Here is a 56,373-nt window from a genome sequence, read left to right as displayed (position 1 = left end):
TTCTTGGCGGTTGCAGTTCCATTATGCGCCCGCCTCCGGCTGCCGCCTATATGGCAAGCTATAAGCAAGATAAGGCCGTTCGAAATATTTCTTATTCGCAGTATTTCGGTAACCTGGATAATGGCTACCACGAAAGTACGGAACTCGGCCATTGGAGCCATGCAGAATGGTGGGGTGATTTGACCTTGTTGAGCTATATCAATGGGGGGTACTTTACCTTTGGTTGGGGCGTTCAGTCTTTGACTCCTTTTTTGCAGGGCGGCTTTGTCTCTCCGTATTTTGGTCTGACGGGCTGGAGCAACATTTTTGGTTTGGCGGTGGTTTCTACCGATGAGCCCGAAGACGATGAGTCGTCTTTTGCTTCTTACTCCGGCGGCGGAATGCTGATTGAACAGATTCCGTTAAATGACCGTTGGAAAATCGGCTTTACGGAACACTTGTCCAGAAACGGACGTGAATATTTTTACGTAGATGACGAACCTTGTGAAGGCGTTTGTTTTGGGAAGGGGGTGCCTTCGCCCCGCTCCAAGTTCTATACCGAAGTCGGTGGCGGATTTTATGTTTCGCATAGCTTTAAACGCATGGGCAATTTGGCTCTAGAATTCCGTTATGGCCGCGATTGGACCGAAAACCGGAACCGTTTTGCAGTTACCTTGGATTTCTGGGGATTGTCTTCGGTCATGAGTATCGGCGGAAACGATATAATGAGAGGGGCTGCCGATAACAATATCGAAAAGATGAAAAAAGTGAAGACCGTCTCTGTCGATAGCATGAAAACGAAGCCTGCCGATACCGTGGAAACGAAAAATGAAAACATCGATTCGCTCCATACGATTAAACGGAACTGGTTCCGCCTTGCCGACAGCTCTCAGACGATGTCCATTATTTACCATCCGACCGAATCGGTTGTCGCCGTCACTAGCAAGGGAATTTGCTACGACGAAAGCGCGAATGCGGTCTGGCTGCGGCAGGATTATGGAAAATTGATTTACCAAGTGCCCGTGGATTCCTTGGATTATTGCCAGCAAATGGAACCCAAAAGCATTTTCTGGACCTCTGTCCTTGAAGGTTCCCTTGGATTCCTGGGCGGTATGCTTACCACGGGTAGCGTGCCTGTAAGCCTTGCCATTGGCGCGGGCTTTGGAACCACGGTGTGGGTCGTGTTCAAATACGGATTCGATCCCGAAGAACTCGCCCCGAAAGTTTACCCTGAAATCTGTTCAGAGCAACATTCCAGGGAAGATATTATCAAGTGGCTTAAGCAGTATCCTTGCGGACTAGAATAGCATTTTCACGCCGATGCCGATCAAGATGATGCCTGCGATGATTTCAGGAATTTTTGTTTTGAACCGCTGAGCGGCGTGACGGCCGATTTCATACCCGAGAACGCCCATGATAAAGCTTGCAAGCGCAATGGCGCTGGTGGCAAGAATCATGTTCGCGTTCAAGAATGCAAACGAAATTCCGACAGCGAATGCGTCAATACTTGTCGCAACCGAAAGCAGCAAGATGTTTGCAATGGTCAAGTTCTTCGCAGCAATCTGTTCGCCTTCCTGTTCGCCGGAGTCACCGCGGACGGCGCCCCAGATCATGCGTCCGCCCAGAATGCAAAGGATGGTGCAGGCGATGGGCGTGCCTACGGAATTGAACCAGCGTTCAGCAAAGCTCCCGAGGAAATACCCGAGCAACGTCATGCCACCCTGAAACACACCGAAACTTACAGCCTGGAGCATGGCGCGGCTGTACTTGATTCCTTTTTTTGAAAGGCCTGTGGCAATCGAGACGGCGAAGCAGTCCATCGCCTCTACAATCGCGATAATGATAATTTCAATAATGCCCATAATTACTTCGTAAACTTGTAGCGGCCCAACAGGTCAAAATACCTAGCTTTCGGTGAAATCTTTGCCGCCGGGCGCTGCTTGCGGATGGCAGTAGTGCTGTTTGGATCAACGAAAAAGAGTTCTTGAACGACTATATCGTTTTTAAAGACCTTTACAGAAAATCCCTTTTCATTCTTATTATAGACCATTACATGGTCTAAAGAGTCGTTACTATATTCATAGCATTTTAGGTCATCAGCTGGATCTTCTATAATGTAGGCATATTCTATTTCTCGATCTGCTTCGGAACTGTAGTTATCTATGTAGATATAAATAAGGGAATCATTTCTAGAAAGATATTCGTAATAGTAATCGAAGGTTGAATCCATGCAGGAGGAGAAGAATTCTGTTTCTTTATAAAACATAGCTTGGTCAAGTTTGCCATTGATATAGTGCTTTCGAACCCAAAAAGTGGTGTCTCCAACAGTTGAATCAGAAATTAGCCCTTCCAAGCCTTTTTTAGAAAGGACACTTTCATCTTTGGATACATGGATGTAATCAACATCAGTATAGATATTTTCGATGTCCCCAACATAGCCGTTGATTATTTTTTCAAGGTAGCCATTGTTGTAAGAAAGTTTGACATATCGTTCTTCTCTTATAGAGTCCAAAGATCTATTCAAGTATGCAGAATATACAGAATCAAGGTATGGAGTATTTTGTGGGGTTGACAAAAAATGTGTTTGGGCATTGAACCACGCCTGCGTACACGTATTCGCTGCGGCAAAACCCGCCAAAAGCATTAGGCAGAATAAGATTTTTTTCATTTGTGTCTCCTGAACCCAAAAATAGGAATATATTTGAAAAAAAATGTTTATATTTAAGACGAATCTTGTATTCAAAAGGATGGTGTTTTGAAACTCCGGGTGGTAGTCTTCGTTTTTGTGGCAGTATGTGCTTTATTTGCGGTAGAGGCATTTGTGCTTCCGCCGGTTACGCCCGAACTCAAAACACAAGCTCACGAATATTTTGAAAACGAATGTCGCGGATGCCACCGCTGGGCACGCAAGTTTGCAGCACCGCCGATGCGCGACAATGTGGCAAATTATGCCGAAAATCCGGAAGGCTTGGTGCGCTATCTGATGCATCCAACTCCGCAGCACCCCGAAGAATGGCCTGCCATGGAAATCACTCCGCTTACCGAAGAGCAGGCGAAAATGATGACGGCGTGGCTTTTGTACATTCTCAAGAATCCCGATGACCCAGGAAGGCCAAAATGAAGTGGGTTGCACTTTGTTTTGTTGTCGTATTCTCTTTTTTCTTGGCGGATTTCTTGATGGGGGAGCCGCGCGTTCCTGAACGTGCCATGGGCTCGATTCCTTTTGACCATGCGCTGCACGGCGATTCAATCGGTTTGGACTGTGCCGCCTGCCATACGGGCTCGCGCGCCTCGGCGAACGCCTTTATGCCCTCGAAGGCGGACTGCATGGACTGTCACAGGCTCCCGCTGACCGAAAATCCGGGAATCGAGACGCTGGATTCCGTGCTTGCAAAAGCTGATGACCGCCCGTGGTCCCACAAGCGCCATTTGCCGGACCATGTGGTGTTTCACCATGGCGTGCATGCCGCCGCAGGCGTCGCTTGCGCCGATTGTCACGGTAGGGGCTACATGCAGAACCGCTACGGCGCAGAATTGTTCAATATGCAAAGTTGCCTCAAGTGCCACAGGGGCGAAACTTTCAACGAAAAAGGCTTTAAGCCGGCGGCCACGTACTGCGCCGCTTGCCACCGCTGATTCGTGAAGGTATCTTATGAGTATGGATCGTCGCGAATTCATCAAGAGTTGTTCTCTGGTAGCGGTAATGGGGCTGCTGTTTGGCTGTCGCAAGATTCCGCTCGAAGAACTCGCCGGCGATTTGCCTAGCCTCAAGCGTTTTGAAGACGAAGTCAAACTGGCTCTGTCGCAGGCAAAAAAATCTCTTGACCTCGTGAAAATCCCGACTCCGGGTGCACTCAAGATTCCGGGAGCCTCGACCCTCAACCGTTTCGGCATGGCCATTGACTTGGATGCTTGCGATGGTTGCGGCAAGTGCATTTTAGCTTGCAACCTCGAAAACAACGTGCCGCTGGTTCCCGACGAAGATGCTGCCCGCGGGCGTTTTATGCACTGGGTCGACATGCGCGGCAGCGCCCCCTTCATGTGCGCGCACTGTGGGAATGCCCCGTGCGAACGTGTATGCCCGACGGGGGCTGCGAATCACACGCCCGATGGCCTGAGCGCCATGATGTACAAGCGTTGTACGGGTAGCCGTTTCTGTGGCGCAAATTGCCCCGTTCAGGCCCGAAAGTTCAATTTTAACGATGCCCAGAAACTCGGGCTTGCCCGACAGTTCAATCGCGAAGTCCCGCTCCGCGACAAGGGCGTCATGGAAAAATGTAGCCTTTGCCTGCACCGCCTGCAGAACGACCGCCTCAAATTCAAGACGTCGCTTACCGTTGGCGTAACGGCAGAAGAATGGCGCGGTCGCGGCGTCAAAACCGCTTGCGCCGAAGCCTGCCCCAAGAACGCGATTATCTTTGGCAACTGGCTCGACGATAAGTCGCCGCTGGTAAAGCTCTCCAAGAATCGAGAGCTGTATGCGCCGAGAGAACTGGTCGACCTTGATCCTTCCGTGGTATTTATGCGGGGGAGGCGCTAATGTTCAAGTACTTGATGCTTGCTGGCCTTGCGCTGTTCTTGCCGGGGCTTTATGCGCTGGGTTATTCGATTTTCGAAGGCCCTTCTGCCTGGATGGTGGATTCTCGCACCTTCTGGGGCACGCCTATCTGCCTGTTCGTTTTTTGGATTGGGCTTGCCCATGCCGGCACGCTCCTGTCGGCGATTTTCCTAGCGCTCGATATCAAGCTGGACCGTCGTACGGCCTTGATTGCGGAACTTTCGACGCTCGTGAGCCTCGTGTTTGCGGCTATTTTCCCGCTGATGCACTTGGGTGTCATTGATAACTTTTACATGGTGGCCCCCTTCCTCGATGCCCGCGGCAACTTTGCCAATGTGCGTTCGCCCCTGGTTTGGGATTTCTGCTGCATTGCCGTGTATGCGCTCCTGTCGCTCTTGTTCTTTGGCGTGCATTTAAAATCCCGCGAGAACCCGCTGCTGGAACGTTACCGCAAGCCTATGGCGTGGCTCCTGTTCCCGCTGGTGCTCTGGGTGCATACGGTGGTGAGCCTGGATTTTGCAACCACGTTCGTGCCGGAGTGGCGCGGTGCGTTCTTCCCGGTTTACTTTATCGCGGGGGCGATCCTTTCGGGGCTTGCCCTCATGAACCTCCTGATTTGCGCCGAAGGCTACCGCGTGCGCCTCTTGGAACGCCTGCAGCTTATATGCACCTGGATCCTTTGCGCCATCTGGATTTGGGACCTCATCATCAAGGGGTATTTCTGCACATCGGCATTTATCTTTGCCGGAGTCCTTCCGCAACTTCGAATGGTGTCGGTGATTCGTGAACACCGTGTGGGCCGAATCTTCTTCTCGGTCTCGATTCTCGTCGGCTTGTTCCTGGAACGTTATTACCTTGTTTCGCCCTCGGCAGGGCAGGCTCCGGCAACCTTTGGCCGGATAGACTTGGGGCTTGTCGCCTTCTCGGTAGGCGGTTTCATGCTGTTGTTCTTCGGCATCCGCCGTTACCTGAACCGCAATATGGAAGGCGCGGGTTCCTATTTTGGCGAAGTGGACGGCTCCGATTTGGCCGAAGCCGAACAAGAGGAATTTGAAAAAGAAAACTTCACGGGCGTGCGCGGTATCGAAAAACTCAAAAAAGGCTTTTACATGCAGCCTTGGTCTTCTGAAGAATACCACATTCTGCGTTTCCCCTTGCTGGTGGGCTTTGCTGCGGCCATTCTCTTCTCTGTGTGGGTGTGGGGCCAAAGCGTGTTTGCAAATGTTGACCTTTCAATTGCCAATGTGATTCCGCTCTTGTACCCGATTATAGCCGTCGTGACGGCTGTTACCCTGTGCGTTCGTGCTTATCTCGTTGAACAGACTTTCGTTTTGACTCGCCGCGAAAAAACGCTGTGCGTGATTTTGTTCGTTCTGGCGGCAGCTTGCCTTGGGACCTTCTTTGCCGGCGGTGCTTCTCAAATGTCGACGAATACGCTTGATTCGCAGCCGATAGGTGTCGACACTCCGGATTCTCAAAATCAAGCTCGCTTGCTTTGGAATGCACGCTGTGCCACATGCCACGGGACCGATGGTCGCTTCAATGAAAAATTCGTCCGCGAATTCTACCCGGTGCCGCAAAAGCTGGATATCCTGCGTCTCGATAGCCTTGGCGCAGATTCCTTGGTCAAAGTTATTTTGAACGGCCGCGGCAACATGAACCCCTACGTGGGTCGCTTGACTCCGAGTGAAGCTTTGGGCCTCGTGAATTACATGCGGACGCTAGCCGAAAAATCCGCTCCCGAATCGGCAAAGGAGGCTGAATAATGACTCCTCTTGCCAATTCGCTTTCTTGCTTGATTGCCCTCGGTTGCGCCTCGTTCCTGTGGCGCAAGGGTTCGTCGCCGTACCGCAATGGCGGCCTGCTTGCCGGCTTCCTGGTTCTGTTCAGCGTGTTCACTTATTTTGCCGGCGAAACCATTGACCCGACTTTGGAACATTACCCGTTCCGCATGCTCGCTCTGTGCCTCTGCCTTTCGACTACCTCGCTGACGCTTTACCGCAGGCGTTACCTGGTGCTGGCGCAATCGCTCTGGTGCTGGATTGAACTCTTTGGCGGCATTGCCCTTTATTATCGTGGCATTGACATTGCCTGGACTCGCATCGCAGCCCTGCTTTGCATGACGCTATGCAGCACGTTCCTTTCTAAAATTTCAAAGGAAATGGAATTTTGCCTGATGGTCTTCTGGCTCGCCGTCTGGGTGTTTTTTTAGGATGTGAAGTGTGCGATGTGGAATGAAAAATGATTAATTATTCATTGTTCATTAATCATCACACATTACACATTTCAAATAATCTGCCGTAAGTTTTGATAAAGCTGTTGCCTTGTCGCGCTTGAACAGGCGACGTTTCTTGCCTTTGTCGAACCCCAAGAATTTGGGGGCCATGGTCAGATGGCGGAACGTGAAGGCAGATAGCAGACCAACGGGGAGTGTCTTGTAATAGATTTCCCACAGCGGAGCGACTTGATTTAGGCGGCCAGCGTCGGTAAGTTGCGAAGTTCTTGCCACAAGATATGGCACGCTGAACATCTTTCCGCCGGCGTGAGCCATACGGAGGGCGTAATCCAGCAGTCTGAATTCGGGCGGCAGGTCCAAATCGAACAACCCGGTGCGTTGGATAATGCGGCTCGAAAACACCGCAATCATCGGGTTCGGGGCTGCAACATACCGCATCTTCTCGTTTTCAGAAATAGGGGAGAACCCTTTGCTTCCGGCAAGCAACAGCCCGCCATGGAATTTTCCGTCACACTTTAGGCGCGGTGCAAAGGCGTCCACCATCGGGAATCCTTCGGTGACTTCGGCCAAGTTATTCAAAAATTCGCGGTCAATCTTCACCGCGGGCTGCGTAATGACGACCCATTCCGCATCGATACTTTGCAACGGGCGGTTCCAGTCATAGTCGTGCAACCAGCCGAGGGCCGGGTCTTCAAAAGGGGGTGTCCAGTTATCGAATTGCGGGGAGTTTTCTTCGAGAACAATAACGTCAAACTGCCGCATTGCAAGCCTGAATTAGAAATTCACTCGCACGCCAAGCCTGTGCTCGTGACCCATACCTTGGGCAAGGTACGAGAAACTGTAATCGATGGCGAGCAAGTCCATCGCATAGCCCAGGCCCGCGCTCAACATGTGGGCGTTGTTCGTTTCATCCGGGCGGTCTTCGGAAGCCATGAGCTCCTTGGCGTCGCGGATCAAGTCAAGCCACGTGCGCTGAAAACCGGCGCGAACAAAAAGATGCTGGCCGAGTGCGTATTCGCCACCCAAGCTCAAAAAGGCTTCCTGGTAACGCGGAAAATCGTTGTCCATGTAAACCGTGAGACGGGGGAGAACCTTGGGCCTAAAGTAGCCGGCTATGGCAAACGTCTGCGACATCGGAAAATAATCGTTCTCGCCGTCGTCCACATAGTCGCGCAACAGGCAACCGAAGTCGCGAGCCATGACGGCCAAACCAAAGCGCTTGCTTTCGGACTGCCAGGTGAGACCCCAATCGAATGCGGCACCCAGGGCCGTGCGGTCTCCGGCATCGTCCGTGAGCTTGTCGGCAGCGAATTTCAGAGTCGCACCGAAGCGGATATGCTTCATGGGGAAGGCGACTGATGCCGTGGCCAGCTGGCTGAACGGTTCGTAGTCGTTGCCCGTGGCATCGCCATATTCGTTGTAGCCTTCGATGGTGCCGTAAGAAAGCCAGTTGTACGAAACCTGGAAAATGTACTTGTTGTAATGCCCGGTGTAGCTGATGCTACCCTGGTTGTCGGCCATGTCGCCCGTCTGCCAGTGAACCGATGCAATGTGGTTCTTGCCTTCGGGCAAAATGACTGCTGCCGGGTTCAGCTGTACAATCGTCGGGTCGGTCGAATTGCTTGCACCGGCCGACTTTTCGAGAGCTGCGTTACGCGGGCTATCAAAGGTATTGATAAACGAAAACACTTCTTGTCCGGCATCGCCTTGAGTAAAGTAGGCATGGCTTGCTACGGGGATTGCGAGTAGTGCCGAGACCGCTGTCAAAAAGTGCTTGAAATTCATGATTGAAATTTACAAATATTGTTGCCGCGTGAGTGCATAAATCGCCAAAAAAGCGTTAAATTTTACGAATAAATGGGAATCCTGCCTTTACAAATGACGAAACGTTTAATATATTTGGGTGCGTTCGGGCTACTAGCTCAGTTGGTAGAGCAACGCCCTTTTAAGGCGTGGGTCGAAGGTTCGAGCCCTTCGTAGCTCAGGAAACCGGTTCTAGATTTTCTAGAATCGGTTTTTCTTTTCAAAAACGCTACTCAAACGAATCTTATTTTATTATATTTGTCGCACTCGGGGTGTAGCTCAGCCTGGTAGAGCGTCTGCTTTGGGAGCAGAATGTCGTCAGTTCGAATCTGGCTACCCCGATACAAAACGCGATCCCTTCAGGGGGTCGCTTTTTGTATCGTGCTAACGCCAGATCGAACTGACCAGTTCGACTAAAACCATCGAGAGCGAAGCGAACTCAGATGGTTTTAGGCCTTAACTTGAACGAAGTTCAAGTAAGCCCGAAGGGCAAAATACGAAACGAAGTGAGCTTTGTGGCACAAAATTTGCCTATGCACGAACAACGAGAGTGCGTAAGGCGAATTTTGCGCTATGCCGTTAAGGCATAGCCCGTAGGGTTCGCGCCGCTCGGCGAAGCCGAATAGCGGCAAGAACAATCTGGTTACCCCGATACAAGATAAGCCCCCTTGTGGGTGCTTTTTCTATATCTTAGGTAGCCAGATTAGCTTCACCGAAGGTGAAGCCTTTTTCTCTCATTTTTAAATTTTTTTATAAATTTCCTTTCAAAAGGGAGGATTTATGAATTTATTCTACAAATCACTTGTTGGTGCTAGCATTTTGTCTCTTGTCGCCTGCGGCGACGATAGCGCTTCATCTAACTCAAAAAACAACGAAAAGAAGGGCTTGCCATCTGAAGTTTCGACATTTGTCGATTTATCCCATTACGAATGCGATGAAGAACTCGAGGGTGTTTCCGTACACGTAAAATCGGCAGAAATCGATTACGTGTGTAATGGTGACGGATGGTTCAGGGCCGATGACCCCGCAAGCGAAGTCCGTTATTCCGAAAAAAATGGCAATTCGAAGGATCCTGAAAAAACGGATTCTACTGATGTGACTGATCCCGAAGAAGAACCGGAAGATACCGAAAATACCTTCACGGATGCTCGTGACGGCCAGGTTTACAAAATGGTGGAAATCGGCTCGCAGGTCTGGATGGCTCAAAACCTGAATTACGATTACCAGGTGGATGGCGCAAGCTATGGTTCGTACTGCTACCTAAACCAAGGTTCCAATTGCTATTTGTATGGTCGTCTCTATACTTGGGCCGCGGCCATGGATAGCGCAGCTGTATTTAGCGAAGACGGCAAGGGTTGTGGCAATGATGCGGCTTGTTCTTTGCCTGAACGCGTGAGAGGGGTTTGTCCGGAAGGCTGGCACCTGCCGAGTACTTTGGAATGGGATACCTTGTTGACCTTTGTCGGAAAAACCGCAGAAGGCTATTTAGCGCTTAAGTCGACAAGTGGCTGGAGTAATGGCCGCAATGGAACGGATTCCACAGGCTTTTCGATGAAACCGGCGGGTTATAGGGACACACAAAATGCGAATGATTCGTCTCCGTTTGCGAATAAAACGGCTGGTTTTTCTGGCTTAAAAGATGTCGCTCGTTTTTGGGTGTCTTCGGGACCCTATGATGATAACGAAATTGCCAAAAGCGATTTGCAGTTTGAAGTGAACTTCACGTCCGAAGAATGGGATGATGACGGTTTTGCTGATGAAGGTATTGGTTTTACTGCAAGGCGTTTTGCCAATTCGGTTCGTTGCGTAAAAGATTAGGCCAATTTCCTATCGGCAATCCACTTTCGAACAGATTCTTCGGCGCGAGCCGCAAGAATCTCTTTTTTATTCTTTTTCTTGAGGCCTTCGTGGTGGGGGAGCAGCCCGAAGTTGAAATTCATGGGCTGGAAGTCTTCGTTTTCTTCCACCAGGCGGTTCATGAGCGAACCGATGCAACTCTCGTCGGGTAGCGGGTCGGCATGACCGTGTAGAATCGTCTGCGCCATATTCCAGGCGGCGTACCAGCCGGTGGCCACCGCTTCGGTGTAGCCTTCGCTGCCGGTAATTTGTCCTGCAAACCAGGTAGGCGGAATGCCCTTGGCGCATTCAAGATCTGGACGCAGACGGAGCGTTTTGTCCAGGAACTTGGGCGATTCAATGAAGGTGTTGCGGTGCATGCAGCCGAGGCGCGCGAATTTCGCGTTCTTGAGAGCCGGCACCATGGTGAAGATTTCCTTTTGCGTTCCCCATTTGAGGCGAGTCTGGAAACCGACCATGTTGAACAAGGTTTTCTGCTTGTTTTCGGCGCGGAGCTGGATGACGGCGTACCACAGTTTTCCGTTGTTGCCGAGGCCAAGGCCAATCGGGCGCATGGGGCCGTGACGGAGCGTTTCAAAACCGCGGCGGGCCATTTCTTCCACCGGCAAGCAGCCTTCGAACAGTTCGTTCTTTTCGAACGGGCGCGGTTCCGTGCTTTCGGCTTCGCAGAGCTTGCGCACAAATTCGGTGTAGGTTTCCTTGTCCAGCGGGCAGTTGATAAAGTCGGCTGTTTCGCCCTTTTCCCAACGGTTGCGGTAAAAGGCGTGGTCAAAGTCGATACTGTCGGTCTCGACAACCGGAGCGATTGCGTCAAAGAAATGCAGACGGTTGCTGCCGAGGCGCTTGAAAATGTCGTCGGCGAGCGCATCACTGGCCAAGGGACCCGCGGCTACAAGAGTCGGACAGTCGCCTTCGAGGCTTGTGACTTCTTCGCGGTGTAACGTGATGTTGGGCGACTCAGCAATCTTCTTTTCGACCGATTCGCTGAAAATATCGCGGTTTACAGTGAGTGAGTCGCCTGCGGGCACGGCCGCTTCGCGGGCCGAATCCAGCAGAAAGCTTCCGAGCATCGTGAGTTCCTGCTTTAAAAGTCCGTGGGCGCTTGTAATGCCCAATGCCTTAAAGCTGTTGGAACAAACTAATTGTGCCAAATGACCGTCCTTGTGGGCAGGGGTCTGCCTTACCGGGCGCATTTCATATAGGTCAACCTTAAAACCGCGGCTCGCCAGTTGCAAAGCCGCTTCGCAGCCAGCAAGGCCGCCACCAATTACACGTACGCGTTCGTTCATTAGTTCGCTATCATCTTGCGGTAGCTTTTAGCGTTCCCAATCCAGAGTTTTACGAGCAGTTCCTCGAGCGAGGCCGAAGTCACGTATTCCGGATCGGCGTCCTGGATCTCGTCGGAAATCATGTTCGCCTGGGTCGGGTTCAGCATACCGTAATACAGGGCTTCCATGAGCTGCGAAAGGAACTCGGGCGATACGCGTGCCACGTATTCCATGTCGTTGAGCGGCGGAAGCTGGCTCTTGTCGGGGCTGAACTGGTCCAAGTTGTCCATGGTCCACAGGTCAGCGGCCTTACCCATATCGGCGGTCATGGCAACACTCTTGATAGCGGAACGGTATTCGTCCCACTCCTTCGCGGTAGTCTTGCCTGCCTTGCGAATCTTTTTCAGGAAGGAAAGGACCGTGTAGTACAGGTCCTTTTCCCGCTGATTGATTTCCTTCTGAGAAGTCGGAACCATAGGCGACCCTTAGTGGCGGAAGTGCCTCATGCCGGTGAACACCATGGCAATGCCGAATTCGTCGCACTTCTCGATAGAGAGGTCGTCCTTCTTGGAACCACCCGGCTGCACAATGTAGCGCACGCCGGCGTCATGGGCGGCTTCCACGTTGTCCGGGAACGGGAAGAAGGCGTCGGAACCCATCACGACTTCGCCGAAGACCTTCTTTTCGAGGGCCTTGAGGCCGGCTTCGTTGATGAGCTTGCCATTTTCGTCAAAGAATGCCTTGGCTTCTTCCATGCGGGCGACGTTGTCGCGCACGCGCGGCTGGCAAAGACGGAGGTTAGAGTCGATGCGGTTCGGCTGGCCGGGGCCAAGACCCATCACCTGGAAGTAGCCGGGCTTGTATTCGTAGCCCATCACGATGGCGTTACTCTTGGTGTGCTTGGTCACGAGCCAGGTAAAGCGGGCGAGGTCTTCCTTGTTCTTCGGGAACTGGGCCTTCGTCACGCATTCAAACTTTTCGTAGGTGTCCACGTCGCGGTCCTGCACCAGCATGCCGCCGATCACGTGCTTGTACACCTTGCAGTGGGTTGCCTTCTTGATTTCGCCCACTTCGAGGAGGCGAATGTCCTTGGACTTGTTCTTCAGGAATTCGAGAGCGTCGTCGTCAAATGCCGGAGCGAGCAAGATTTCCACGAAGCGGCCCTTCAAGAATTCTGCGGTCTTGAGGTCCACCTTGCGGGTCACGGCAATCACGGAACCGAAGGCCGACACCGGGTCACCTGCCCAAGCGGCTTCCATGGCTTCACGGAGGCTTTCACCGGTAGCAAGTCCGCACGGGTTCATGTGCTTCACGATCACGACGGCGTTGGTTTCGCTAAATTCGCGGGCCATTTCGAGGGCGGCGTCGGCGTCTACGATGTTGTTGTAAGAAAGTTCCTTACCCCAGAGCTGCTTTGCGGTGGCGAGGCTTGCTTCGGTGCAAGTCGGGTCGCGGTAGAATACAGCGGACTGGTGGGAATTTTCACCGTAGCGCATCGGCTTCGGGTCTACGAATTTCAAAACGAGTTCTTCGGACATAAGGTTTCCTTTGTTGTTTTCAAACTTTAATATAAAATTTAGAAAAGGCTGGGGGGCGGATTGTTATCGTCTAAACCGGCCAAATTTCGGTCCGCATCGGACATTTCGTTCTGCTGGATGTTGTCGAGCGGGTCCTCGGGTTCCACAATCAGGTTGTAATAAACATTGTTCTTCAGTTCGTCTTCAATGTAGAAGAGCGTTCCGCCCATGGCAGAACCGCAACCGGCACATGCGCCCTGGTAGCGGATTTTCAGGCGGTTATCTTCGGTCAAGTCGAGAATTTCAACGTCGCCGCCGTCGCCCTGGAGCATGCCGCGTACGGACTGGTGCAGCCAGGCCTCGATTTTTTCAATCTTCTGAACCTTGGTGAGGGCATTCCATTCGGCGTCCGCTTCGGCGCGGCCTTCGGCGGTTTGCGTGCGGTACTTGATGCGTTCCATCTTTTCGCGAACTAGAATGGCTGTCGCCTTCTTTTCGGGGTACACATCGTAAACGCGCTTGATCAGCGTATTCATCTGCTTGATCTCGGGCGCGGTTGCAGCAATGGCAGGCACGTCCGGCGTGTCGCGGAGTTCGAGTTCCAAGCTTTCGGCGGTAATGGCGCAGGCTTCGTCGATGGTCGCCATCTGAATCTTTTTGCAGAAGGTGTCTGCAAGAGCGGTAAAAATCGGGCCGCCGTAGGTAAAGAACCTGGTTTCCAGAATCTTGTCGCATTCCGGATCGATCATCAAATAGACTTTAAGACTAGCTTCTTTTACGTCGACCAGGGCAAGGCCTTTTTCGTCGGCTTCAATCTGGAAAATGGCGCCACGGTATTTGGGAGCCTTGGCAATTTCTTGCAATTTTTGGGACATTTCGTTACAGGGTGCTTGACTCAGGTTTTCTTCACTCATGGGCACAAATTTAGAAATATTGGGCTGTTTTGTGCGAAAAAGCGAAGAATGCAATGTTTTTATAAGCGTGTAAAAATTATTTTCAACCTGCTTAAAATATTGTTTAAAATTGTTTAAATAACGTGTTTACGAGTAAGAAATGCTTATATTGAAGATATCTTTTTCAAGGAGTGACAATATGAATCTAAAAATGTTGGGCTTTGCAATAGTTGCTGCATCCATGTTCACTTTCATGGCTTGCGACGATTCCTCATCGGCTAATTCCGAAACACCTGCAGGCGGTGAAGATCAGCCGTCTCTTTCGAGTGAATCTAATGCCGGTGGAGATGAAGCCCCTGCAAGTTCTTCAAGTGTAGAGAGTTCTACAAAAGAATCGACAGACCCTGCAAAAGAAGGCTCTGAAAGCAAGACAGATGAACCTCCGGCAGCAAGTTCTGCAAGCGAGGAACCCGCAAACGAAGAACCCAATACGGACGCCCCGGTAGATACATCTGCCAATGTTGGCCCAGGTTCGTTTGATTTCGATACTACGGGCTTTACTTTTGATTCCACGGCTTTCGCCGACATGATGAAGTGTGACGAAGAAGGCGCTACCCAGAATATGATGGGTGCTGCCGTGTTAGTTTGCACGGACGGTCAGTGGGTATATGATTCCACAGCGACTGCTGCAGCCAACAAGTGCGACGAAGAAGGTGCCACGAAGACTGAATCCATGGGAATGGGTGACGCCTTTAGCATGGACATGACCTATATCTGCAAGGATGGTCAGTGGGAAATGCAGATGCCCGACTTCGGTGGAATGTTCGGTGGCGACAGCACCGGTGGATTCCCGGGCGGCATGAACTTTGGTGGTGCAGGCCAAATTCCTGAAGAAACTCCTGGCTTAAAGTAGTTTTCTCTCCCAAAATACCTAAAAAGCCTCGACTATGTCGGGGCTTTTTTTGTGAATAAACACATATTTTATGCTTGGGTAAATTTTTTTTGAAAAAACTGTTGTTTTTTTGTAATAAAAAGATATCTTTCTTGCAAAACATACAAGGAGACGATGATGAATATGAAAAAGCTTGGATTAGCCCTTTCTTTGACTGCTGCATTTGGCCTCATGGCTTGCGGAGACTCTTCGAGTAGCGCTAGTGGCGGCACGCCGAGTTGTAACGTGAGTTCAGACGCTAATTCCGTAACAAGATCCATGAGCTATGGCGGTGAAACCGTTGAAGTCAAGCAAACTATTGAGGGCGATTATCTTATTACCGCTTCGACCTACAAGGGTATGCCGAAGGAGGCTGTCGAAGAAGAATGCCAGGAAGCCAAGTACGACATAAATGCCGAAGTTACTTGCGAAGGCAATACGGTAACGACTAAAGTTGAGGCTGCGGGGGTAACTGTTGCCAAACTCAAATCCCTAGCTGAAGGTATGTGTAAGGATATCTCTTCTGGCGTTAATATGGATGACGAAGAGGAAGATGACTACACTCCGAGCAAGAATGATATCCACGACAATGGCGGCAACAGTAATCCTATAGATAATCCTATAGATGATCCTGTAACGGATCCTGATCCGAAAACGGATGTGAATAACCCTATGGGTAGTTACAATCAGCCTTGTTCTGTCGAAGGTGAAAAAAAGATTGACGTTGTCTTCGGCATGGAAGCACCCTTGATTTGCAAAGATGGCTTTTGGGATGCTGATGAAGATGCCATGGAACAAAACCTGATGTGCAGTGTTGAAGGCGCAACGAAGGATACAGTCATTGCCGGCATTGCTATGACGCTGACTTGTGATGAAGGCGAATGGACCATGGATGAAGCCTCTGCAGAAGAAATGCTGAAGTGCGACCAGGAAGGTGCTAAGAGCGTTGTGATGGGCTTGCCCGTGATTTGCAAAGACGGTCAATGGGACCTTGACGAAGATTCCATGGACTGGGGTGATTACGGCGATTGGGGTGATGAAGAAATCATCGTTGATTAACTAAACCATCCGTTTGAATATGGAAAAACCCCGACTTTGTCGGGGTTTTTTAGTCGCAAAAAGCTAATAGATTAAGCCTTAATGATTGTATCCTTGGCGAGCACGACGATGCCGGATTCGGTCACGTGGAAGAGCTTCTTGTCGCGTTCCAGGTCGTAGCCGATCTGGAAGCCTGCCGGAATGTGCAGGCCCTTTTCGATGATGGCGCGGCGCACCTTGGCACCCGGGCCAATGGTCACGTTCGGGAAGAGGATCGATTCTTCGACCAGGGCATCCTTCTGGATAGAAACGCCGGGGGAGAGAATGCTCTTGACCACCGTACCGCCGCCAATGATACAGCCCGAAGACACGATGGAGTCAATAGCTGCGCCCTGGTGGGCGTTGCCGTCGCCAGCGAAGAATCTTGCAGGCGGCTGGTTCCAGTTGAACGTGCGGATGGGCCAGTAGTTGTTGTAAAGGTCAAACGGCGGATTTTCGGAGCAAAGGTCCATGTTCGCTTCGAAGAAGGCGTCGAGCGTTCCCACATCGCGCCAGTATCCCTTGGTGCTAGCCTGTTCGCCGCGCACGATATTGGTGTTGAAGTCGTACACGTAAACGGGGTAGTCCTTGTACAGGCTCGGAATAATGTGCTTGCCGAAGTCGGTGGCACCGTTTTCGGCACCCTTCAGAAGTTCGCGCACCAGGAACTTGCTCGTAAAGATGTAGTTGCCCATGCTGGCGAGGCAGTAGCCGGGGTTGCCGGGCATTTCCTTGGGATTCTTGGGCTTTTCTTCGAAACCGATCATGCGGTTGTCGGCGTCCACTTCGATAATACCGAATTCAGAGGCTTCGGAAACCGGCACCGGAATGGCGGCTATGGTAAGCAAGGCGGCACGGCTCAGATGGAAATCGATCATCTGGTTGATATCCATCTTGTAAATGTGGTCGCCACCGAAAATGGCCACGAGGTCCGGGCGTTCGTCGGTAATCAGGTTGATATTCTGGAAAATGGCGTCGGCGGTACCCTTGTACCAGTCATCACCAGTGCGCATCTGTGCAGGCACCAGGTCCACGTATTGGTCAAGACTTGCGTTCAGGTTCCAAGCTGCAGAAATGTGCTTGTTCAAGGAATCGCTCTTGAACTGCGTCAAAACCTTGATTTTGAAGATGCCGGAGTTGATGAAGTTGTTGAGCACGAAGTCGATAATGCGGTAGGTTCCGCCAAAATGGACTGCCGGCTTGGCGCGGTCGCGGGTGAGGGGCTGCAAACGGCTGCCTTGACCGCCTGCCATGATCATGCAAAGGATGTTTTTCTGGTGTTCTCTAGAATAAGACCAACTCATATAGCAATAACCTTATAATGAGGGCTAAAACGCCCTTTTCGTGTATACAAGCCTAATTTATGTAATTTTAGGCTAAATGAAAAGATTTTTACAAAAAAAATCGAAATTTTTTTGCGCTTGTCTGTATAGGGCGGACTGCGTGTGGCGGATGGATGGGGTGATTTAGTTCAAAAAATTGCCAATGCCCCTGCAATTTGGACATTGTTTTTTGTAAATTTTACCGCGTTCGAAATTATCGAAACTAAACGTTAAACCAAACAGGAGCTCATAATGAGTCTTACCCTTAACGATATCAAGCACCCGAAGATCAGTACTTGGGTGAATGAAATGATTGCCATGTGCGAACCGGACAACGTCGTTGTCGTTGACGGCTCCAAGGAAGAATACGATGCCCTTATGCAGAAGTGCGTCAAGGCTGGCCTCGCCACGAAGCTTGCCAAGAAGGAAAACTGCTACCTGTTCCGTTCTCTCCCGTCTGACGTGGCCCGCGTCGAATCCCGTACCTTCATTTCCTCTGTGAAGGAAGAAGATGCAGGTCCGACCAACCACTGGATCGACCCGTCTGAACTCAAGCAGACGATGCGTAAGCTCTATAAGGGTTGTATGCACGGCCGTACCATGTACGTGATCCCGTTCTGCATGGGCCCGCTCGGTTCTCCGATTTCCAAGAACGGTATCGAAGTCACTGACTCCGAATACGTCGTTCTCAACATGGACATCATGACTCGCGCCGGTAAGAAGGTTCTCGACATCTTCAACGCAGACGTGAACGCTGAATTCGTTCCGTGCCTCCACTCCGTTGGTAAGCCGCTCCGCGAATGCGAAAGCGACAACGGCATCTGGCCCTGCGCTGACGTTGAATACAAGTACATCACTCAGTTCCCCGAAGAACGCCTCATTTGGTCCTACGGTTCGGGCTACGGTGGAAACGCTCTTCTCGGTAAGAAGTGCTTCGCTCTCCGTATCGCTACCGTTCTCGCTCGCGACGAAGGCTGGCTCGCTGAACACATGCTCATCCTCAAGCTCACCAACCCGAAGGGCGAAGTCAAGTACGTGACTGGCGCATTCCCGTCTGCTTGCGGTAAGACGAACCTCGCCATGCTCATCCCGACTATCCCGGGCTGGAAGGTCGAAACCATCGGTGACGACATTGCATGGATGAAGTTTGGTAAGGATGGCCGTCTCTACGCTATCAACCCGGAAGCCGGCTTCTTCGGCGTTGCTCCGGGCACCTCTGCAGAATCCAACAAGAACGCTCTTATCTCTGCAGAAAAGAACACCATTTACACCAACTGCGCCCTCACTGAAGACGGCGACATCTGGTGGGAAGGCATCGGCTACCCGGCTAAGGGCAAGCTCGTTGACTGGAAGGGCAAGACCCGTGACGCTCTCCCGAAGGACAAGGCTCCTAAGGGCGAAGAAATGGCTCACCCGAACGCTCGCTTCACCGCTCCGGCCAAGCAGTGCCCCTGCATCGCCAAGGAATGGGAAGATCCTGCTGGCGTGCCTATCGACGCTATCCTCTTCGGTGGTCGTCGTCCGTCTACCATTCCTCTGGTTCACCAGTCCCTCAGCTGGAACCACGGCGTGTTCCTCGGCTCCATCGTGGGTTCCGAAATCACGGCTGCCTCTACGATTGACGCCTCTCAGGTCGGTAAGATCCGTCGCGACCCGTTCGCAATCCTCCCGTTCTGCGGCTACAACATGGGTGACTACTTCAAGCACTGGATCGAAATCGGTAAGAAGTCTACCGAAGACAAGCTCCCGAAGATCTTCTACGTGAACTGGTTCCGTAAGGATGCCAACAACGAAAAGCTTCCGGGTGGCTTCATGTGGCCGGGTTACGGCGACAACAGCCGCGTGCTCGCTTGGATCTTCGACCGTTGCAACGGCGATAACTCCAACGTTGTTGAAACCGCTATCGGTTACATGCCGAAGACCCTCAACACCGACGGTCTCGCTGACTACTACAAGGAAACCCTCCCGGAAATCCTCAAGGTTGATGTGGAAGGCTGGAAGAAGGAACTCGCTGACGTTAAGGAAAATCACTATCCGAAGTTCGGCAAGCACCTCCCGAAGGAACTCTCCGACATCATCGACATGATCCAGGATCGTTTGAACAAGGCATAATAAGGCGAGTGAAGCGGGAACAAACTCGTTTGTTCCCATTTCCGAGCCGATATGCCTGCGCTCGTAGAGCGCAACGCATAATCGCCTTAGGATTTGAAAATCTCCGTCACTCAAAAGGTGGCGGGGATTTTTTTTTCGTTATTTGAAAAATTATTGCCCCAAGCTTTCAATTTTTAGTTATATTCCAAGTTGGAATAGTCCAACAAGTGAATCTTAATGGATTTTTCTGGAATTAGAAGAAGGGTAATATATGAATCGTTATGACTTGGTACTTCTGGGCCTGATCCTGGAAAAGGAACGCAGTGGTTACGACATCATTACCGAGGTTCGCAACCGCGAACTGGACCGCTGGGCAAACCTCAGCACGTCGACCGTTTACAACAGGCTTGCGACACTCGAAAAGCATGGTGACATTGCTGGCCGTAGCGAACGCGATGGTAACCGCCCTGAGCGCGTGGTTTTCTCGATTACTGAAAAAGGTCGAGAAACTTTGCGCAAGGAAGTGCTAAAGCATTTGACCGGCTTTAACGATGATCCGAGAACGCTCGGTTTTGCCTTCCTTTTCGGTGCCGAACAAAAGGAATTGATTCGTACTCTTGAAGCGCATGAACGCCGACTGGTGAAAGAGGTTGAACGCTTGGAACAGATGATTGCCGATGAACCGCGCCCGACCCTTTTTGCCGAAGGCCCGTTCCTCAATTGCATGAGCCGTGACCACATTCTGGTGGAACTCAAGTACGTGCGCGCCGCTATTGGAATCTTGCGCGATCCGGTACGCAACAAGAAACTGGATGGATATTTCTACATCAACTTTGGAAATCGCGATTTTGTGAATAAGAAGGACTAGTTTTTTCTATATTTACGCTCGTTAAATTTTAACAACCCCTCTTACGGAGAAACAATGGCTACAAAACAGACCAAGAAGAGCGCCCCGAAGGCCAAGAAGGTTGCAGCTAAGACTGCTGCAAAGTACGGCTACTTTGATGACGCCAAGAAAGAATACGTGCTTACCACGCCGGCAACCCCGATCAAGTGGTGCAACTACGTTGGTACTTTGAACTTTGGTGGTATCGTCGATACTACTGGCGGTACCCTCGTTTGCAAGGGCGACCCGGCCCTGAACCGTATCACCAAGTACATCGCCCAGATGCCTTGCTCTGACTTTAAGGCCAGCACCATTTATATCCGCGTGAAGAACGCCAAGGGTTACACCGTGTTCTCTCCGTTCGTGGTTCCGACTCTCACCAAGATGAAGAAGTGGGAATGCCACGTGGGTCTGTCCTACATGCGTTGGATTGCCGAATGCGAAGGCCTCCGCACGCAGGTGACGATTTTCGTTCCGACCGGATCCAACACTCTCCTCCAGGACATCCAGGTGACCAACATCTCCGGTGCCGCCAAGGAAGTGGACATTATCCCGGTTTATGAATTCAGCCACTTCGAAGCTGAAAAGCAGCTCACCAACGCCGACTGGGTTCCGCAGACCATGACCCTCAAGGGTCACTGGGAAAAGGACGGCCACGTGGTGCTCGAACAGTACGCTTACATGAAGCGTGACTTCGCCGTGAACTACGTGACTGCTAACTGCAAGGTCGGTAGCTTCGATGGCGACCGTCGCGTGTTCCTCGGTGCAAACGAAATGGGCTCCTGGGCCGCTCCGCTCAGCCTCGCCAACAAAGAACTTTCCAACAGCGAATGCGACCGTGGCGACAACATTGCCGCTCTCATGATCCACGCTGGCAAGATTGCCGCCGGCAAGACCTTCCGCACCTGCACCCAGCTCGGTCAGGAACAGAGCCTGAAGGTTGCCTCCAAGGCAATCGCCAAGTACCGCGACTTGAAGAACGTCGACAAGGCTTTCGACGAACTCGCCAAGTTCTGGGAAAAGTACCTCTCTACGATCCAGGTGCAGACTCCGGATGCAGCGTTCAACTCCATGGTGAACGTGCACAACCCGCGTCAGTGCCACACTACCAAGAACTGGAGCCGCTACCTGTCCCTGTATCAGCTGGGCTACGGCACCAGCCGCGGTATCGGTTACCGTGACTCCAGCCAGGACTTGATGGGCGTGATGAGCCACATGCCGGAAGAAGCATTGGAACTCGCCTTGAACCTGCTCTCTGTGCAGCGTCCGGAAGGTAACGCCATGCACCAGTACGCTCCGCTTGCCCTTGCCGAAGACAACGGCAACGAAGCTAACGCCGGTGACTCTCGCGAAAAGAAGGGTGTGCTCGATGAAAACGGCAACCCGGCTTACGCTGACTGGTATGGTGACGACCACCTGTGGATCGTTCTCACTATTGCCAACTACCTCAAGGAAACCGGCAAGATGGACCTCCTCAAGAAGGAAGTTCCGTTCTACGAAGCCGGCAAGAAGCGCGCTCAGCGTGAAAAGGGCACTGTGCTCGAACACCTCAAGCGCTCCCTCAACTTTACCCGTACTCACCTCGGTAAGCACGGTTTGCCGCTCCTCGGCTTTGCCGACTGGAACGATTGCATGAACCTCCCGCTCGGTGCAGAATCCTCCTTCAACACGGGCCTGTATGCTAAGGCTCTCCTTGAAATGATGGACATCTGTGAAGCTCTCGGCGACAAGAAGTCTGTCGAAATGTACAAGGGCTGGTACGAAGACGTGAAGAAGGCCTTCAATGACAGCGCTTGGGACGGCAAGTGGTGGGTCCGCTGGTTCGACAAGCAGGGCAACGCCTACGGCACCAACAAGGCCAAGTACGGCAAGATTTACTGCAACAGCCAGTCCTGGTCTGTGATTTCTGGCATTGCTACTGGTGACCGCGCAGTACAGGGCATGGACAGCCTGAACAAGCTCCTCAACACCGCCAACGGCGTGAAAAGCTCTACTCCGGGCTACCGCGGCTTCGACCCGAACGTGGGTGGCATCTCCACCTATCCTCCTGGAGCCAAGGAAAACGGCGGTATCTTCCTCCACACCAACCCGTGGGTGATGATTGCCGAAACGATTCTCGGCCGTGGCGACAAGGCCTTCCAGTATTACAGCCAAATTAATCCGGCTGCCAAGAACACCAAGCTCGACGAGTTCGAATCTGAACCGTATTGCTATCCGCAGAACATCCTCGGTGACGAACACAAGCAGTTCGGTATGGGCCGTAACGCATGGCTCTCCGGTACCAGCTCCTGGACCTACCAGGCTGCAACGCAGTTCATCATCGGTGTCCGTGCAAGCTTCAAGGGCCTCATCGTGAATCCCTGCATCCCGAGCTCTTGGGATGGCTTCAAGGTGACCCGCAAGTTCCGCGGCGCTACCTACGAAATCGAAGTGAAGAACCCGAAGCACGTGTGCAAGGGTGTCGCCGAGATGATCGTCGATGGCAAGAAGATTGACGCTGACGTCGCTCCCATTTTCACCAAGGGTACTCATAAAGTAGTGGTTACCCTCGGTTAATTTGAATTAGAATTTAAGTTCTAATCCAAATTGAGAAATTGAGTCTGCTTCAAACGAAGCAGACTTTTTCTTTTGTTTGTATTTATATTTAGGGGGTGAAGTTTAATCGATTGATAATTTTGTTGTTGGGTGTCTCTCTCGCTTTGTTGGCGGGGTGCTCGATGCGGCCGCCATCGGCGGGGGCCTTTATGTCGGCCTACCAGAACCGCGACAGTATGGGCGGCTTTATCTTCGATGTTTCGTTTACGAAATATACGGCATCCACGTCTGATTCGGCGATAAAGGCGCCGAAAAAAGAGCACAGCACCAGTGTCTGGGAAGATGTCGTTGAAGAGGAATGGTCGTTTGATTTTGGTACGTCGATTATTCATTTCAAGAATCATTTAGGCCTTGGTTTTGGCTTCCAGTTCTTTAATCCCTACATCTCTTTAGGGGTCGCCTTTGACCATTTCGGCATCATGGGGTGGACAGACTGGAGGCTTATTGCTGTTTGTGATGGTAAACCAGAAGCGTTTCGGGGCGGTATTAGCGTAATGGAACAGATTTTGCCGACTCCCAATCTGTCTGTGGGATTGTTCCAGTTTGCATCCCGCACCGAGGCGCTCTACATGGCGGGGGGTGGCGATGTCTGGGTGCCCTATAAGAATGACGATTCGGAACCGTATAGTTGCTGGGACGATGATACGGATTGCTTCTGGAAAAAAGAGAAGTCGGACTTTGGCGAGCCCTATTACTACGGCTTTATCGAGTTTGGTGGAGGTACCTATGTGAGGTACAAGATGAACTCGGTGTTTGGCTTGGGGCTTGAGTTCAGGTACAGCTACGATGTAACCTACAAGGCGAACCGCCTAGCGTTTACCATGAATCTCTTTTTGGGATAATTCTAGAAGAGCTCTTATCTTTTAAAAAGTCCGCTTCGAACGAAACGGATTTTTATATTTGTGTGCATGAAGAATCTCGATACGACGCTTTATTTTATTACTGACAGCACGACTGTGCCGGAAGATCGTTTTTTGCCTGTGGTGGAAGCTGCCTGCAAGGGTGGCGCGACCATTATCCAGTTGCGCGAAAAGGACCGGTCTACCCGCGAATACTTGGAGCTTGCCAAGGCGACGCATGAGATTACGGCTCGTTACGGGATTCCTCTGATTATCGATGACCGCGTGGATGTGGCGCTTGCGATTGGTGCCGAGGGCGTTCATGTGGGGCAAAGCGATATGCCGGTGCGTTTGGCCCGCAAGCTCATGGGCGAGGGCAAGATTGTAGGCGCTACCGCCAAAACGGTGCCGCAGGCGCTTGAAGCTTATGAGCAGGGTGCGGACTATTTGGGTTGTGGCGCAATCTATCCGACGACGACCCATGTGAAAACGGTGATTACACCGGTAGAAACCTTGAAAGACGTGGTGAAGGCGGTGCCGATTCCGGTGAATGCCATTGGCGGGCTCAACAAGGACAATATCTTTGTGCTGAAGGGCTCGGGTATTGCGGGCATTTGCGCCGTGTCTGCGATTATGAAAGCGGCTGATCCAGAAAAGGCTACGCGCGAACTGAAGGCCGCTTTTATGGCTCTGTAGCTATTTGCTGCCGCGGAGCTTCTGGCCTGCCTTGAGCGGAGCGCCTGGGGTCAGTTTGTTAATGCGGCAGAGCGATTCGATTGAAATATTGAACCAGTTGGCGACATCCCCTTGGGAATCGCCGGCTTGAACAACATAAAAGTTGTAGTTGCGGAGTTGAGCCTGAATTTTGCGGTGATCGTTGCGGGCCTTTTTCATCGAGAAATTATTGACGCCCGGCTTTAGCGACCAGTGCGGGAAATCGATGACGGTGGTCGGGTCGATGTTTACTTCGCCGAATCGGATTTCAAAGTGCAAGTGCGCTGCCGAAGACCTGCCGGAGTTGCCTGCGAGGCCTACGATATCGCCGGGGAAAACCTTGTCGCCGACGCTGAGCAGACGCTTGGAAAGGTGGGCATAAAGAGTCTCGATTCCGTTCGGGTGCTTGATGAGCACGTAATGGCCGTAACCGCCTTTGTTGTAGCGCGACATGGTGACTTCGCCGGGGTAGGCGGCCACGACAGGTTCGTCCTTGATCACGTTCACGTCAACGCCGCGGTGCAGGCGGTGGCTGCGGATGCCGTAGGGCGAGCCGATGAGAGCCTCATGCGTGATAGGCGGGAGAATGGTTGAAAAGTCAAAGACGTCGACCATTCGTGCGGCTTCTTCTTCCTTCTTTTGCTGCTTAGCTCTTTCGCGCTTTTTCTTTTTGGATTCGACGATTTCGTATTCGACGCCCTGCTTGTCATAGAGCAACGCCTTGGTGAAGGCTTTCGGGTCGTCTTCGCTCAGTTTTATTTTTTTTGACTTCTTGGGTTTGGCTTTTTTTGATTTTTTGGAGGACTTTTTGGAGTCGGACTTTTTTTTAGTCGTTTGGGCCGAGGTTTCTTTTTCGGATTTTTTGGCGGTTGCGGTTTTTGCGTAAGCGGGTGCACTCGTGAAGGAGATTGCCACGATGATCGCGACAAATAAACCCATCCACTTGTGAAGTCCCAAAAAGCTCATTTAACCCAAAGAAAAATTCTAGTGAGTGAAATTTACTTTAAAAATGCGAAGAATACGGCGGCCACAATCAAAACGAAGGCCACAATATGGTTCCATTGCAGGGCTTCGTTGTTGAAAACGGTCGTTGCGATGACGGTGAATACCGTCAGGGAGATGGCTTCTTGAATGACCTTGAGCTGCATGAGGGTGAAAGGCCCTCCGTTAATGCGGCTACCCATGGTATTGGCGGGAATCATGAAGAAATATTCGATGAGGGCGACACCCCAGGAGGCGAGAATCACCAGAATCAGCGGCCAGTCGGTGCTGATGTGCATTTCTTTGAGCTTGAGGTTGCCGTACCAGGCTGCGGTCATAAAGACGTTACTGATGATCAGGAGAATGACTGTAAAGATTCCGGCTTTCATAATGATGTGTGATGTGAAATGTGGAATGACTAATGGGAGTCTCGCCTAAGGCGATATGGTTTTCCGGTGCTCATTTGGTAGGCGAGGCGGGCGCGCACTTGTTCCAAGTACTGGATGTACTTTTCGCTTTGGTAATCGCGGTAGGTCCAGTCGAAGGCGTGGAAATGCCCGTCCTGAAAATACAGCGTGGGTTCTACGAAAATGCCACGTTGCATGTATACGCGCTGGCGCTGGTCCTTGGTGGTCGCCAAGAAAAACTGTCCGAGCGTCATGTAGCCGGGGTCCAGATTCACGGGGCGAAGCCCGGGCGTGCCGTTCTGCTTGGCAATTTCGAGTTCGACGTCGTTGCTCCAAAGCTTGATGTCGACAATGGTTTCGCGGTCGACCAGAGTCTCGTAGCTGAAAAAGGCACGCACGGGGGCGTTCCCGATTTCGTCGACGTAGTAGTTCGTGAAGGTGAACGGGAACGGCGGGAGCGCTAGCTCCTCTTCGCCAAAGCGGTTGCGGAGCGTGTCGCGCACGGCCTCTACCGCTTGGGAATCTTTAGCGAGAATCCCTACGATTATCTTGACTTTGGCTGGTATCCTTAATTCACCCATGGCGTGCAATTTAGTAATTTTTGGACATGAATTTTTTCGCCCGTCTTTGCTCATTCGCTTCTGTCTTAGTTCTTTCTTCTCTCGCTTTCGCTGAAGCTCCTCGCGTGGTTCCCGAAATTGTGGATTCAATTCCTCACGAAAAGACCCATTTTACGCAAGGCTTGTTCTTTGACGGCAAGGAACTGATTGAAACGACGGGTTTGTATGGCAAATCGGGACTTTACCGCCGTACGCTCGATGGCAAGATTCTGGATTCCGCCAGGCTCGAAGACAAGTATTTTGGCGAAGGTTCCATTGCGGTGGGCGATGACATCTTCTACTTGACCTGGAAATCCAAGAAGGCCTTCATTTACAGCCGCAAGCCGTTTGCGAAAAAGGGCGAATTTGCCATCCCTACCGAAGGCTGGGGGCTCACTTACTGGAAAAGCGCTCTTTTGATGAGCAATGGCTCTAGTGAACTCTTGCAGATTGCCTTGGGCGGATTCTATGTGGTGGGGGTTATTTCGGTGACCGATGGCGGCCGCCCGGTAAAGCTCTTGAATGAACTTGAAATCGTGGGCGATACCCTGTACGCCAACATCTGGCAGACCGGTGCAATCGCGGTTATTGAATTGCCGAGTGGCCGCGTATCGTATTATCTGGATTTAAGCCGCAAGGTCGCCGAAATCCAGCGCAAGCACCCTGACGTAGACGTTCTGAACGGCATCGCCTACGACGGCAAGAATCTTTGGATTACCGGCAAGAACTGGCCGTATATCTATAAGCTCAAATGAATAAAGCTGATGCTGAGCCGAGCTCAGCATGACTAGTTCCGGAATGTCCAGACGATGCCGTAGGCGAAGCGGAGGCCCTCGGGCGTGTAGCCGCTAGCAGGCATGTAAATGCTGTGGTTGAAGTTTTCGATTCGGGTGTAGAGCTCGAAGGTCAGAATCTGCATGCGGGCTTCAAAATCGAGCGCCAGGTACTTCTTCATGAGTTCCAGTTCGGGCCCGCCGTGTTCACCAATCGTACAGTCGTAGCGTTCGCCGAACCACTGCCAGTCCACGCGTACGCTCACGCCCAGGCGATCCGAAACGAACCGGTTCTGCCAGTGAATGGAGCCCTTGTAGTAGAGTTCCGGCGTGTCAATCAGCTTGAAGCTGCGGTCGAGCGTTTCGCCGCGTTCCAGGTAGAACTTCCAGTTGCCGAGTCTGAAGCCCACCTGTAAAATCCAGTCGAGGCTGTTCACGTTGTCGATGTTGGTCCAGGTGTAAACCTCGTCAATCGAGTTCGTGCTGTCGGCGTAGCCGCGCTTGACCCAGCGGGGTTTAATGAGGTTATCGACGTTTTCGTAGCGGAGGCCGAGCCCGTAAAAGACTTCGCGCTGCTGGTAGCCTAAATTCAAGGTGTAGCGGTCGCGTTCTTCGTACTTGAGGTCCTTGCGGTGGAATGCCAGACGGCCTGTTTCGTCAATCTTGAGCTGGCCTACATCGGGGAATTTGTTGTCGTGTCGCCAGCCGGCGCTTGCACGCAGGTGGTACGGCAAAAAAGCGAGTACGTCGGCGGAGTAGGCCGGAGCTATATCGACGGAATCGCGTACGGAGCTGTTGCGCTGTAAGCCTGTTTGCGTGCGGAACAGGAGCTTGTTCCAGAGGGTGTCCTTGAGTTCCAGGTAGCCGACTTCGCGGTCTTGGTAGTAAGTGTGCGTCGTGTCGTTTGCACCCGTATTGTCGGTGTTCAGGAATTCGTACTTGAACTTGATAGCCGGATTGAAGATGGTGTGGTAGGCGATGCCGAAGTTTCCGAGCATCGATTGGTAATTCATGGTTCGCACGGTGTCGTAGAAGATCGAGTCAACGAGTTGCCTGCCCAAGGTGTCTGTGTATTCGTGCGTTTTCTTGAAAATGTGTCCGAGCGAATCCAGTTCGATATCGTGTTCGGTGTATTGGAAGTCGGTCGAAAGAGTTAGCTTCCGGGTGGGGTAGAATTCAACGCCTCCGCCGTAACCGAAGGTATGTGTCTCGATGACATAGGGGTCGGTCTGGAAGGTTCGAATAGACTTGTCGAGAGTATCCAGCAGAACCTTGTGGTTCGTGTTGTCGGCGTTACGAAGGTTTATGTAGTTCAACTTGGCGTATGCCTTACCGAATCCGAATCTCCAGGTGAGAATCGGCTGGATGTGCATACTGTTCATGGCGATGTTTCGCCCGCCAAAAGGAATCTGCGAGGAGTCGCGGCCCATGGAAAAATAGGGCGAGTGGGTCACGTTCTGGTAGCTGTATTCCTTGGAGTCGACATCGGAATGGCTGGCGAGTCCGAATTCGAGCGAAACGGAATCGGTCACGAGCCTGCGGAAGTCGAGGCGCAGCGCGTTGCCGCCGAAGGCGGGGCGTTCCCAGTTGAGGTCGGTCACGGGTGTGTCGACCGGGACTCCCTTGCGTTCTTCGGTCAGAATTCCGTTTTCACCGTTCAGCCCGAGAGTCGTAGCATCGTAACCTAGCCGTGTGGTAAATAGGCCGGCGAGCTTGCTCGGGTAGCGAGTCTGGATCGAGCCCATGCCCAAAAAGTCGGCATCAAGTTCCGGAGCGCCAAGAATCGAGGTTCCTAGGAGCCATTCGGATTTCTGGCCAGAGATGTCGTAGGTGCGCTGCATAAGTCCGCGCAGCGGGAGTACCCAACGGCCGGCGTCGGTTTCGCGGGGGGCGGGGTCAATGCCCCAGGGGGTCTTGTAGATTGAATCTTGAGCAGATGGCTTTACGTACTGGTCTGGCTTTAGCGGTTCAGCGAACAATACGCTTATGCAAACAAGCAGTAGGGCTAAGATTCTCATAAAATTCAAACTAGGCAAGTTAGTACCATTCCGCTCTCAGTTTTTCACGGCGTTCGCGCAGGGCGTTCACGACGGAGTAGGGCATTTTCATGCAGTTGGGCGGGTAGGCGCCCGCTTCGGTATGGAAGTCCGAACCGCCGGTGCCCACGAGGCCGAACTTTTGGGCCATTTCCTTGTACTTGCGGCCGACAGCTCCCTTCTGGGCGGGGCTGTAGACTTCGATCCCTTGTACGCCCCATTCCACCATGTTCTCGATGAACTCGTCGGAAAGCCCCGACTTGTAGGGGTGGGCGAGGACGGCGATTCCGCCGGCATTTTCGATAAGCTTGATGGTCTGCTGCGGGTTCAGGCCCTTCTTTTCGACAAAGGCTACGCAGCCGTCACCTAAATATTTGGTGAATGCTTCGGAGAAGTTCGAAATGTATTCTTCGTCGACCATGGACATGGCGATATGCGGGCGGCCGATAACCTTGCCCTTGCAGTAGGTGGCAACCTTTTCGTAGGTGATGTCGATGCCCAGCGCGTTCAGCTTTTTGATGATGGCTTTTGCGCGGGTGACTCGCTGCTTTGCGAAATCCTGCAGTTCCATGTTCAGGGCGAGGTTCGTAGGGTCGCAGAAATATCCCAGGATGTGGATGTCCTTGCCTTGCCACACGGCCGAAATTTCGATGCCGGGAATGAGTTCAAGCCCGATTTCCTTGGCGGGTTCGGCGGCGAGGTTGTAGCTATCCAGGTTGTCGTGGTCGGTAATCGAAATGCAACGGAGGCCCTTGCGTTTGCAGAGCACGAGCAGTTCTTCGACCGAAAGGTTACCATCCGAAAGCTTGGTGTGCATGTGGAGGTCCGCATACCCGCCATTCTCTGTGATGATTGTGGGATACCCCTTTTGCATTACTTGACCCCGTAGTACTGGCTAATCAGGGCAGCTTCGCTCATTTTGTTGGGTTTCAAGCATATGTTCAGGAACGGATAGCAATGTTCGTCCGTAAACCCGATGCGGCAGTTTGCTCCGCACTTTTTGGCAAGGTAAAGCGTGGGCCAGAAGGCTTCGCCCAGGTAAATGCAAACCTGCGGGCCAAAATCCTTGATTTTGTATTGCAGTTCTTCAAAGGCCGGCTCACCGTAACGGCATTCAAGCTCGGTATAGTAGATCGCTTTGGCGTGCTTGGCCGAAATCATGACCTGCATTGTATCGGGAGCGCAAAGGAGTGCGTTCTTGAAGAATGCTTCGGGCATTCCCTTTATAAATGCAGTCGATTTGTCGATGTCACGTGTAAGGAACACGACGGTCTTGGGGTTCCCTTGAAGCGCGGCCGGGAAATTGAACTCTCCGGAGTCATCTCCGGCTACTTCCAAAAACCAGCGGTACAGCTTTTCCGGGCTGTAAAAACGCTTGAAAAAATAACGTAAACGATCTGCAAAATACGGTGACGGTTTCACTTAAACTCCAATACACTTTTTAGTATAATATACTAATTTTGGGCCATGCCTAAACAGAAATTCTATGCGATAAAGTCCCCGAACGAAAACAAAATCGTCATGACGTGGGCTGAGTGCGAAAAACTGACCCATGGTGTGAAGGGCGTGCTTTTTAAATCGTTCGGTTCGCGTGCCGAAGCAGAGGCTTGGATCGCTGGAATGGAGGCTCCTGTACCCGATGGAATCCGCGTGTTTGTAGATGGTTCTTTTTCGCCGGATTTTCCGAAATCGGGCTGGGCATTCGTGGTAACGGAAAACGATGTCGAAATCGCCCGTGGTTCTGGCATTACCGCTTTTGACGCGGAAAGCCGGAATATTGACGGCGAAGTCATGGCGTCTTTCCAGGCCATGCGCTGGCTTGATTCCAACGACAAGACGGGTACGATTTGCCATGATTACGAAGGCATTGCCCGCTGGGCTAAAGGTGAATGGCAGGCAAAGAGCAATATCGCCAAGCGTTATGTGGCGGCAGCCCAGCCATACTTGCATCGCGTGAGTTTCGAAAAGGTAGAAGCCCATACCGGCGTCAAGTGGAACGAATTGGTTGATAAGCTTGCCAAAGAAGCGATTGCCCGCGCCAAGAAAAAGTAGGCATCCGCCGCTTTAAATGTTTCCTGATTGTAAAAAAAGAGGCATTTTGCAAACAGTTGTTTGCAAGATTCGGTACAAAGTTCCTTTTTTAAAGTTTTGAAGACTATTTTTGATTCGCCGGCGAATGTCGGCGATTTGCTATCCACCCGATGGCGAATTTTCAGTTGGGAAGCTCCGCCAATTCTAGGTGCGGCGGGGCTTCTTTCAAAAGCGCAAGAGCGTTATTTCTTGCGGTCTTGCCAGGTGCTTTCGTTAAAGAGCTGGCCTTCGGAAAGGCCGTACTTTTCTTGAATGCCCGCTTCGCGGATGGCATCTTCGATAGAGATTTTGCCCTGGATGGCTTGCGTGTAAATGAGCACCTTGCGGCGCACGGTTTCGGCGTCTTCGGTGAGCATTTCGAGGCGGAAATGGTTCACGCCTGCGGTGCGTAGGCGGGGGAGCAGTTTGAGGGCCGACTGCGGCTTGCCCACAAAGAGCGTGTTGCGGCATTCGGCGTCGCTCTGCAAGAAATGGCGTTCGCCCTTGTGGTCTAGGATTTCCACCTTGTGCTTGGTGCAAATCTTGTCGCATTCGGGGAAGCGGCGGCCCGTGGTAAGCGCGCGGGCGAAGGCGCAGTATTCCGAATGGAAGGCGGGCATGTACTGGTGCAGTGTGAGTTCCAGGCGATCTCCGTCGATGTTTTCGAGAAGGTCGAAAAGTTGTGTGCTGTTTAAATCCCAGGAGGGGTGGAGCGTGGTTAGCCCCTGCGAGAGGAGCCAGTCGTAGCTTGCGCTGTTGGCGGCGTTCAGGCTGTAGTCGCCGGTGAGCGGGATTCCGCTTTCTTTAAGAATCGAGAGCGCTCCCAGATTTCGCACCAGGGCAAAGTCCGGGCAAAGCCGCAGGATATTCTTGAGGTAATGGTTTTCGCCCGGCTTGTGGATGCGAAGCGTCGCCATGCCCGCCTTGAAGCCGAGCTCGCGGATTTGTTCCAGCGGGGTGTCGTATTTGACGCCCCAGTCGAAATCCATGATGACGTTTTCGATGGCGAGGCCTTCGAGGGCGGCGATTTGGTCCGGATTGCGGACAAGGACACTGATAATCGGGTGCGTGGTGCCGTTGGCGGCAGGTGTACCGCTGCTCGCTGCGCCGGACTTGAACTTGACGCGGGTCTCGTTCAAGAAGGTTTTGCCGGCTTCTGCACTCGGGTTCAAAACCTTCCATTCGGTGCGCTTTTCGTCGAGCTTTTCGATGGCGGCCTGACGGAGCGTGCGGAGAATCTTTCCGGGAATGAACGCGCCGCGGTCCACCTGAATGTCGAGGTGCTTTAACTGGTAGGCGGTCGAACTTAAGGCCGAAAGTTCCTTTTGGGCAAGTTCTCGGAGAGCCTTGTCGGCATCGTTGCCCTTGTTTCGGGCTTCTTCGAGGGTAAAATCGGCCTCGACTTCGACGGCGTTTTTCGGCGTGTCGTAAACGGAAAGCTTGAGCGGGCCGCCGATTTTTCCTGAAAGCGTCATGTGAACCGGCAAGCGCACGAGTTGTTCGCGGTCCGTAAAAGTCTTGCGCAGCTCGCGTTCAAGTGCGGGCGAGTCGTTGCGATAAACTTGCATGCCCACCGCAATCTGGCGGGTGTCGAATTCTCGCCCGAATTCAAGCTTCAAGAGCTTGGGATCGCCGCGCTTTGCGTGCGGTAAATGCGTGACATGCGCGGCGTAGAGGCGGCTGCCGATGCTCACGCCGAGAGCCGCATTTTCAAACAGAATGCCGTCGCCTGGCTGTGGGTAGCAGGCTTTTTCGCCGGCGTCGGAGATTGCGCTGTCGAGACCGACAATGACTTGCCCGCGGTCTGCCTTCACGACTTGCCCGAGGACCATACCATGGTGATTGCTGAACGTGCCGTTCACCAGCTCCTGGTGGTTATCGCCATCGAGCCAGCCGGTGTTGAGGCCGCGGCTGAACAGCACTTCGAGCGGCTCCATGTCCTTGGCGTCAAGCGGAATCCGGTTCAATGCCTTGCGGTAAGCGCGGGATACGGCGGCTACGTATTCGGGGCTCTTGAGGCGGCCTTCCACCTTGAGCGAATTTACGCCGATTTCTTCAAGTTCGGGGAGTTTCGGGAGGGCGCAAAGGTCGCGGGTGCTAAAGAGGTATTGGGCGTCGGTGTCGCGGTATTCCTTGCCGTCTACAAAGATGCGGTAGGGGAGTCGGCAACTTTGGGCACACTGGCCGCGGTTTGCGCTGCGACCGCCAAAGTTTTCGCTGGTCAGGCACTGGCCCGAGTAACTCACGCAAAGCGCCCCGTGAATGAATACTTCGAGTTCGAGGTCGGTGGCGGCCTTGATGGCGGCAATTTCCTTGACCGAAAGTTCGCGGGCGAGTACGGCGCGGTTGAATCCGATGGATTTCACCAGGTTCACTCCCTCGGCGCTGGCAAGCGTCATCTGGGTGCTGGCGTGGATTTCCTGGTTCGGACAAATGGCGCGAATCAAGCGGGCAAGACCGATATCTTGGATAATAAAGGCGTCGGGTTCAAGCGAAATGATTTTTTCGAGGAATTCAGGCAATTCTTGCAGTTCGCGCTCAAAAACGAGCACATTCATGGCCAAGAAGGTGCGTACCCCGTGAATACGGGCGTAGCGTATCATGTCGCGGACATCGTCAAAGGTAAAGTCTTCGGTGCGGCCTCGGGCGTTCCAGTGGGGGACTCCGAAATACACGGCGTCGGCTCCGTTGTTGACGGCGGCTTCGAGCATTTCGCGCGTGCCTACGGGCAGCAGGAGTTCTGGCGATGTCTGTGCGCTTGAATTCATGTGGCGAAAGATAGAAAATATTGGCTTTGCTCTTTTTTATTTTCTATATTCTACGCATGAACCGAAAGATTACTTTGTCTGCAATCCTGTTTGCCCTTTTGGCTGTTTTTTCGCTTTCTGCTTGTACCGACGAAGCGGCCGAGGCCGAGATGAACCGCCTGAAAGGCGAAAATGCGGTGCTCCAGGGGCAGGTGGATTCGTTGCAGAAAAATCTCGATTCTCTGACCGCTTATGGCGATTCTGTCAAAAAATCGCTGGAAAAGCTCGATATGCATCCTTAAACCGCCACCGGCAGAGCGGTTTCGGGGAAATTTCTTAACCGTTAATCCCCAATCATTTAACACTTTTGTTATATTTGCGCCCGTGGCTCACAATGGCCTTCTGCTGCGGCAGTGGCCCCTTTATAGTTTCGCTGGCCCAATTTGCCCGAAACCTTATCGCCGTCAAGCCTCTCAGGAGGCGCTAGTAAGATGGCTTTAAGCACACACAAACACGAACCAGCCACACCGCCTGCGGGTTTATTTCCAGCCTGCACCTGCGGTCAACCCTTACTTATGAGGTGCCCCGAATGGAATACATCGCACTCGCACTTTCACTCGTTGCAGTGATTCTGTGCATCGTTATCCTCTCGAAGGTTAACAAGCTCCTTACCATGCTTCGTACCCCGATTTTCAAGAAGCTCACCCCGGACATGAACTTGAAGCCGGCTTCCCGTCGCCCGATCAGCGCACAGGAAATGGCTCAGCGCGGTGAACGCAAGGAAAATCGCCAGAACAACAATGGCAAGGACCGTCCTGCTAAGGAAAATCGCGACAATCGCTCTGCCGACAAACAGCAGCAGCCCGCTCGCGACCGCAATGAACAACGTGACCGTGGCAACCGCCGCGATCGTCGCGACCGCCGCGAAGGCCGCCGCGAACAGAACGTTGAAGCTCAGAACGTAGCTGCCGAAGCCCAGGCTCCCGCAGCTGCAGCTCCTGCCGTCGAAGCCGCTCCGGCCGCAGCTCCTGAAGCTCGCCGCCCGCTCGCTCCGCGTATTCCGGTTGAAACTCCGGCCGCTCCTGCCGTTGAAGCCCCGGTCGCTGCCCCTGCAGCACCTGCCGCTGAACCCGCAGTCGAAGCCGTCGAAACCACCTTCGATCCGTCCAAGGTCCGCTATGGCCGTCGCAACGTGATCAAGAAGGCTCCGGAACTCGCCGACGAAGACTAATTGAGCACGCGTTTATAACGCTAAAAAATCCCTCGGTTCTTACCGGGGGGTTTTTTAGTTTATGTGAAATGACTAATGTGAAGTGAATAATGTGAAATGAATAATCACACATTTCACATCTCACATCCCTGTCTTCTAGAACTCTACCAGGCCCTTGTCGGCGTCGGCGAGAATCACCTTGGTGGCCATGCCCACGAACAGGCCATGACCCACGATACCCACGATGTGTTCCAGGTCGCGGGCGAGCTTGTCGGCGTCTTCGATAATGCCGAACTTGGCGTCTGCAATCAGGTTGCCGCTATCACTGATGACCGGGCCGTCCTTGCCCGGAGCGCCCATACGCACCTTGAGGTCGCCGCCGAGCTTCTTTACGCGTTCGGTCACCACGGCGATGGCACCCGGAATGATTTCCAGCGGTACGGCGAACTTTTCGCCGAGCTTGTTCACCTTCTTGCCGCTGTCTGCGATAATCACGTAGTTGTCCGTCATCGAGGCGACAATCTTTTCGAGCAGGTGGGCAGCGCCACGGCCCTTGATCAAATTGCGCTGGTCGTCGATTTCGTCGGCACCGTCAATCACCATGTCCAGGTGAGAAACTTCGCCCATTTCCTTCAGCGGAATGCCGAGGCTACGGCACTGCAGCGTGGTGCTCCAGCTCGTGCTCACGCCCACAACATGCAGGCCTTCCGTCTTGATGCGCTCGGCAAGGCGGTTCACCATGTGGGCGGCGGTGCTACCCGTTCCAAGACCCACGGTCATGCCGTCCTTGATCATATCTGCCGCGCGAACGCCTGCAGCCTTCTTGAGTTCGTCCATCGATGCCATTAGCGCCATCTCCTGTTGTGGTTGTTGTCGTCAAAATCTTCGCCGTCGGCCCCGTCGAAGCCGTCGTCAAAATGGTCAAAATCTTCTTCGCGGTCGGGGTAGCCGCTTTCGAGCTCGGTAAAACTCGGCTGCTCGATGGCGACCACCGTCACGTCGAAAGTCAGGTCCTTGCCTGCAAAGGGGTGGTTCCCGTCCACGACCACGGTGTCCTTCTTGATTTCCTTGATCGTGTAAATTCCGTCGGATTCGTCGTCATCGTCCAGATTCAGCCCGTCCACGAACTCGTCTGCCGTCTCGGGCAGCTGGAATTCGCGCACGTCTTCGTCCATGTACATCTCGAGCTCCATGCCGAGCCAAATTTCGCCCACTTCGCGGAGTTCGTCCTTCGGAACTTCCATCACCAAGTCGGGGCGGTAGGGGCCGTAGCCCTGTTCAAACGGAATATCGACAGTAAAACTTTCATTCAAGTGACGGCCTTCCAGCGCGTCTTCAAGCCCCGGAATAATATTGTTGAACCCGTGAATGTACACGAACGGGTAGTTCGCGGGCACTTCTTCGAGAATCTTTCCGGTGCGTTCCTTTAAGGAATAGGCAATGCTGACCTTCAGCTTGTCTTGAATCATTTCCATACGCGCGCAAATATAGCAAAAGGCGAGTGATGCGAAAACGTTGCTCATCGAAGGAGTGCCAAGATAGAAATTTTTACCCCTTTTTACTATATAATCGGGAACATCATACGTGTCCAAAGCGCGTCATCTAGATCGCGTCTGGAATCGACAACTGCTAAAACCTTTACGCGGTATTCTTCTTTGCGATAAAAAATTCTCCAGGGGCTTACAACGATTTCCCGGAATCCGTTGATTTGCAAATATTCTAATTCCGCAGGAATTTTGCCCAAATCTGGAAACTTTTCAAGGACTTGGCATTCCTTTTTTATTCTAGCAAGCGAGTCTTTGGCGTTTTTGGGGCTACTCGTTGCAATATGCAAGATGATGGACTTCAAGTCGAGAGATGCCGATTCAGACCATTCTACAATGATTTTCTTAGAGGGCATTTAGTTCTTTCTCCAAGGAATCAAAGAGGTCTTTTTGATTGATTGTTTTTCCTTTTGAAAATTCGGCTTCGCTTTGAGCGAAAAGCTTAAACAACTTTAAGCCGTCCTGCATCATTTGGAATGTCTCGGTATCGAGGATTACGCCGCGAGCTTCACCGTTTTGCGTGACGATGTAGGGTGCACGAGTGTCATTTACATGGTCTAGCACTTTTGCAGCGTTTGCCTTAATGTAAGAAATCGGCTTGATATTTTTATAGGTTGGCATAAAACCTCGAATATGACTGAATTCGGTATTAAATATAGTCTTTCGTTGGCAATAACGCAACCCTTTGAGCCTGTGTAAGACATTCGTCCCTCATTTTTTACTACATTACGGCCATGCTATACGGTATTTGTTCTGATATCCATTCTAACGCGGTGGCTTTCGAGGCGGTTCTTGCCTCTATGAAAGACAACGGGGTAGAACGGAGGGTTTGTCTGGGTGATTTAGTGGGTTATGGTGCGGATCCTGACGAAAGCGTTCGTCTGGCTCGCGAAAATATGGACATTTGCATTATCGGTAACCACGACAGCGTGGCGATCAAGCACGAGTCCAGCGCCGGGTTCAACCCCTATGCCAAGCAGGCCATCGAATGGACGCAGAACCACTTGTCGGATGATTCGATTTCGTACCTGCGTTCGCTGCCGTATGTTTGCGAAGAAAACGACATTTGCTTTGTGCATGCCTCTCCGCTTTCGCCCGCGGACTGGGTGTACGTGACCGAGCTCGAAGACGCCCTCGACGCCTTTGAACATTTCAAGGGCCGCTACTGCTTTGTGGGCCATACGCACAGCCCGGTGATTGTGGCGAGTCGCCCGAACGCCATCCCCAAGATTCTGGACGAATACGAATACAGGATCGAAGACACGGAACGCCTGTTGGTGAACGTGGGCAGCGTGGGCCAGCCGCGTGATCGCGATCCGCGCTCTTGCTGGTGTCTGCTGGATACCGAGACCATGTGTGTGCGCTTGATTCGTGTCGATTACGATGTGTTCGAAACGCAGGAACGCATGAAAAAGGCCGGCATGCCGAGTTTCTTGATTGACCGTCTGAGTGTAGGCCGCTAGTCCCATGAAATGGGTCTTGGCTGTTTTTGGTAAGGCAGGTTCGCCGTTCATTGCCGACGAGGTCGACAAGTACGTCAAACGTTTGCGTGGGGGAATGTTCCCGCTCGAAGTCGTGGAACTCAAGGAGTCCAAGATAGACGACCGTGTGCAGGCGTTGGCGCAAGAAGCGACACTTTTTGACAAGAAATTCCCGAAGTCCGAATACAAGCGCGTCATTTTGTCCGAAGAGGGCAAGTTGATGGATACGGTCAAGCTTTCGGATACGCTCCGGGACCGTTTTCCGGGAAATATCGTGTTCTTGATCGGGTCGGCCTACGGCATCGACGAGAACCTGAAAAAGACTGCCGACTTGCTCCTTTCGCTTTCGCCGTTGACCTTTACCCATGACCATGCCCGCGTGCTTTTCGCCGAACAGCTTTACCGCGTTCAGATGGTGATGCAAAACCACCCCTATCATCATAGATGACCGCTCGGCTCATTTTTTTTGTTTTTTTTGAAAAATTGCGTTTTCACCCCTTGACAGCGGACCTTTTTAATTCTATTATTGTGCGCGTCCTAAGCGACTATGGATGATTAGCTCAGTTGGTAGAGCAGCTGACTCTTAATCAGCGGGTCGCAGGTTCGACCCCTGCATCATCCACTTAAAACCGTCTCACCCCGAGGCGGTTTTCTTTTTTTCCGAGCAAGGTCATTCCGGGCTTTGGCTGGAATCGGCATTGTTTACTTGAATAACATTATTCTATATTTGGCGCCATGAATTCCGAAATCGAAAAACGCCGCACTTTTGCTATTGTCAGCCACCCTGACGCGGGTAAGACCACCATCACCGAAAAGTTCCTGTGGTACGGAAACGTGATTCGCGAAGCGGGCCACGTGCGCGCCAAGGCAAACCGTAGCTACACGGTGAGTGACTGGATGAAGATCGAACAGCAGCGTGGTATTTCGGTTTCGAGTTCCGTGCTGAATTTTCCGTTCGAAGGTTGCATGTTCAACCTGGTCGATACCCCGGGGCACCAGGACTTCTGCGAAGACACCTACCGCGCCTTGACCGCTGTGGATGCCGCCCTCGTGCTTATTGATAGCGTGAACGGTGTAGAAAAACAGACCATCAAGCTCATGGATGTGTGCCGCATGCGCCATACACCCATCATCACGTTTATCAACAAGATGGACTTGGATGGCCGCCACGTGCTCGACCTGCTCGATGAAATCGAAAGCATTTTGAAAATCAAGGTCGCCCCCTTTACGCTCCCCATTGGCGTGGGTAAGCTGTTTAAGGGCGTGTATTCTATTGCCGAAAATACCTTCCACACCTTCAATAAAGAAGAAGGCCATCAGGAAATCATCCAGATGGAAGGCCCGGATGATCCGCGCCTCGTGGAAATGTGCGGCGAAAACTGGGTCGCCCAGTTCAAGGAAGAATACGAGATGGTGACCGGTGCCATGGACCCGTTCGACCACGAAAAATTCCTGAAGGGCGAAATGTGCCCCGTGTTCTTCGGTTCTGCGGTGAACAACTTCGGTGTGCGCCAGCTGTTGAACGCCTTTGCAAAGCTTGCGCCGCCTCCGATGGTGCGCGAAACCGACAAGCGCCCGGTGAGCCCCGACGAAAACGCCTTCAGCGCCTTCGTGTTCAAGATTCAGGCCAATATGGACCCCAAGCACCGCGACCGTACGGCATTCCTGCGCATTTGCTCGGGCAGCTTTACCCGTGGAGAAAAGGTTTATCATGTGCGCACGGGCCGCGAAATCCGCTTGGCCGCCCCGACCGCCTTCCTCGCGAAGGATAAGGAAGTCATCGACCACGCCTGGGCTGGCGATATCGTGGGTATCAATGACCCGGGTCTGTTCCGCATTGGCGATACGCTGACTGACGGCGAAAAAATCAACTTTACCGGCATCCCGGACTTTGCTCCGGAACACTTTGCCCGCGTAACGCTCCTAAACCCGCTTAAGTCTAAGCAGATGGCGAAGGGCCTTGCCGAACTGAGTGAAGAAGGCGCAACTCAGCTGTACGAACCGCTCAAGTCCGCTATCCCCGTGATTGGTGTGGTGGGTGAGTTGCAGTTCGACGTGCTCAAGTTCCGCCTGCAGAGCGAATATGGTGCCGATGTGTCGCTGGACCGCGTGCCCGCTCACGGAATCCGCTGGGTTTCTGGCCCCGAAAAGGATGTGGCCAAGTTCGCCGAAGAATACGCCATGGACTGCATGATGGACAAGGAACGTAACCTCGTTTGCCTGTTCCCGAACGAATACCGCTTGAACCTTGCTATCAAGAACTACGAGAACCTGACCTTCGCCGCCACCTCGCAAGGGTAATTTTTTTAATAAATTCTAAATTAAGTAAAAGTTCCTTACAATGGGGGTTGTATTATGGCTTTGAAAAATTTTAAGTCACCCTGGAGCTACGCTGTGGCGATAGGGTCCATGTTCCTTTTCGCAGCCTGCGGTGATGACAGCAGTTCCACTAAGGTTGCTGAGCCTGTCGATGATCCGTCAAGTTCGTCAATTGCGGTCGAGACTCCTGATGGAGAGGAATCTTCTTCCTCTGTCATCCAGAGCGATAATGAAGGGTCCAGCAGTAACATTGACTCGTTGAATTCATCCTCCAGCATTAGCGAAGAATCCAGCAGTTCCAAGGTCCCTGAGCCTGCCGAGGGGGCCACTAGCAGCTCGTCAGTTGAACAGAACTGCTCGGCAATTTTAAAGGGAAAGTCTGGCTGGAGTTGGGATGTTCCTAAAGAATGTCGATTTAACCCGGATATTACCTATGGCACGATGACTGACTCTCGTGACGGTCAAACCTACAAAATCATAAAGATTGGCAATCAGACATGGATGGCAGAAAATCTGAACTATGCTGATAGTACGAACACTCCGAGCTTGTTGGAACGCAGTTGGTGTTATAACAAGAAGCCCGAAAACTGTGCCGTGGGAGGACGCCTTTACACTTGGGCGGCAGCCATTGACTCGGTAAAATTTGCTACCGATGCCGATAATCCCCAGGATTGCGGTTACGGCAAGACATGCACGCTTCCGACAACAGTTCAGGGCATTTGCCCCGATGGCTGGCATCTGCCGACACAAGCAGAATGGGAAACTTTGTTTACTGAGGTGGGCGGACAATCGATGGCTAGCGATATTTTGAAATCGCTAACAGGTTGGTATTCTAATGGCAGCGGTACGGATGATGTGGGCTTTTCTGCAATCCCTGCTGGCTTCAGATACAACAATGGTCACTTCATTGATAGTCAGTATGCCTATTTCTGGTGTGCCTCTGAGTATGATAGCCTCCAAGCCCACGACATGGACTTGGATTACTTTTACAAGAGTCCGAAACTGTTCAGTTTTGAAAAAAATTACGCCTTTTCAGTTCGTTGTCTAAAGGACGACCCATAGGCTCTACTCGCTTGCTTCCGTCGCACTAATTTGTAACGAAAAGTTTTCAAATTCGTGGAGCTTCATGGCTCCTTCCATCGGGGTTTTAGGGGTGTCCCCCTAGGCGAGGGGGTGGGGAGCAACGAAGTGCGATACAGGGGGAGACTTCCCCCTTTATTGTTGTTCTAGGAAGATTCGTAATATTGAATCTTTCATCTCACATTGCACATTCGTCATTACGGCCTACTCCCTACTTTTTTTATATTTCCTCTACACAGGTAAGCATTGCGCTTACCCAGGATTTTTTAACATCAAAAGGAAAAACATGAAACGTCTCCCCATTGTTGCTCTCGCAGTATGTTTCGCTGGTCTCGTTGCCTGCAATCAGGCTTCCGCCGGCGGTTCGTTCAACCAGCAGGCCAGGCTTGATAACCTCGAAAAGGATTTCAAGCAGGTCAAGGAAGAATTCGAAATCATCAAGTATGCCCTCGACAAGCGCGGCATTTCCTTGGAACAGGCCCGCGCCGAAATGGAAGCGGATAACAAGGTTTGGGACATTCCCGACGAAGATAGCCCGGTCTTTGGCAACACCAAGAACCCGAAGCTCACGATTGTTGAATTTACCGAATTCCAGTGCCCGTACTGCTCCCGCATCGCTCCGGTCATGAAGGAACTCAACGAAAAGTATCCGGACAAGATCAAGTTCGTTTACAAGCACTTCCCGCTCAGCTTCCACTCCAACGCTCGCGCCGCTGCCGCTTCTTCTATCGCTGCTCACAAGCAGGGCAAGTTCTGGGAATACCGCTACGCTCTCGCTCCGCATAGCCGCGAACTCGGCGACTCCATCTATGTGGAAGTTGCAAAGCAGATCGGTTTGAACGTGGATCAGTTCAAGAAGGACATGGTGCTCGACTCTGCCATGAACGCCCGTATCGACAAGGACTTCCAGCTCGGTACCGAAGTCGGCGTGCAGGGTACTCCGAACTTCTACATCAACGGCAAGCGTCAGGACCGTTTCAGCCCCGAACTGGTTGAAAAGCTCCTCAAGGAAGCCAAGTAATCTTTTAAGCGGTTCAATCTGTAAACGCGACTTCGCGTCGCGTGCTCCCTTTTTGAACGCGAAAATTTTAATTTCAAAATCAAACTAAAACACAACCAAAAGGACACGATCATATGATGAAGCGAACATTGACTGCCGCTACCGTCGCCCTCCTCGGCTTCGGCGTAACGGCTACAATGGCTCAGCCGAAAGCACCGCGTGTAGTTCCTTACAAGTTCTTCGACGAACAGTATCGTCCGGGGGGCTTTGACTACGCTTACGGCGGCAAGAGCAAAGGTATCACCATCACTAAAGACGGCGGCTACAAGTCTAAGGCTGCCTTGAACATCAAGCTCGACCCGAGCGAATATTCGGGCGCTTCTGTTTGCTTGTACAACGAAACCTTCGACCTCAACAAGTTCATGCTCGACTCCAAGCTCGAATTCATGATCAAGGGTAAGAAGGGTGGCGAAGCCGTTAAGGTCGGCCTTTTGGATGAAGAAGTTTCTGACGGCAAGAAGACCCAGGTCGTTCTCCCGATGAACAAGTACATCCAGGGCGGTGCTGTGACGACGGATTGGAAGAAGGTTTCCATTCCTCTCGTGGACTTCCCGGACCGTGGTCTCTATTGGGACAACACCCGTAAGTCTGAATTCCCGGCTCGCATTGACTGGGACAAGATTGCAGAAATCCGCTTCTCTATCGACAAGAGCGGCGCATCTGATTTCGAAATCTGGGTCGACAACATCGAAATCGTGAAGGGCAACAAGAAGGCCGCTCCGAAGAAGAAGGTTGTCTACTGGGATGAAAACAACGACGTCATTGACGGCCCGAAGAACCCCGAAAAGCTCGACGGCAAGGCTAAGCCTGTCAAGAACGGTACGTTCTACGATAACCAGCTCAAGGGCTTCAGCTACAGCTACGGTGGTCTCTCTGCCCAGCGCGAAGCTGACTCCAAGACTCAGGGCAACCCGAACGTGCTCGCCCTGTACATCGATAACAACGACTGGTCTGGCGTGACCTACTCTCTTGGCGAAGGCAAGTACATTGACCTCTCCAAGGTTCGCAACAAGGGTGGTCTCTACTTCTGGATCAAGGGTAAGCTCGGTGGCGAAAAGGTCTACGTGGGTATCCTCGACAACCAGGGTAACGACATCAAGAGCCAGACCAAGATCAGCCTGAACGACTGGATCGAAGGCTCCAAGGTCAGCAAGGACTGGAAGCTCGTCAAGATTCCTCTGAAGAAGTTCGGCGACAAGGGTAAGGCTTGGGACGCTAACAAGCAGGCCGAAGTTGCTAAGGACGTGCAGTGGAACAAGATTCAGGAAGTCCGCTTCTCTGTGGGCAAGGGTGAAAACCAGGGCGAACCGGGCAAGCCGGCTCCTGTGACCATCTTCGTCGACCAGATTACCTTCACCGAAAATATCGACTGGGTTGACCCGGATATCAAGTGGGATAACTGGAAGTCCAAGGCTCCGGATGTCGTGATTTCTGACTTCGAAGGCAAGTTCGCCAAGGACAACTGGGAACCGTCTTTCGGTCCGAAGTCCAAGGCCGAAATCGAAATGCCGCACAAGACCTCCAAGCTCGACGGCAACAGCCTCTACATCAAGCACTTCGAAATGTCCGACTGGGTGGACTTCGTTCTTGACTTTACCAAGAATGGTGCCGCTCACGACGCTAAGCAGCGCGACTGGACGAACCACTGGGGCATCATGTTCGACGTCTACTCCGAACGTGCATGGCAGTCCATCACGGTTCAGATCGGTGACGCTGGCAACGAACTCTTCGTTTCCAACACCGGTGTACCTCGCGGTCGCACCACGGTGATCGTGCCGTTCCGCACGTTCTCCAAGTTCCCGTACTACCAGCCGCCTAACGCTAAGGAAAACGGCGTGTTCGACCTCAAGAACGTCGTTTCTCTCGACTTCAAACCGGGTGGAGAAGGTTCTAACGGTAGCTTCGAAATCGACAACATTAAGCTCACCAACCAGAAGGAAGTCAAGGCTGCTGCTCGCCCGGCTCTCGTGAAGGTTGAAGTTAAGGGTACCGGCGACGTGATCAACCCGAACATCTCGGGCGGCCTCTTCGGTATCAACGCTGCACTTTGGGATGGCGACATGCTCGACAATCCGAAGTTCAAGGTTCAGACTGCTGAATACGCCAAGCGCATCAACCACGGCATCATCCGTTATCCGGGTGGTCTCCGTGCCGATGACGACCACTGGAAGGAAATCCTCGACAACCACGACTGGATGGTCGATACCGACGAATTCCTCGCTTGGTTGAAGAAGACCGGTTCTAACGCCATGTTCACCGTGAACTTCGGTTCCGGTACCGAACAGGAAGCCGCTGCTTGGGTGAAGCACACCAACATCGACAAGAAGGCCGGCATCGTTTACTGGGAAATCGGTAACGAAGTCTATGGTAACTGGCACCCGTACTATGAAAAGTATGGTAAGGACGGCGGTACCATTTATGGTAAGCGCGCCCGTAAGTTCATCGAAGCCATGAAGAAGGTTGACCCGACCATTAAGGTCGCAGTCCTCGGCGTGCTCGATGGCCAGTGGAACGACAACGTGCTCAAGGAAACCGGCGACATTGCCGACGGTCTCATTGTTCACCACTATCCGCAGCACTTCGGTGAAGAAAACGACTTCGCACTCCTCTCTGCTCCGCAGGACCTCGTTCCTATCTACGGCCGTCTCCATAAGGTTGTAGACAAGTGGACCAGCCACTTCAAGAAGGACAAGAAGATCGAACTCTGGCTCACCGAATGGAACTCCGTGGACTTCAACCCGGGTCCGCAGACCATCTCTCTCGAAAACGGTCTGTTCGTTGCTGACTACCTCGCTATGCTCGCCACTGAAAATGTGGACAATGCACAATACTGGGATATCCACAACGATATCACTCCGGAAGGCGGTGACTACGGTTACCTGACCCGTTCTGCAGAAGAATGCATGAACTGCCCGCGTCCGAGCTACTGGGCATTCCAGATGGCTTCTGACGCTCTCCGCGGCAAGCTCCTCAAGACCGAAATCTCCGGTGACAAGGAATCGCTCATCACGACCTACTACACCGAAAACGGCAAGAAGAAGAGCCTCCTCGTGATCAACAAGAGCCCGTACAGCGACTACGAACTCAAGCTGAACATTCCGGGCTTCAAGGGCAAGGCCACTGTCCAGACTCTCGACCGCAGCACCGAAAAGCTGAAGGAAGGCTGGGCAAACGATCCGTCCAAGAAGGCCAAGAAGGGTGTTGACATCAGCAAGCCGGTCAAGGTCGGCAAGCGCACCGTCACCCTCATCACGGTGGAATAAGGAATATCATTCCGGCTTAACCGCCGGAATCATTCTTTGAAGAAACGCCTCGGCTCTGCCGGGGCGTTCTTTTATATTCGGCAAATATATCCGATTAATGAAGCCGGCTGTATAAACGAAAAGCCGCAGGCATTTGCCCGCGGCTTTTTTTAGATATTTTGTTGAGTTATCGTTCCAGGCGGAAGTAAACAGCGGCCAGCGGCGGGAGCTTGATGTTCAGGCTCCACTGGCGATTCTGCCACGGAATGTCCTGTGTCCAGACTTCGCCGAAGTTACCCACGTTGGAGCCGCCGAACATGCTAGCGTCCGTGTTGAAGATTTCCTTCCACTTGCCGCGAGTCGGAGCGCCCAAGCGGTAGTCGTTGCGGACCACCGGCGTGAAGTTGAACACGCACAGAATCTGGTTTCCGTGGTCGTCTTTACGCACAAAGCTTACGATGGAATTGTCGGCGTCGTCGCACCAGATCCATTCAAAGCCTGTGTAGTAGTGGTCGATTTCCCAGAACGGGGCGTTTTCCTTGTACAGGTGGTTCAGAACCTTCATCATCTGCAGGAGCTTGCCGTGGCTATCCCAGCTGATCAAGTGCCAGTCGAGGGAGCGCTTCTCGTTCCATTCGCGGAACTGACCGAAATCGTTGCCCATGAAGTTGAGTTTCTTGCCCGGGTGCGCATACTGGAATGCGTAGGTGAGGCGGAGGTTTGCAAACTTCTGCCAGTTGTCGCCCGGCATCTTGCCGAGCATAGAACCCTTGCCGTGAACCACTTCGTCATGGCTGAACACCTGGATGAAGTTTTCGCTGTAGGCATACACCATGCTGAAGGTCAGCTGGTTGTGGTGGTACTTACGGTGAATCGGTTCGTGCTGAATGTAGCTGAGGAAGTCGTTCATCCAGCCCATGTTCCACTTGTAGTGGAAGCCGAGGCCGCCCTGTTCAGGCGGACGCGTGATGGAGGGGAAGCTAGTGGATTCTTCGGCAATCAAAATCGCATGCGGCGTGAGGCGGCCCATGATGCTGTTCAGGTGCTTCAGGAATTCCAGCGTATCGTAGTTGATGTTGCCGCCGTCCTTGTTCGGCACCCACTGGCCGGGTCCCTTGCCGTAGTCGAGGTAAAGCATCGATGCCACGGCGTCAACGCGCAGGCCGTCGCAGTGGAATTCCTTGAGCCAGTACATGGCGTTTGCAATCAAGAAGTTCTTGACTTCGTTGCGGCCTAGGTTAAAGATGTAGGTACCCCAGTGCGGGTGTTCGCCCTGGCGCGGGTCGGCATGTTCGTAACAGGCGGTGCCGTCGAAACGTCCGAGAGCGTGGGCGTCTTTGGGGAAGTGAGCCGGAACCCAGTCCACAATCACGCCGATTTCGTTCTGGTGGCAAAGGTCCACAAAATGTCTGAACTGGTCTGGCGTGCCGTAGCGGCTCGTGGGGGAGTAGTAACCGGTCACCTGGTAGCCCCAAGATTCATCGAGCGGGTGCTCGGCCAGCGGCAAGAATTCCACGTGGGTGTAACCCATTTCCTTGAGGTACGGAATCAAGGTCTCGGCAAGTTCGTCCCAGTTCAAGAAACGGTCCGGATTTGCGGGATCGCGACGCCAGGAACCGGCGTGGACTTCGTAAATGTTCATCGGCGAACCGAAGACCTTGGTTGCCCAATGCGTGGTCATGTAAAGGTCGTCGCCCCATTCGTAGCCGTCGAGGTGCGTGGTAATGGAGGCGGTTGCCGGGCGGACTTCGCTGAGCTTGGCGAGCGGGTCTACCTTCACGTGCAGATTGCCGTCGGCACCGTGAATTTCGAAGCGGTAGAGTTCGCCTTCGCCAATGTTCGGAATAAAGATTTCCCAAATGCCGGTGCTGCCGAGCATGCGCATCTGGTGGCGGCGGCCGTCCCAGCTGTTAAAGCTGCCGACCACGGAGACCGCGTGGGCGTTCGGAGCCCAAACGGCAAAGTGCACGCCTTTAAAGCCCTGGTGTTCTACAAGGTTTGCGCCCAGTTTGCGGTAAAGTTCATAGTGCGTGCCGCTCGAAATCAAGTGGCGGTCAAAATCGCTAAGTACAGGGAGGAATGCATACGGGTCGGTCAGCGTGTATTCGTTGCCGTCATCCTGCTTAATAATCAAGTTATAGAAGAACGGTTCGTATTCCTTGTCGAGAATGGCTTCGAAAAATCCCGTGTTGCCAAGCTTCATGAAGTCGAACTCGAACTCGCCGTCGCAAGATTCTCCGCGAATAAAGCTAGCCTGCGGCTGGTAAGCGCGAATCACCGTCTTCACGCCGCGGTCCGTATTCAGCGGATGCAAACCCAAGATGGAAAAAGGATCCTTTGTGTTAAAATCCCAAATGGCACGCATGTCTTCCGAAGTCAAGCTCGTGAAGTCATTCCATTCCATATCATACTCCTGTAAAACACCTAGTTGTAATGTCGTAAATATAACTTAATCAAAAAAAATGGGGCTTTGCAATTCTATATTTGGGGCATGTACAGGCGAGTCCTTACGATTCAAGATATTTCGTGCTTTGGACAGTGCTCCCTCACGGTGGCACTGCCGATTATTTCTGCGTGCGGTGTAGAGACGGCGGTGTTGCCGTCGGCGATTCTTTCGACCCATACGGGCGGCTTTACGGGCTGGACATTCCAGGACCTGACTAAGGAAATGTTGCCGATTAGCGAACACTGGCGCGTGGCTGATATCCGCTTCGATGCTTTCTATACCGGTTATCTGGGTTCTATTGAGCAAATCAACATGGTTCAGCACATTATGGACACCAACGGTGTCGATGGTGCGATTCGGGTGGTAGACCCTGCCATGGCCGACAACGGGGCGCTTTACCCCGGCTTTAACATGGAATTTGTCGATGCCATGAAGGATTTGTGCGCCCATGCCGATGTATTGCTCCCGAACATGACCGAAGCTTGCATGCTCACCGATACGGAGTACAGCGAAAATATTGACCGCGAAACGGTCGAAATGCTCTGCAAAAAGCTCTGTGAATTGGGTACCAAGTCGGTGGTGCTGACTGGTGTCGGTTTCCGCGCGGGTTACACGGGCGTCATGCTCTACGACGGCAAGGATTTCAATTACTACGAACACAAGAAGATTACTAAGGGCTTTAACGGCACGGGTGACTGCTATGCTTCGGCATTTGTGGGCGCCATGCTCCGCGGCCGTTCCATGGTCGATGCGGCCCGAATTGCGGCTGATTTTGTGTTGGAATGTATCGAAAAGACGTACGAAGACAAGTCTCACTGGTATGGAGTCAAGTTTGAACTTGCGCTCCCGAGCTTGATTAAAAATTTGGCAGACGAGTAGGTTTTTATGGCTATTGCGATGGAAGAAACGGTTGACCCGATGCAGTTTACGCAGGTGTTCAAGGTAACGCCTGAAATGATTGACGACAACCACCATTTCAACAACGTGTGGTCGGTCAAGTGGATCCAGGATATCGCGATTGCCCATTCCGATTCCGTGGGCGGTACGGCCCTGATGCGTGACCTGGGTGCAGGTTGGATGATTCATGTGCAGCACGTGGAATACAAGAATCAGGCTTTCCTCGGTGACGAAATCCGCGGAACCACGTGGGTCGCTGCCTATGGTAAAGTCGCCAGCTTACGCAAATGCCGCTTTGAACGCGTTTCTGACGGCAAGGTGATTTTTGAATCGGAAACCCAATGGGTGCTCGTTGACATGAAACGCGGTCGCCCCATGGCCATCTCCGATGAAATGAAGCGCCTGTACGTCGGGCACTAGACCGTGCTTAATGTGAAATGTGGAATGAGGAATGTGAAATGATTCATCATACATTTCACATTACACATCACACATTATAATATTTTCTTGACCAAATTCTGAATTCTTGCACGCAGGCTTTTTTCGTTGCCTTTGTGGTACGGCGGGTAAAGGAATGTCATGGTGTCGAGGGCACTCTGCCGCATCACGTTGCGCTCGTGGCTGAACGTCTTGAAACCGTAAATCCCGTGATAATTGCCGGTGCCGCTCATGCCGACTCCGCCAAAAGGAACTGACAGATTTTCGATTTGCAAAATGCAGTGGTTCACGCAGGTGGAACCCGAGGTGGTACGGGCAATCACTTCGTTGATTTTCGTTTCGGACTTTCCGAAAATGTAGAGAGCCAGCGGCTTCGGGCGCGCTTGAACGAAGGCAATAGCTTCTTCTAATGAATCGTAGGCGATAATCGGGAGAATCGGTCCGAAAATTTCGGATTCCATGATTCGCATGTCGGGCGTGACGTCGGTGAGTACGGTCGCGGGCGTGTAGCGGTTTTCGATGTCTTCGGGGCTGAATTGCGCGCCCAAAACGGCCTTCGCACCATTCGCAATTGCATCTTTGATAAGTGCCTGATGGCGCTCCACAGTTCGACTTTCTACGATGTGCACGAAAATTTCGGAGTTGCGGCGTGCCTCATCGGTTTCGCCGTACATCTTCTTTATGTTGTCTGCAACGGCTTCGGCGAGCGGTTGCATTAAACGTTGCGGGCAAAGCATGTAGTCGGGAGCGATGCAGGTCTGGCCTGCATTCAGGCACTTGCCCCAGGCGAGTTTCTTCGCGGCGTCCTTGATTTTGACATCGTCCAGAATGATTACCGGCGATTTCCCGCCAAGCTCGAGCGTGACTCCGGCATGAACCTTGGCCGCTTCTTCTGCCACATGGGCTCCCACGTTCGGGCTACCCGTAAAGAACACATGGTCGAAGGGGAGGGCGAGCAGCTGGTCGCCAATTTCGGCACCTGCGCCCTGCACTACAGCGACTTCGTTCTGCGGGAAAACTTCTTTAATAATCGATTCCAGGACTTCGGCAACATGCGGTGTCTTGTGGCTCGGCTTTGCAATCACCACATTGCCCGCAGCAATTGCCGCTACAACCGGCGAAATAAACAGCAAGAACGGGTAATTCCACGGGGCCATAATCAGCACGCGGCCCTTGGGCTCAAAGTGACTCACGCTTGAATTCAACGGGAACAAAAAACTCCAGCTACCGTCTTTATCTTCGACCCAGTCGGGCAAGTGATTTACGGTGTGGTCAATTTCTTGCAGGGCAGGGTAGACTTCGGTAAGCCAGGCTTCGGTTTTCGGCTTGTGGAAATCGGTCCACACGGCATCGTAAAATTCCTGCTGTCGAGCCTCGATAACCTTGCGGAGCTTGAGCAATTTGGCGATGCGTTCTTTCACGCTTGTTTGTGCGATTTTCCAGCGGTTTTTCCCTTGTTCTTCAAATAGCGTGTTTAATTTTTCGTTCGTCATAATAAGCCCTTGAGCAGCAATATAACAATTTGGTGTGATTTAAACCAAACAATTAATCGCGGTCTACTTTCTACTGCCTACGTCTTACATTTTTTTTATAAATTATAAACATGGCTAGTTTGATTGAATACAAAGGTAAAAAGCCCGTTCTCGGCGAACGCGTGTTTATTGCGGAAGGTGCCAAAGTCATTGGCGATGTAGAAATTGGCGATGATTCGTCTGTTTTTTACAATACGGTGATCCGTGCCGACCTTGCCGAAATACGCATTGGCAAGCGTACCAATATTCAAGACAATGCGACCATCCACCTTTCGACCGGTGTCGGAGTCCATGTGGGTGACGATGTGACGGTGGGGCATAATGCCATTTTGCATGCCTGCGATGTGGACGACCACGTGCTGATCGGCATGGGGGCAATCCTCATGGACGGAGTGCATATCAAGTCGGATAGCGTGGTGGCTGCCGGTGCCGTGGTGACGCAAAATAAGGAATTCCCGGAACGTAGCCTGATAGTGGGCGCTCCGGCCCATGTGGTGCGCGAACTGACCGAAGACGAAATCCGCAAATTCCACGAAAATGCGGAGCATTATTTGGTGATTAAAGAAGAGTTGAGAAACTCTTAACGCTTTTTTGCTACAAAAAACTTTGCTTTAGACTTGATTTCCTATATAATTATATTTTAGCTGTGATGTATAAGTTTGTCTTTCTCATTAATCCGATTAGTGGCGGCGGCCAGGGCAAGGTGATTCACCAGTATTTGCCCGAAATTATGTCTTCTTTGAATTATACGGAAGACCAATGGAAGGCCGAATTTACCAATATCGATGGGTTAGACAATCAGATCAGGGATGCTCTTGCCAATACAGAAAAACTGGTGGCCGTCGGTGGCGATGGCACCGTGTCTTCCGTCCTTTCGGTCTTGGTTTCTTCGGAATACGCAAAATCCGTCAAAATCGGCTTGATTCCCCTTGGAACGGGTAACGATCTTGCCCGCGTTTTGAATCTTTATAAGCCCTATGTGGACAAGGGCCTTCTGTTCCTGGTGCGTAGGCTTTTGCAGGCCAAGGCGCGTCCCTTCGATATCTGGAAGGTGAACGGAAAACTTGCCTTTGCAAACTATTTTTCGGGCGGTATCGATGCCCGAATCGCTCACGATTTTAACCGCGCCCGCGCCAACGGCGAATTCAATTCGAATTCCGTGCTGGTGAACAAACTGCATTACGTGAAGAGTTTCTTTGCGGACCGCTCTTACCAGCTTAAAAAGGGTAAGCTTTCGTTTGTTGATGCCGAGGGCCGCAGCTGGCAAAAAATTCTGGACGGCCACCGCACCGTGATTGTGGGCAATATCCCAAGTTTTGCTAGCGGTACGAATCCCTTCTACAAGTCCGATATGGCAGACGGCCTGCTCGAAATCGTATGCGTGCCGAACATGTTCAGGTTCTTGCTGGCCATTGCGGTCGGGAACTTGCCTGTCATCGGGAATCTAGTCAAGAAGTATTTTATCAAGACCCGCAAGGCCAAGTCCCTTAAGCTGGAATTTGCCGAAGACGAATTCTTGCAGCTCGATGGCGAAGACCTGAGCGGTAAACTTGGTGGCCATGTAGACATTGACTTTGCCTGCAAGGTGCAGATTATGGCGCTGGGGGAATAATGTTCTCCGTTCGCTGTGCCGAAGTCCTTGAATTTTTACGCAATACAGAATCGATGGAATGTAACGTCTTGCGCGAGTCGCCAGAGGTTACTTTGACGGGCTTTGCAGCGCTTACGCAGGCTCGAGAAAACGATGTGAGTTTCTGGGTGGGTCGCGTCGAGAGCGTGACGCATGCGAACGGTCCTTCGAACGATGATTTGAAAAAGACGGCTGCCGGCCTCTTGTTTGTGCCTTCTGCTGCGGCGCAATCGGGCGAGGTTTCGTTTACCGAGATTTTCCCGAATGCCAAGAATATTGTCGCCGTGGCTGAACCTTACCATGCCATGGTCAAGTTCCTGGAACGTTTCGAGGGCAATGGCTTTAATGACAACATGGAATCGGGCGTGCATTTTGACCGCGACTACATGGGCGTGGGCTATGGCGAAAACGGCCCCTGGATTCACCCGACGGCAGTTGTGGAAGGCTTTGTCGAAGAAGGTTGCTTTGTCGGGCCTGGCTGCGTCGTAATGCGCGGTGCAAGCATCGGGCGAGGCTGCCGCCTTGAATCGAACGTGACCATTTACCCGAATGTCATCGTGGGCGAGGGTTGCATTTTTCAGGCAGGCGTCGTGGTCGGTAGCCGCGGCTTCGGATTCTACGAGCACGAAGGCGAGCGCCGCATGGTGCCGCACTTTGCAGGAGTGCGCATCGGGAACCGCTGTAGCTTTGGCGCGAACACGGTTGTGGCGGCTGGATTCATTTCTCCGACGACCATCGGTGACAACTGCCATCTAGATTCCATGGTGCAAATCGCGCACAACTGCGTTCTCGGAAACAATATTTACATGGCCTCGCAAACAGCTCTCGGCGGCACGACGATTCTCGAAGACGGCGTGCAGTTCGCAGGCGGCGCAAAGGCGGCGGGGCACTTGACCGTCGGCAAGAATGCGATTGTGACTGCGAAAGCGGGCGTGACTAAGAGCGTGCCTGCGGGCAAGACGGTCGCTGGGTTCCCGGCGATTGATATCGACATCTGGCGTCGTCAAATGGTCGAGCTCCGCGTCATGGCGAAGAAGAACCTGAAGTAGCTCGCAGTTTGCTATTTTGTAGCTCGAGATGAGTGGCATTTTGAATTTTACATCCCCCAGCTTAAGCTTTGGTTCGACTTCTGTTTCTGTCGAGCCATTGGAAAAGGATCCGCAGAAGGTTCCTTTTGTAGCTTGGTATGTGGGCGAGAAGCTTTTTTACCGCAGCGATGCGTGTCATTGTTTTGAAGAACTTGAATTTTTTGCGAAACGTACCGCCGGTTATAGGTTGAAGGACTCGGCGGATTCTGCGGCGGGGGAATCTTCGCTGCAGTTGCTTTCGCCGGAGCATTTGGCACCCGTGTTCCTGATGTGGCCGCACCGGCGCTTTAACGTGCGACTCTCTGATGCTACAAAGCCCGAAGTCCCGATGATGGACGGTTCTGCGATTCCGTTCTTCTGCGAAATGCGAAAATTCTGCGGAGCGCCCGAAGAGCTGGTCTTTTTCGATGCTCCTGTGCATGCCGAGTGGGACTTGGGTAGCGATACCGCAGTCTACGGCCATGTCCGCATTACGCCGGCGGAAACCTTCGAAGTCGAGTATGTGCTCGACCGCAATACCTCCCGCGACGGTTACGACCTGAAGTCGGCGGCCTCCGTCTCCATTTATTCGCCCGAAAACTTGTACCAAATTTTCATGGCGCGCACCTTCATCCATCAGGTGGAACTGGAGCGCGCCCGTGCGGCAGGGCTCCTTGCCGGTGTCGATGAATCTTGCGGACTCCTGCTCGCAGCGGGGGATTGCGCGGCTCAAAACAGCGCCTGTTCGCCAAAATTCCGCATCGCAAACGAACCTGCGATGCATAAAATACTAGATTTGATTGGAGACCTGAGTTTTATCTGTCCGGCCCTTCCGAGGGTCAGAATCGAAATCACCAACGGAGGGCATGTGTCCCACCACCAAATCATGGAGAAAATCATTCCTTATGTCAATGCTGGAATCTTTACCCAAGTCTAACGTCGATGGAATCCTCTACGATGCCGAAGTCGTCCACAGCGTTCTTCCGCAGAAGGCCCCGTTCGCCTTTGTCGATGAAATCTTGAGTCTCGATGCTGAAAACATGGAAATCGTTGCCAAGTGGCATTTGACCGGCGAAGAAGGATTCCTCAAGGGACATTTCCCGGGCAATCCGGTGCTCCCCGGCGTGATTCAGATTGAATCCATGGCCCAGGCTGCCACGCTCCTCACCATGATCGGTCGCGAAGCCGAAACTACCGGCAAGCGCCCGGCATTCATGGGGGTCGAAAACTGCCGTTTCCGCGCTCCGGTGATTCCGAAGGCTGAAATCGTTCTGAAGGCCAAGCTCATCATGGCTCGCCACGGCATTTACAAGTACAGTGGCGAACTCCTGACCGTTGATGCCGAAGGCAAGGAAACCCTCTGCACCAAGGCCGACTTCAGCGCCGCTATGGTGTAATTATTTAATGCCCTCTCTGTCTTCCCGGCGTAAGCCGGGATCTCCTTTGATGCCTGCTAAGGATTGCTTTATTGTCACGCTGATTGGGAATCACTAACGTGATTCCTTTTTTATAATTTAAATTTGGCAAAAACGATTGTGGTTACTGGAGGTCTTCTGTGAAATATTTTGTTGCGTTGTTGCTTTCTGCTGTTTTGTTCGTTGCCTGCGGCGATGAATCAAGTAGCTCTGCTCCCGATCCAATCGGAGAAATCTCGTCGAGTAGCATTAGCGACAACGCGTCCTCGTCTTCTCAGAAAGATTTGAAAAATTTTAGTTCTTCTGTAACAGAAAAGAACTCTTCTAGCTCCGTAAGCGGCAAGAATAGTAGCTCGTCGGTGGTTGAGTCGAGTAGTAGCGAATTTGTTTTGAAATACTGTGATGAAGGTTCTTTAGACACGTTGTATCAGGAGAATCGTACTGTATATGCTCATTGTGAAGAAGGCTTTTGGGAGACTGATTCCATCGTTTACAAACCTAAGGAAAAAGTTTACCCCAATATGGATAGCTTGTTTGCTTCGGATTATGAACCTGTTTATAGTGAATTCGAAGATCCTCGAGATCATCAAGTGTATAAAACAGTTGTTTTGTCTGAATCGTATGGTTCTGCAGATAAAATAGAAGTTTTTGCTCAGAACTTGAACTATGGTGTGATGATTGATTCTAGTAAGCGAATGCTTGATGATTCGAAGGTAGAAAAACATTGTGAACTGAATGACGAGTGGTTCTGCGATAATGGGTGGGGAGGTCAGTATACTTGGAGCGAAGCGATGGCTTTGCCTGCAAAATATGATACGCTGTTTTGGAAAGAG

Annotated in this window: 54 protein-coding genes and 3 tRNA genes (2 of these 57 only partly in view); 35 read left to right on the top strand and 22 right to left on the bottom strand. The window is 52.2% G+C overall.

The features are described 5' to 3' along the window. Window positions 1-1,286, top strand: partial view of a hypothetical protein gene (locus B7989_RS10425; RefSeq protein WP_144265028.1) — the 3' portion only. Its footprint begins 46 nt before the window's first position; the window shows 1,286 of its 1,332 coding nt (coding positions 47-1,332); its start codon lies beyond the left edge, outside the window; its stop codon occupies window positions 1,284-1,286. On the opposite strand, the gene B7989_RS10420 is transcribed toward B7989_RS10425, so the two are convergent. Together B7989_RS10420 and B7989_RS10415 are read right to left on the bottom strand one after the other, a co-directional pair. Next, the gene (locus tag B7989_RS10420; RefSeq protein WP_088628427.1) at window positions 1,278-1,841 is read right to left on the bottom strand and encodes a manganese efflux pump; all 564 of its coding nucleotides are present in this window, start codon (window positions 1,839-1,841) and stop codon (window positions 1,278-1,280) included. The two genes, B7989_RS10425 and B7989_RS10420, sit on opposite strands and share 9 nt — an antisense overlap. Window positions 1,842-1,843: 2 nt before the next feature. Continuing rightward, window positions 1,844-2,647: a hypothetical protein gene (locus B7989_RS10415; RefSeq protein WP_088628426.1), complete on the bottom strand. Its 804-nt coding sequence runs from the start codon at window positions 2,645-2,647 to the stop codon at window positions 1,844-1,846. 153 nt (window positions 2,648-2,800) lie between these two features. On the opposite strand from B7989_RS10415, the gene B7989_RS10410 reads away from it, so the two are divergent. The 5 genes from B7989_RS10410 to B7989_RS10390 are packed head-to-tail and all read left to right on the top strand — an operon-like array spanning window position 2,801 to window position 6,749. Continuing rightward, window positions 2,801-3,100, top strand: a complete 300-nt coding sequence (locus B7989_RS10410; RefSeq protein ID WP_088628425.1) for a c-type cytochrome — start codon at window positions 2,801-2,803, stop codon at window positions 3,098-3,100. Beyond that, window positions 3,097-3,615, top strand: a complete 519-nt coding sequence (locus B7989_RS10405) for a cytochrome c3 family protein (protein ID WP_088628424.1) — start codon at window positions 3,097-3,099, stop codon at window positions 3,613-3,615. The genes B7989_RS10410 and B7989_RS10405 overlap by 4 nt, the downstream gene beginning before the upstream one ends. A gap of 22 nt (window positions 3,616-3,637) precedes the next feature. Then, entirely contained in the window at window positions 3,638-4,519 is an 882-nt protein-coding gene (locus tag B7989_RS10400; RefSeq protein ID WP_158212896.1) for a 4Fe-4S dicluster domain-containing protein, read from the top strand. Continuing rightward, window positions 4,519-6,303 carry an NrfD/PsrC family molybdoenzyme membrane anchor subunit gene (nrfD, locus tag B7989_RS10395; protein ID WP_088628422.1) on the top strand — a complete coding sequence of 595 codons (1,785 nt, stop codon included), beginning with the start codon at window positions 4,519-4,521 and terminating at the stop codon, window positions 6,301-6,303. Before B7989_RS10400 ends, nrfD begins: the two co-directional genes overlap by 1 nt. After that, window positions 6,303-6,749 (top strand): hypothetical protein, encoded by a 447-nt coding sequence (locus B7989_RS10390; RefSeq protein WP_088628421.1) that lies wholly within the window; start codon window positions 6,303-6,305, stop codon window positions 6,747-6,749. Before nrfD ends, B7989_RS10390 begins: the two co-directional genes overlap by 1 nt. A gap of 51 nt (window positions 6,750-6,800) precedes the next feature. On the opposite strand, the gene B7989_RS10385 is transcribed toward B7989_RS10390, so the two are convergent. Together B7989_RS10385 and B7989_RS10380 are read right to left on the bottom strand one after the other, a co-directional pair. Further along, window positions 6,801-7,535, bottom strand: coding sequence for a hypothetical protein (locus tag B7989_RS10385; protein ID WP_088628420.1), 735 nt, complete (start codon window positions 7,533-7,535; stop codon window positions 6,801-6,803). Window positions 7,536-7,547: 12 nt separating this feature from the next. Beyond that, window positions 7,548-8,558 carry a hypothetical protein gene (locus B7989_RS10380; protein ID WP_088628419.1) on the bottom strand — a complete coding sequence of 337 codons (1,011 nt, stop codon included), beginning with the start codon at window positions 8,556-8,558 and terminating at the stop codon, window positions 7,548-7,550. 126 nt (window positions 8,559-8,684) lie between these two features. On the opposite strand from B7989_RS10380, the gene B7989_RS10375 reads away from it, so the two are divergent. From B7989_RS10375 to B7989_RS10365, 3 genes are all read left to right on the top strand, one after another. Next, window positions 8,685-8,757: transfer RNA gene (locus B7989_RS10375), tRNA-Lys, on the top strand. Window positions 8,758-8,844: 87 nt separating this feature from the next. After that, window positions 8,845-8,918 (top strand) — tRNA-Pro (locus tag B7989_RS10370). Window positions 8,919-9,356: 438 nt separating this feature from the next. Continuing rightward, window positions 9,357-10,394 carry a fibrobacter succinogenes major paralogous domain-containing protein gene (locus B7989_RS10365; RefSeq protein WP_088628418.1) on the top strand — a complete coding sequence of 346 codons (1,038 nt, stop codon included), beginning with the start codon at window positions 9,357-9,359 and terminating at the stop codon, window positions 10,392-10,394. Here B7989_RS10365 and trmFO read toward each other — a convergent pair. The 4 genes from trmFO to B7989_RS10345 are packed head-to-tail and all read right to left on the bottom strand — an operon-like array spanning window position 10,391 to window position 14,132. Continuing rightward, window positions 10,391-11,722 carry a methylenetetrahydrofolate--tRNA-(uracil(54)-C(5))-methyltransferase (FADH(2)-oxidizing) TrmFO gene (gene trmFO, locus B7989_RS10360; protein ID WP_088628417.1) on the bottom strand — a complete coding sequence of 444 codons (1,332 nt, stop codon included), beginning with the start codon at window positions 11,720-11,722 and terminating at the stop codon, window positions 10,391-10,393. The two genes, B7989_RS10365 and trmFO, sit on opposite strands and share 4 nt — an antisense overlap. Then, window positions 11,722-12,177, bottom strand: a complete 456-nt coding sequence (locus B7989_RS10355; protein ID WP_073322735.1) for a hypothetical protein — start codon at window positions 12,175-12,177, stop codon at window positions 11,722-11,724. The genes trmFO and B7989_RS10355 overlap by 1 nt, the downstream gene beginning before the upstream one ends. Before the next feature lie 9 nt (window positions 12,178-12,186). Continuing rightward, window positions 12,187-13,272: an IMP cyclohydrolase gene (locus B7989_RS10350; RefSeq protein WP_349362399.1), complete on the bottom strand. Its 1,086-nt coding sequence runs from the start codon at window positions 13,270-13,272 to the stop codon at window positions 12,187-12,189. A gap of 5 nt (window positions 13,273-13,277) precedes the next feature. Next, a complete protein-coding gene (locus tag B7989_RS10345; protein ID WP_233144361.1) occupies window positions 13,278-14,132 on the bottom strand; it encodes a NifU family protein in 855 nt (284 codons plus the stop codon). A gap of 178 nt (window positions 14,133-14,310) precedes the next feature. Here B7989_RS10345 and B7989_RS10340 point away from each other — a divergent pair, with 178 nt between their 5' ends. Both B7989_RS10340 and B7989_RS10330 read left to right on the top strand, forming a co-directional pair. After that, window positions 14,311-15,024, top strand: a complete 714-nt coding sequence (locus B7989_RS10340) for a hypothetical protein (RefSeq protein WP_144265027.1) — start codon at window positions 14,311-14,313, stop codon at window positions 15,022-15,024. Between the two features lie 162 nt (window positions 15,025-15,186). Beyond that, window positions 15,187-16,101 (top strand): hypothetical protein, encoded by a 915-nt coding sequence (locus B7989_RS10330; protein ID WP_144265026.1) that lies wholly within the window; start codon window positions 15,187-15,189, stop codon window positions 16,099-16,101. A 71-nt stretch (window positions 16,102-16,172) separates the two neighbouring features. Here the strand turns inward: B7989_RS10330 and glgC are convergent, their stop codons facing one another. Continuing rightward, window positions 16,173-17,423 carry a glucose-1-phosphate adenylyltransferase gene (gene glgC, locus B7989_RS10325; RefSeq protein WP_072797738.1) on the bottom strand — a complete coding sequence of 417 codons (1,251 nt, stop codon included), beginning with the start codon at window positions 17,421-17,423 and terminating at the stop codon, window positions 16,173-16,175. Window positions 17,424-17,693: 270 nt separating this feature from the next. Between glgC and B7989_RS10320 the strand changes: the two genes are divergently transcribed. The 5 genes from B7989_RS10320 to thiE all read left to right on the top strand — a co-directional run bounded on the left by B7989_RS10320 (window position 17,694) and on the right by thiE (window position 24,548). Beyond that, window positions 17,694-19,553 carry a phosphoenolpyruvate carboxykinase (GTP) gene (locus tag B7989_RS10320; protein ID WP_072797739.1) on the top strand — a complete coding sequence of 620 codons (1,860 nt, stop codon included), beginning with the start codon at window positions 17,694-17,696 and terminating at the stop codon, window positions 19,551-19,553. A gap of 250 nt (window positions 19,554-19,803) precedes the next feature. Continuing rightward, window positions 19,804-20,400, top strand: a complete 597-nt coding sequence (locus B7989_RS10315) for a PadR family transcriptional regulator (RefSeq protein WP_088628411.1) — start codon at window positions 19,804-19,806, stop codon at window positions 20,398-20,400. 54 nt (window positions 20,401-20,454) lie between these two features. After that, on the top strand, window positions 20,455-22,974 hold the full coding sequence (locus B7989_RS10310) for a GH36-type glycosyl hydrolase domain-containing protein (protein ID WP_088628410.1): 2,520 nt from the start codon (window positions 20,455-20,457) through the stop codon (window positions 22,972-22,974). A 161-nt stretch (window positions 22,975-23,135) separates the two neighbouring features. Then, window positions 23,136-23,855: a hypothetical protein gene (locus B7989_RS10305; RefSeq protein WP_233144360.1), complete on the top strand. Its 720-nt coding sequence runs from the start codon at window positions 23,136-23,138 to the stop codon at window positions 23,853-23,855. Between the two features lie 66 nt (window positions 23,856-23,921). After that, window positions 23,922-24,548: a thiamine phosphate synthase gene (gene thiE / locus B7989_RS10300; protein WP_088628408.1), complete on the top strand. Its 627-nt coding sequence runs from the start codon at window positions 23,922-23,924 to the stop codon at window positions 24,546-24,548. Here thiE and B7989_RS10295 read toward each other — a convergent pair whose 3' ends face one another. Genes B7989_RS10295 through B7989_RS10285 form a run of 3 tightly spaced genes read right to left on the bottom strand, consistent with a single transcriptional unit; the run spans window position 24,549 to window position 26,535 of the window. Continuing rightward, entirely contained in the window at window positions 24,549-25,532 is a 984-nt protein-coding gene (locus B7989_RS10295) for a peptidoglycan DD-metalloendopeptidase family protein (protein ID WP_088628407.1), read from the bottom strand. Between the two features lie 32 nt (window positions 25,533-25,564). Next, window positions 25,565-25,936, bottom strand: a complete 372-nt coding sequence (locus B7989_RS10290) for a DMT family protein (protein WP_072797743.1) — start codon at window positions 25,934-25,936, stop codon at window positions 25,565-25,567. 29 nt (window positions 25,937-25,965) lie between these two features. Further along, the gene (locus B7989_RS10285) at window positions 25,966-26,535 is read right to left on the bottom strand and encodes a DUF4416 family protein (protein WP_088628406.1); all 570 of its coding nucleotides are present in this window, start codon (window positions 26,533-26,535) and stop codon (window positions 25,966-25,968) included. 26 nt (window positions 26,536-26,561) lie between these two features. Between B7989_RS10285 and B7989_RS10280 the strand changes: the two genes are divergently transcribed. Next, a complete protein-coding gene (locus tag B7989_RS10280; RefSeq protein ID WP_088628405.1) occupies window positions 26,562-27,308 on the top strand; it encodes a glutaminyl-peptide cyclotransferase in 747 nt (248 codons plus the stop codon). 32 nt (window positions 27,309-27,340) lie between these two features. Here B7989_RS10280 and B7989_RS10275 read toward each other — a convergent pair whose 3' ends face one another. From B7989_RS10275 to B7989_RS10265, 3 genes are read right to left on the bottom strand one after another with little or no spacing between them, the layout of a single operon-like run. Further along, a complete protein-coding gene (locus B7989_RS10275; RefSeq protein ID WP_144265025.1) occupies window positions 27,341-29,344 on the bottom strand; it encodes a hypothetical protein in 2,004 nt (667 codons plus the stop codon). 19 nt (window positions 29,345-29,363) lie between these two features. Then, entirely contained in the window at window positions 29,364-30,236 is an 873-nt protein-coding gene (locus tag B7989_RS10270) for a PHP domain-containing protein (protein ID WP_088628403.1), read from the bottom strand. Further along, window positions 30,236-30,784 (bottom strand): hypothetical protein, encoded by a 549-nt coding sequence (locus B7989_RS10265; protein WP_088628402.1) that lies wholly within the window; start codon window positions 30,782-30,784, stop codon window positions 30,236-30,238. Before B7989_RS10265 ends, B7989_RS10270 begins: the two co-directional genes overlap by 1 nt. Window positions 30,785-30,829: 45 nt before the next feature. On the opposite strand from B7989_RS10265, the gene B7989_RS10260 reads away from it, so the two are divergent. Then, window positions 30,830-31,414, top strand: a complete 585-nt coding sequence (locus tag B7989_RS10260; RefSeq protein WP_088628401.1) for a viroplasmin family protein — start codon at window positions 30,830-30,832, stop codon at window positions 31,412-31,414. A gap of 221 nt (window positions 31,415-31,635) precedes the next feature. On the opposite strand, the gene B7989_RS10255 is transcribed toward B7989_RS10260, so the two are convergent. Beyond that, window positions 31,636-34,200 carry a U32 family peptidase gene (locus tag B7989_RS10255; RefSeq protein WP_088628400.1) on the bottom strand — a complete coding sequence of 855 codons (2,565 nt, stop codon included), beginning with the start codon at window positions 34,198-34,200 and terminating at the stop codon, window positions 31,636-31,638. 56 nt (window positions 34,201-34,256) lie between these two features. On the opposite strand from B7989_RS10255, the gene B7989_RS10250 reads away from it, so the two are divergent. Then, complete coding sequence (locus B7989_RS10250; protein ID WP_144265024.1) at window positions 34,257-34,481, top strand: hypothetical protein; 225 nt, start codon at window positions 34,257-34,259, stop codon at window positions 34,479-34,481. Between the two features lie 287 nt (window positions 34,482-34,768). Next, the gene (locus tag B7989_RS10245; RefSeq protein ID WP_088628398.1) at window positions 34,769-35,410 is read left to right on the top strand and encodes a hypothetical protein; all 642 of its coding nucleotides are present in this window, start codon (window positions 34,769-34,771) and stop codon (window positions 35,408-35,410) included. Between the two features lie 135 nt (window positions 35,411-35,545). Here B7989_RS10245 and rpiA read toward each other — a convergent pair whose 3' ends face one another. The 4 genes from rpiA to B7989_RS10225 form a co-directional block, all read right to left on the bottom strand. Beyond that, the gene (gene rpiA / locus B7989_RS10240; protein WP_233144359.1) at window positions 35,546-36,235 is read right to left on the bottom strand and encodes a ribose-5-phosphate isomerase RpiA; all 690 of its coding nucleotides are present in this window, start codon (window positions 36,233-36,235) and stop codon (window positions 35,546-35,548) included. After that, window positions 36,235-36,864 carry a peptidylprolyl isomerase gene (locus tag B7989_RS10235; RefSeq protein WP_088628444.1) on the bottom strand — a complete coding sequence of 210 codons (630 nt, stop codon included), beginning with the start codon at window positions 36,862-36,864 and terminating at the stop codon, window positions 36,235-36,237. Before B7989_RS10235 ends, rpiA begins: the two co-directional genes overlap by 1 nt. Before the next feature lie 86 nt (window positions 36,865-36,950). Further along, window positions 36,951-37,289 (bottom strand): type II toxin-antitoxin system RelE/ParE family toxin, encoded by a 339-nt coding sequence (locus B7989_RS10230; protein WP_088628396.1) that lies wholly within the window; start codon window positions 37,287-37,289, stop codon window positions 36,951-36,953. Next, window positions 37,279-37,554, bottom strand: a complete 276-nt coding sequence (locus B7989_RS10225; protein ID WP_072978501.1) for a type II toxin-antitoxin system Phd/YefM family antitoxin — start codon at window positions 37,552-37,554, stop codon at window positions 37,279-37,281. The genes B7989_RS10230 and B7989_RS10225 overlap by 11 nt, the downstream gene beginning before the upstream one ends. A gap of 113 nt (window positions 37,555-37,667) precedes the next feature. Between B7989_RS10225 and B7989_RS10220 the strand changes: the two genes are divergently transcribed. The 7 genes from B7989_RS10220 to B7989_RS10190 all read left to right on the top strand — a co-directional run bounded on the left by B7989_RS10220 (window position 37,668) and on the right by B7989_RS10190 (window position 46,136). Beyond that, entirely contained in the window at window positions 37,668-38,396 is a 729-nt protein-coding gene (locus tag B7989_RS10220) for a metallophosphoesterase (protein WP_088628395.1), read from the top strand. 4 nt (window positions 38,397-38,400) lie between these two features. Continuing rightward, a complete protein-coding gene (locus B7989_RS10215) occupies window positions 38,401-38,862 on the top strand; it encodes a 23S rRNA (pseudouridine(1915)-N(3))-methyltransferase RlmH (RefSeq protein ID WP_088628394.1) in 462 nt (153 codons plus the stop codon). 101 nt (window positions 38,863-38,963) lie between these two features. Then, window positions 38,964-39,036: transfer RNA gene (locus B7989_RS10210), tRNA-Lys, on the top strand. A 113-nt stretch (window positions 39,037-39,149) separates the two neighbouring features. Then, entirely contained in the window at window positions 39,150-40,715 is a 1,566-nt protein-coding gene (locus B7989_RS10205; RefSeq protein WP_088628393.1) for a peptide chain release factor 3, read from the top strand. A gap of 54 nt (window positions 40,716-40,769) precedes the next feature. Continuing rightward, window positions 40,770-41,795 carry a fibrobacter succinogenes major paralogous domain-containing protein gene (locus B7989_RS10200; protein WP_088628392.1) on the top strand — a complete coding sequence of 342 codons (1,026 nt, stop codon included), beginning with the start codon at window positions 40,770-40,772 and terminating at the stop codon, window positions 41,793-41,795. 304 nt (window positions 41,796-42,099) lie between these two features. Then, complete coding sequence (locus tag B7989_RS10195; RefSeq protein WP_088628391.1) at window positions 42,100-42,834, top strand: thioredoxin domain-containing protein; 735 nt, start codon at window positions 42,100-42,102, stop codon at window positions 42,832-42,834. A gap of 113 nt (window positions 42,835-42,947) precedes the next feature. Continuing rightward, entirely contained in the window at window positions 42,948-46,136 is a 3,189-nt protein-coding gene (locus tag B7989_RS10190) for a carbohydrate binding domain-containing protein (RefSeq protein ID WP_088628390.1), read from the top strand. A gap of 166 nt (window positions 46,137-46,302) precedes the next feature. Here B7989_RS10190 and glgB read toward each other — a convergent pair whose 3' ends face one another. After that, on the bottom strand, window positions 46,303-48,519 hold the full coding sequence (gene glgB / locus B7989_RS10185; RefSeq protein ID WP_198959553.1) for a 1,4-alpha-glucan branching protein GlgB: 2,217 nt from the start codon (window positions 48,517-48,519) through the stop codon (window positions 46,303-46,305). Window positions 48,520-48,606: 87 nt separating this feature from the next. Here glgB and B7989_RS10180 point away from each other — a divergent pair, with 87 nt between their 5' ends. Together B7989_RS10180 and B7989_RS10175 are read left to right on the top strand one after the other, a co-directional pair. After that, a complete protein-coding gene (locus B7989_RS10180) occupies window positions 48,607-49,440 on the top strand; it encodes a pyridoxamine kinase (protein WP_088628389.1) in 834 nt (277 codons plus the stop codon). A 6-nt stretch (window positions 49,441-49,446) separates the two neighbouring features. After that, window positions 49,447-49,878, top strand: coding sequence for a thioesterase family protein (locus tag B7989_RS10175; RefSeq protein ID WP_088628388.1), 432 nt, complete (start codon window positions 49,447-49,449; stop codon window positions 49,876-49,878). A gap of 74 nt (window positions 49,879-49,952) precedes the next feature. On the opposite strand, the gene B7989_RS10170 is transcribed toward B7989_RS10175, so the two are convergent. Next, window positions 49,953-51,389, bottom strand: a complete 1,437-nt coding sequence (locus B7989_RS10170) for an aldehyde dehydrogenase family protein (RefSeq protein ID WP_088628387.1) — start codon at window positions 51,387-51,389, stop codon at window positions 49,953-49,955. Window positions 51,390-51,499: 110 nt separating this feature from the next. On the opposite strand from B7989_RS10170, the gene B7989_RS10165 reads away from it, so the two are divergent. The 6 genes from B7989_RS10165 to B7989_RS10140 all read left to right on the top strand — a co-directional run. Next, entirely contained in the window at window positions 51,500-52,012 is a 513-nt protein-coding gene (locus B7989_RS10165; RefSeq protein WP_088628386.1) for a gamma carbonic anhydrase family protein, read from the top strand. 65 nt (window positions 52,013-52,077) lie between these two features. Further along, complete coding sequence (locus B7989_RS10160; RefSeq protein WP_088628385.1) at window positions 52,078-53,040, top strand: diacylglycerol kinase family protein; 963 nt, start codon at window positions 52,078-52,080, stop codon at window positions 53,038-53,040. Beyond that, a complete protein-coding gene (locus B7989_RS10155) occupies window positions 53,040-54,107 on the top strand; it encodes a UDP-3-O-(3-hydroxymyristoyl)glucosamine N-acyltransferase (protein ID WP_088628384.1) in 1,068 nt (355 codons plus the stop codon). The genes B7989_RS10160 and B7989_RS10155 overlap by 1 nt, the downstream gene beginning before the upstream one ends. 28 nt (window positions 54,108-54,135) lie before the next feature. Next, complete coding sequence (locus B7989_RS10150; protein ID WP_088628383.1) at window positions 54,136-55,062, top strand: UDP-3-O-acyl-N-acetylglucosamine deacetylase; 927 nt, start codon at window positions 54,136-54,138, stop codon at window positions 55,060-55,062. Then, window positions 55,031-55,522, top strand: a complete 492-nt coding sequence (locus tag B7989_RS10145) for a 3-hydroxyacyl-ACP dehydratase FabZ family protein (RefSeq protein WP_233144358.1) — start codon at window positions 55,031-55,033, stop codon at window positions 55,520-55,522. The genes B7989_RS10150 and B7989_RS10145 overlap by 32 nt, the downstream gene beginning before the upstream one ends. A gap of 158 nt (window positions 55,523-55,680) precedes the next feature. Next, on the top strand, window positions 55,681-56,373 hold the 5' portion of the coding sequence (locus B7989_RS10140) for an FISUMP domain-containing protein (RefSeq protein WP_144265023.1). The gene runs 348 nt beyond the window's last position; only the first 693 of its 1,041 coding nucleotides appear in the window; it begins with the start codon at window positions 55,681-55,683; its stop codon lies off the right edge, out of view.

This window comes from Fibrobacter sp. UWB5 (assembly GCF_002210295.1).
Taxonomy (GTDB): Bacteria; Fibrobacterota; Fibrobacteria; order Fibrobacterales; family Fibrobacteraceae; genus Fibrobacter.
The sequence above is the reverse complement of the archived record's forward strand: the minus strand, read 5'-3'. Positions and strand labels throughout refer to the sequence as shown.

Bases quoted from the DNA above. Each gene is read 5' to 3' on its own strand.
- B7989_RS10400 (WP_158212896.1), top strand. From the start codon at position 3,638: ATGGATCGTCGCGAATTCATCAAGAGTTGTTCTCTGGTAGCGGTAATG.
- B7989_RS10380 (WP_088628419.1), bottom strand. From the start codon at position 8,558: ATGAATTTCAAGCACTTTTTGACAGCGGTCTCGGCACTACTCGCAATC.
- B7989_RS10295 (WP_088628407.1), bottom strand. From the start codon at position 25,532: ATGAGCTTTTTGGGACTTCACAAGTGGATGGGTTTATTTGTCGCGATC.
- glgC (WP_072797738.1), bottom strand. From the start codon at position 17,423: ATGAGTTGGTCTTATTCTAGAGAACACCAGAAAAACATCCTTTGCATG.
- B7989_RS10320 (WP_072797739.1), top strand. From the start codon at position 17,694: ATGAGTCTTACCCTTAACGATATCAAGCACCCGAAGATCAGTACTTGG.
- B7989_RS10280 (WP_088628405.1), top strand. From the start codon at position 26,562: ATGAATTTTTTCGCCCGTCTTTGCTCATTCGCTTCTGTCTTAGTTCTT.
- B7989_RS10150 (WP_088628383.1), top strand. From the start codon at position 54,136: ATGAGTGGCATTTTGAATTTTACATCCCCCAGCTTAAGCTTTGGTTCG.
- B7989_RS10275 (WP_144265025.1), bottom strand. From the start codon at position 29,344: ATGAGAATCTTAGCCCTACTGCTTGTTTGCATAAGCGTATTGTTCGCT.
- B7989_RS10330 (WP_144265026.1), top strand. From the start codon at position 15,187: ATGAAAAAGCTTGGATTAGCCCTTTCTTTGACTGCTGCATTTGGCCTC.
- B7989_RS10365 (WP_088628418.1), top strand. From the start codon at position 9,357: ATGAATTTATTCTACAAATCACTTGTTGGTGCTAGCATTTTGTCTCTT.
- B7989_RS10195 (WP_088628391.1), top strand. From the start codon at position 42,100: ATGAAACGTCTCCCCATTGTTGCTCTCGCAGTATGTTTCGCTGGTCTC.
- B7989_RS10145 (WP_233144358.1), top strand. From the start codon at position 55,031: ATGTCAATGCTGGAATCTTTACCCAAGTCTAACGTCGATGGAATCCTC.
- B7989_RS10250 (WP_144265024.1), top strand. From the start codon at position 34,257: ATGAACCGAAAGATTACTTTGTCTGCAATCCTGTTTGCCCTTTTGGCT.
- trmFO (WP_088628417.1), bottom strand. From the start codon at position 11,722: ATGAACGAACGCGTACGTGTAATTGGTGGCGGCCTTGCTGGCTGCGAA.
- thiE (WP_088628408.1), top strand. From the start codon at position 23,922: ATGAAGAATCTCGATACGACGCTTTATTTTATTACTGACAGCACGACT.
- B7989_RS10215 (WP_088628394.1), top strand. From the start codon at position 38,401: ATGAAATGGGTCTTGGCTGTTTTTGGTAAGGCAGGTTCGCCGTTCATT.
- B7989_RS10220 (WP_088628395.1), top strand. From the start codon at position 37,668: ATGCTATACGGTATTTGTTCTGATATCCATTCTAACGCGGTGGCTTTC.
- B7989_RS10415 (WP_088628426.1), bottom strand. From the start codon at position 2,647: ATGAAAAAAATCTTATTCTGCCTAATGCTTTTGGCGGGTTTTGCCGCA.
- B7989_RS10245 (WP_088628398.1), top strand. From the start codon at position 34,769: ATGGAATACATCGCACTCGCACTTTCACTCGTTGCAGTGATTCTGTGC.
- B7989_RS10390 (WP_088628421.1), top strand. From the start codon at position 6,303: ATGACTCCTCTTGCCAATTCGCTTTCTTGCTTGATTGCCCTCGGTTGC.
- B7989_RS10170 (WP_088628387.1), bottom strand. From the start codon at position 51,389: ATGACGAACGAAAAATTAAACACGCTATTTGAAGAACAAGGGAAAAAC.
- B7989_RS10180 (WP_088628389.1), top strand. From the start codon at position 48,607: ATGTACAGGCGAGTCCTTACGATTCAAGATATTTCGTGCTTTGGACAG.
- B7989_RS10285 (WP_088628406.1), bottom strand. From the start codon at position 26,535: ATGGGTGAATTAAGGATACCAGCCAAAGTCAAGATAATCGTAGGGATT.
- B7989_RS10165 (WP_088628386.1), top strand. From the start codon at position 51,500: ATGGCTAGTTTGATTGAATACAAAGGTAAAAAGCCCGTTCTCGGCGAA.
- B7989_RS10340 (WP_144265027.1), top strand. From the start codon at position 14,311: ATGAATCTAAAAATGTTGGGCTTTGCAATAGTTGCTGCATCCATGTTC.
- rpiA (WP_233144359.1), bottom strand. From the start codon at position 36,235: ATGGCATCGATGGACGAACTCAAGAAGGCTGCAGGCGTTCGCGCGGCA.
- B7989_RS10200 (WP_088628392.1), top strand. From the start codon at position 40,770: ATGGCTTTGAAAAATTTTAAGTCACCCTGGAGCTACGCTGTGGCGATA.
- B7989_RS10310 (WP_088628410.1), top strand. From the start codon at position 20,455: ATGGCTACAAAACAGACCAAGAAGAGCGCCCCGAAGGCCAAGAAGGTT.
- B7989_RS10385 (WP_088628420.1), bottom strand. From the start codon at position 7,535: ATGCGGCAGTTTGACGTTATTGTTCTCGAAGAAAACTCCCCGCAATTC.
- B7989_RS10290 (WP_072797743.1), bottom strand. From the start codon at position 25,936: ATGAAAGCCGGAATCTTTACAGTCATTCTCCTGATCATCAGTAACGTC.
- B7989_RS10315 (WP_088628411.1), top strand. From the start codon at position 19,804: ATGAATCGTTATGACTTGGTACTTCTGGGCCTGATCCTGGAAAAGGAA.
- B7989_RS10355 (WP_073322735.1), bottom strand. From the start codon at position 12,177: ATGGTTCCGACTTCTCAGAAGGAAATCAATCAGCGGGAAAAGGACCTG.
- glgB (WP_198959553.1), bottom strand. From the start codon at position 48,519: ATGGAATGGAATGACTTCACGAGCTTGACTTCGGAAGACATGCGTGCC.
- B7989_RS10160 (WP_088628385.1), top strand. From the start codon at position 52,078: ATGTATAAGTTTGTCTTTCTCATTAATCCGATTAGTGGCGGCGGCCAG.
- B7989_RS10305 (WP_233144360.1), top strand. From the start codon at position 23,136: ATGCGGCCGCCATCGGCGGGGGCCTTTATGTCGGCCTACCAGAACCGC.
- B7989_RS10345 (WP_233144361.1), bottom strand. From the start codon at position 14,132: ATGAGTGAAGAAAACCTGAGTCAAGCACCCTGTAACGAAATGTCCCAA.
- B7989_RS10205 (WP_088628393.1), top strand. From the start codon at position 39,150: ATGAATTCCGAAATCGAAAAACGCCGCACTTTTGCTATTGTCAGCCAC.
- B7989_RS10270 (WP_088628403.1), bottom strand. From the start codon at position 30,236: ATGCAAAAGGGGTATCCCACAATCATCACAGAGAATGGCGGGTATGCG.
- B7989_RS10420 (WP_088628427.1), bottom strand. From the start codon at position 1,841: ATGGGCATTATTGAAATTATCATTATCGCGATTGTAGAGGCGATGGAC.
- B7989_RS10405 (WP_088628424.1), top strand. From the start codon at position 3,097: ATGAAGTGGGTTGCACTTTGTTTTGTTGTCGTATTCTCTTTTTTCTTG.
- B7989_RS10230 (WP_088628396.1), bottom strand. From the start codon at position 37,289: ATGCCCTCTAAGAAAATCATTGTAGAATGGTCTGAATCGGCATCTCTC.
- B7989_RS10225 (WP_072978501.1), bottom strand. From the start codon at position 37,554: ATGCCAACCTATAAAAATATCAAGCCGATTTCTTACATTAAGGCAAAC.
- B7989_RS10260 (WP_088628401.1), top strand. From the start codon at position 30,830: ATGCCTAAACAGAAATTCTATGCGATAAAGTCCCCGAACGAAAACAAA.
- B7989_RS10155 (WP_088628384.1), top strand. From the start codon at position 53,040: ATGTTCTCCGTTCGCTGTGCCGAAGTCCTTGAATTTTTACGCAATACA.
- B7989_RS10190 (WP_088628390.1), top strand. From the start codon at position 42,948: ATGATGAAGCGAACATTGACTGCCGCTACCGTCGCCCTCCTCGGCTTC.
- B7989_RS10175 (WP_088628388.1), top strand. From the start codon at position 49,447: ATGGCTATTGCGATGGAAGAAACGGTTGACCCGATGCAGTTTACGCAG.
- nrfD (WP_088628422.1), top strand. From the start codon at position 4,519: ATGTTCAAGTACTTGATGCTTGCTGGCCTTGCGCTGTTCTTGCCGGGG.
- B7989_RS10255 (WP_088628400.1), bottom strand. From the start codon at position 34,200: ATGAATTCAAGCGCACAGACATCGCCAGAACTCCTGCTGCCCGTAGGC.
- B7989_RS10235 (WP_088628444.1), bottom strand. From the start codon at position 36,864: ATGGAAATGATTCAAGACAAGCTGAAGGTCAGCATTGCCTATTCCTTA.